The sequence below is a fragment of the Streptomyces yamdrokensis genome (assembly GCF_053890455.1).
This window is the reverse complement of record NZ_CM132679.1, coordinates 1,090,828-1,147,104: the sequence shown is the minus strand read 5'-3', so window position 1 is coordinate 1,147,104 and position 56,277 is coordinate 1,090,828. Positions and strand designations below refer to the sequence as shown.

The window sequence follows — 56,277 nt, the reverse complement described above, 5'->3', positions numbered from 1 at the left end:
TCGGCGTCTCCGTCGACGCGGACGGGCACAAGGCCTACCGGCTCGCCCTCCAGACCCGTGAACAGCACATTCGCCGTGAGAAGGCCACCAGCAACATCTGTACCGCCCAGGTACTGCTCGCTGTCATGGCCGGCATGTACGCCGTGTACCACGGCCCCGAGGGGCTGCGGACCGTCGCGTGGCGCACCCACCGCTACGCGGCGGTCCTCGCCGAGGGGCTGCGGGCCGGCGGCGTGGAGATCGTCCACGGCGCCTACTTCGACACGCTGACCGTACGGGTCCCCGGGCGGGCCGCCGAGGTCGTGGCCGCCGCCCGGGACAACGGCGTCAACCTGCACCCCGTCGACGCCGACCTCGTCTCGATCGCCTGCGACGAGACCACCACGCGCGACCGGCTCGCTGCCGTGTGGAGCGCCTTCGGTGTCGAGGGCGACGTCGAGTCCCTGGACGCGGCCGCGCGCAACGCCCTCCCGGACGCCCTGCTGCGCACCGACGAGTACCTGACGCACCCCGTCTTCCACCAGCACCGCTCCGAGACCGCGATGCTGCGCTATCTGCGCAGGCTCGCCGACCGCGACTACGCGCTGGACCGCGGCATGATCCCGCTGGGCTCCTGCACCATGAAGCTCAACGCGACCGCGGAGATGGAGCCCATCACCTGGCCCGAGTTCGGACAGCTGCATCCCTTCGCGCCGGCCGGGCAGGTCCAGGGCTACCTGACTCTCATCCACGAGCTGGAGGACCGGCTCGCGGAGGTCACCGGCTACGACAGGGTGAGCCTCCAGCCCAACGCGGGCTCCCAGGGCGAACTGGCCGGTCTGCTCGCCGTACGCGGCTACCACCGGGCCAACGGCGACGAGCAGCGCACCGTCTGCCTCATCCCCTCCTCCGCGCACGGAACCAACGCCGCGAGCGCCGTCATGGCCGGCATGAAGGTCGTCGTCGTGAAGACCGCCGAGGACGGCGAGGTCGACGTCGACGACCTGCGCGCGAAGATCGAGCGGTACCGCGACGAGCTGTCGGTGCTGATGATCACCTACCCCTCCACGCACGGTGTGTTCGAGGAGCATGTCGCCGACATCTGCGCGGCCGTGCACGAGGCGGGCGGCCAGGTGTACGTGGACGGTGCGAACCTCAACGCGCTGGTCGGGCTGGCCAAGCCCGGACACTTCGGCGGGGACGTCTCGCACCTGAACCTGCACAAGACCTTCTGCATCCCGCACGGCGGCGGCGGTCCCGGCGTCGGCCCGGTCGGCGTGCGGGCGCACCTGGCGCCGTACCTGCCCAACCACCCGATGCAGCCCGAGGCGGGGCCGGAGACCGGGGTCGGGCCCATCTCGGCGGCGCCGTGGGGCTCCGCGGGGATTCTGCCCATCTCGTGGGCGTACGTCCGGCTGATGGGCGGCGAGGGGCTCAAGCGGGCCACCCAGGTGGCGGTACTCAGCGCCAACTACATCGCCAAGCGCCTCGAGCCGCACTATCCGGTGCTGTACACCGGTCCCGGCGGGCTGGTCGCGCACGAGTGCATCATCGATCTGCGCCCCCTGACCAAGGCGACCGGCGTGAGCGTGGACGACGTGGCCAAGCGGCTGATCGACTACGGCTTCCACGCGCCGACGATGTCGTTCCCCGTGGCTGGGACGCTGATGATCGAGCCGACCGAGTCCGAGGACCTGGCCGAACTCGACCGGTTCTGCGAGACGATGATCGCGATTCGCGCGGAGATCGAGAAGGTCGGCTCCGGTGAGTGGCCCGCGGACGACAACCCCCTGCGCAACGCCCCGCACACCGCCGCCGCGCTCGGTGGGGAGTGGGAGCACGCCTACAGCCGTCAGGAAGCCGTCTTCCCGACCGGAGTGAGCGCCACCGACAAGTACTGGCCGCCGGTCCGCCGCGTCGACCAGGCCTTCGGCGACCGCAACCTGGTGTGCTCCTGCCCGCCGCTCGAGGCGTACGAGGACTGACGCGGCGGGAGGAACCTGCGGGAAAACCTCCTACCGGGGAGTGGAAGGGCCCCGCTTCGGCCGGACGGCCGGGCGGGGCCCTTCGCCGTATCTCCGTACGTACCTCCCACCTGGCCTGTGGGACCGGGCCGGAGCCCGGGTGGGACCGGGACCGCTTCCGCGTGTCAGATGCGGTCGATGTGTACGTTTGTCGACTTCACCCGGGCTGTGGCCTCCATGCCGACCTCGAGCCCGAGCTCCTCGACGGCCTCGCGGGTCAGCAGTGAGACCAGTCGATGCGGGCCCGCCTGGATCTCTACCTGGGCGGCCACGTCGCCGAGCTTGACCGCGGTGACGATGCCGGGGAAGGCGTTGCGCGTCGAGGTGTACGGCGTGCCCTCCTCGATCGCGCCGGCCTTCGCGAGGTCGACCGAGAACGCCGCCAGGTCCTGCCCGTCGATGAGCCGCCGTCCGCCTTCGTCGCGGTGGGTGTTGACCCGGCCCGCGTCCGCCCAGCGGCGGGCGGTGTCCGGGCTGACGCCGAGCAGCCGCGCTGCCTGGCCGATCGTGTAGGACTGCATGCCGATCACGATAGGGCGGGCGGTGGAACCGGGCGGTGCGGGGGTGATGAGGGGAGTGTCCCCGGTGCCCTCCGAGCGTCAGGTTCGTCGGATCCGCGCGTAAGGTTCGCCGCATGATCCGAAAATTTCGTACGCCTCGGTGGAGCTGATGCGGCGCGCCCCGGCGTGCTCGGTGGACGTCGCCGCGCCGTGATCGGCCGTTTCGAACCGGTTCCCCGGCCGGGCCGTGGGGGAGTGGTTCGCCGATCCCGACATGGTGATGGCGACCCTCTTCCTGGTCATGACCTGGAAGTACTTCGGCTTCCACGTGATGCTCCACCCGGCCGGACTTCATTCCATACCCAAGGAGCCGACCGAGGCGGCGCTGATCGACGGCGCGGGTCCCTGGCAGCGCTTCCGCAACGTCACCCTGCCGCTGCCGGCCCCGACCCTGCGCATCAGTATCCTCCTGTCGGTGATCGGCGCCATCCAGCTGTTCGACCTGGTGTGGGTGATTACCCAGGGCGGCCCCGACCACCACTCCGGAACCATGATCGTGACCATGTTCCAGTACGGCTTCAAGCGTTACCAGGTGGGCTACGCCGGCGCGATCAGTGTGGTCATGTTCGGCATCAGTCTCGTCTCCGCCCTCGCCTACCAGCGCTTCGTGCTGCGCCGGGACCTCGAAGGGGCGATCACGACCATGCGTGGAGGCGGAAAGTGACGCTCCCTCAAAAGCCTTCGGTCTCCGGCGAGTCCGCGTCCACGTCCGCGCCGGCGTCCCTGGGAGCGTCCGCGGGAGGGGACGGGGGCGGCTCCGTGTCCGATTCCGGCTCCGGAGCGGCGCCCCGGCCCCCGCGCCGGCGTTCTCTTCCGGACCCTGCCACTGCATCTCGTCCTGATCGCCGTCGGCGCGGTGACGGCCGTACCCCTGCTCTGCGCCGTGCTCTCCGGGTTCAAGTCCACCGACCGGCTCTCCGGCAACTCCGTCGGACTGCCCGCCCCGTGGGCCGGCGCCGACCACACCGGCCCCCTGGCCTCCGGTGACTTCTGGCGGCTGGTCGGCAACAGCACCCTGATCGCGATCGCCACGGCCCCGATCGTGGTCGCGGTGTCCGCGCCGGCGGCGTTCTCCTTCGCCCGGTTCGCCTTCCGAGGACGGGAGGTGCTGTTCACACTGTTCACGATGGGGCTGATGTTCCCGTTCGCGGTGGCCGCGCTGCCGCTGTTCCTGCTGCTGCGCTCCATGGGCCTGCTGGACAACCCGCTCGGCGTGATCCTCCCGCAGGCCGCCTTCGGTCTGCCGATGACGGTCATCATCCTGCGCGGATTCTTCCGGCAGATCCCGGGAGAGCTGGAGGAGGCGGCCACGCTCGGCGGCTGCGGTCCGTTCGGCTCCTTCTGGCGGGTGCTGCTGCCGATGGCACGGCCCGCCCTGGGCACCGTCTCCGTGCTCGCCGTGGTCACCGGCTGGAACAACTTCTTCCTGCCGCTGCTGGTGTTCACCGACGACACCTGGTGGACGATCCCCATCGGTGTCCAGCAGTTCCAGGACCAGTACTCCGCGGACAGCGCGCGGGTCTTCGCGTACCCGGTCCTGGCCGTGGTTCCCGCGCTCGCCCTCTGCTCGGTCGCCGAGCGCCGGCTCGGCGGCGGCCTGACCGCGGGCGCGGCCGAGGGGTGACGCATGCACGGGCGGGGTGTCACGCGGTGTGACGAACCCCGGATGTGCGTCGGGGCCGGTTCGCGGGAATTCCGCGGTCCGGCCCCCTGGTGTTCTGCGGACGGGCCCTGGCCCGTCCTAGGCGGTGGTCATCACCTGGACGGCGTTCCGGGGGCGCTGCGGGGCGATGCAGCTGCCGTCGGGCAGGAGTTCGCCGGTGTCCTCGAAGAGCACGACACCGTTGCACAGCAGGCTCCAGCCCTGCTCCGGATGGTGCGCCACGAGACGGGCGGACTCCCGGTCGGCGGAATCGGCTGAGGGGCACGGTGACTGGTGCTGGCACATGGATGGGATCTTTCGCTCTGGCGTGACCTGTGGGCTGGCTGTCGTTTCAGTTCCGCGGCGTGAAGCTTCGTTCATGGCCGCCCCCCCCGTTGTGATAGGCCCGTCGGGACAGGCCGGTCGGAAACAAGTGTTGCCCTTTGGGGGGCGATCCGCAGGATTTTCGCGGCACCACCCCCTCACAGGTTGAGGACGCGTCACCCGGGCGGACGGTTCAGCCCGACACCACTGTCACTTCGGGTGGTTTGGTATAGCCGGATGGGGCTACTCCGGTCCGTGGTCCTGGTTGCCCCGGGTGCTTGAGCCATGCCGGTCTTCCTCGGGACGCGCGCGTCCCCCGCCGCCGGCGGTCCGGCGGCGGAGCACGGAAGGGTGCTCGCGCGAGGCGAGAGGTGCGGCAGGTGTCAGGCGGGTGAGCCGAGCAGCCGGCCGGGTGCGACCCGATGGGTCAGCACCGGGAGCAGTTCGGCCGCCCGGTGCGGCCGGTGGGCCGCGATACCCGGCGGCGCCGGGGCGAGGGGGACGAGCAGGTCGGTGGCGGCCGGATGACCGGTGGCACCGTCCGCGGTGCGGTCGCCGTGCAGCCAGAGGGCCAGCATGTAGAGGCCGGGCACCGACAGCAGCCGGGGCTGGTACGGCTGCGGCAGGGCCTCGGCCTGACGCAGGGCCAGTTCGGTGGAGGCGATGTAGGGGCCTTCGAAGAAGCGGGAGAAGGCCCAGCCGTCGGGAGTGAGCACGGTGTCCGCCGCGGCCACCGCCCGGTCGCCGCAGCGGATCAGGAAGCGCCAGCCGGCCAGCCGCGTCGCGGACACGCCCTCGGCGGTGACCCGGTCCAGGACGTGCACGGGCAGCGGCAGTTCTGGTGAAACAGGCCCCTCGGCACCGAGGAGGGAGGGAGTTCGGGCCTCGCTGACCGCGGTGGGGGAGGAGAGCGCGGTCAGGACGGAACGCAGTGCGGGCGCGGGGGCCGGGGGGGCATGCAGGGGCATGGTGGGTCGCCTCTCATTCGAAGGCACAGTGGCGCGAGGGCGGGGCGGACGGCGCTGTCAGCTCGCGAAGGCCGGAAGGCAGGGGCCGGGGGTCTGAGTACGAGAGGTGGGGGTGAGGAATGCCGCACGTCACCTCGTCGGCTGGATCACTCGACCGTGGGCGCCAACCTTCTGCCTTGTCCACGGAGTTTATACGATGCGTGTTCGGACTATGTTTCGGCTAGCCGTTTTCGAACCGCGAAACAAGGGTACTTTTGGACGATGAAACGGGGGAATTATCCCGATTCCCGGCCGGGGGTACGGCGATGACCTCGACAAATGGCCGTGCAGTGGTAGGCCTATTGTCGTCGGCGTTTTTCACGAGTTCGCCGTCGCCTTGTAACGTGCACCGTCGGCCATGCCGCGTGAATGTGCCACTGGTTACCCTCGACCAGCGTAGCGGCCGACAGAGCGGTTCGGGGCGTTATCGATCGCATCCGCTGGGCATCCTCCTCTGTGGACCAGGACCCCGGCGGCCGATCATCGGACCGCCCATCCGACGAGGAGGAACGCTTCGATGGGGGAGAAGGTGGTGGCAGGCGGGTTCGACCTGTCCGATCGCCAGCGCTACCGCGACAAGCTCCGCAGGTGTCTGACGGGCTTGGAGCGACTCCTGGCGGAGAAGCGGTTCGACCGCCCCAGGAACCTGATGGGGCTGGAGATCGAATTGAATCTCACGGGCGCCGACGGCATGCCCAAAATGTTGAATGGGCAAGTCCTCGAACGGATTGCGAGCCGCGACTTCCAGACAGAACTCGCCATGTTCAACCTGGAAGTCAACATTGCTCCACATCGTCTGGACGGCCGGGTATTCGACCGGCTCGCCGAGGAACTGCGCACCTCCCTCGCGTACGCGGACCGGAAAGCCGCCGAGGTGGACGCCGGAATCGTGATGATCGGTATTCTGCCGACGCTCGACCGCGACGACCTGGTCTCCTCGAACCTCTCCGCCGTCGATCGCTACACCCTGCTCAACGACCAGATCGTGGCCGCCCGAGGGGAGGACTTCACCCTCGACATCGAGGGGGTGGAACGTCTCAGCTGCACCTCCAAGTCGATCGCGCCGGAGGCCGCCTGCACCTCGGTCCAACTGCACCTCCAGGTCACTCCGGCCCGCTTCGCCGACGTGTGGAACGCGGCCCAGGCGGTTGCCGCCGCCCAGATCGCCGTCGGCGCCAACTCACCCTTCCTGTTCGGACGTGAGCTGTGGAGCGAGTCCCGGCCGCCGCTGTTCCAGCAGTCCACCGACACCCGTCCGCCCGAGCTCCAGGCACAGGGGGTGCGGCCGCGCACCTGGTTCGGCGAGCGCTGGGTCGACTCGGCGTTCGACCTCTTCGAGGAGAATCTTCGCTACTACCCGGCACTCCTGCCGATCTGCGACGACGAGGATCCGCTCGACGTGCTGGACCGGGGAGGCACCCCCTCGCTCGCGGAACTCGTCCTGCACAACGGCACGGTCTACCGCTGGAACCGCCCGGTCTACGACGTCGCCGACGGCGTGCCCCACCTACGGGTGGAGAACCGGGTCCTGCCCGCCGGACCCACCGTCGTCGACGTGGTCGCCAACGCGGCGTTCTACTACGGTCTGGTCCGCGCCCTCGCCGAGGAGAGCCGCCCCGTGTGGACCCGGCTGCCCTTCGAGGCCGCCGCCGCCAACTTCGACGCCGCCTGCCGGCACGGTATCGACGCCCGCTTCACCTGGCCCCGGCGCGGGCGCTACGGGGGTACGGCCGAAGTGGACGCGGTCGCCCTCGTACGCGACGAACTGCTGCCGCTGGCCGAGGCGGGGCTGGACGCGTGGGGCATCGAATCCGCGGACCGGGACCTGTACCTCGGCGTGATCGAGGAACGCTGCCGGCGCCGGCAGAACGGGGCGAGCTGGCAGGCAGCGACCTTCCACCGGGCGCTGGACGGAGGCCTGTCCCGGGAGGCGGCTCTGGCGGCCACCACCCGGCGCTACCGTGAGTTGATGCTGCGGGGCGACCCCGTGCACACCTGGCCCATGGGGCTCCCGGAACCGGTGTCCGCGGACTGAGCCCCGAGCGGGCGGGACTCGGGACGGGGATCCTGGACAGCGGGAAGGAGGGCCGGCCGCGCAGCCCCGCCCACGGGACCGGCGACTGAGGACCGCCCGCCGGGCGCTCCACCGGTGCCTTCATACTGAACCGGTCGGACAGCTCGGTGATGTGGAGGCAGGTGTGCAGGCGGAGGCGGGACCGGAGGCCGGTGCGTATCCTCAGCGGCGGCTCACGCGCAAGACACTCCGCGACGAGACGCTGCTCGTGCTCGCGGTGTCGCTCGGCGCGAGCGCGGTGTCCGCGCTGATCAGTTTCGTCGGCTCGGTCACCCGGCCGGGCGGCCTGAAGGACCAGGCGGCCACCCTCAACGGCTCGGCGGCACCGGGACGCCCCTGGCTCGACCTGGCCTGGCAGCTCTTCGGGATCACCAGCGCGCTCGTCCCCGTCGCGCTCGTCGCCCACTTCCTGGTCCGCGAGGGCGCGGGACTGCGCACCCTCGGCTTCGACCGCACCCGGCCCTGGTCCGACCTCGGCCGCGGGGCGGCGGTCGCGGCGGCCATCGGCAGCAGCGGCATCGCCTTCTACCTGGCCATGCGGAGCCTCGGCTTCAACCTCACCGTGGTACCCGAGGCGCTGCCCGAGGTGTGGTGGAAGTTTCCCGTGCTGATCCTCTCGGCGATGCAGAACTCGATCCTCGAAGAGGTCATCGTCCTCGCCTATCTGCTGCGCCGGCTCGAGCAGTTGGGTTGGTCACCGGGCGCCGCGACGGCGACCAGTTCGGTACTGCGCGGCTCGTACCATCTCTACCAGGGCATCGGCGGGTTCATCGGCAACATGGTGATGGGCGTGGTGTTCGTCCACCTCTACCGCCGCTGGGGCCGGGTGGGGCCCCTGGTGGTCGCGCACACGCTGCTCGACATCGGGGCGTTCGTGGGGTACGCGCTGCTCGCGGGCAAGGTGGACTGGCTGCCCACGGCGTGAGCGGTCGGGGGGAAGGGGACGTGCCATGGTGCCGTACGTCCCCGGTTTCGTATCGGGCCCGGCTCAGTGCGACGGTCCGCCGCCCGCGATCCCGCCGTCCGGCAGGGCGGCGCCCAGCAGCTCGCCTTCGATGACGGTCACCGCCCGTCCGCCCAGCAGGGTGCGCTCGCCGCGCAGCTCCGTACGGACGCGGCCCGAGCGGGGTGAGGCCTGCAGGCCGGTGAGAGCGGTGCGGCCCAGGCGCTCGGACCAGTAGGGGGCCAGCGCGGTGTGAGCGCTGCCGGTGACGGGATCCTCGTCGATACCGACGTTCGGAAAGAAGCACCGGGAGACGAAGTCGTAGCCCAGGGAGGGGTTTTCCGCGCGGGCGGTGGCGATGACGCCGCGCGTGGAGTGGGCGCCGAGGGTTCTGAGGTCGGGCCGCAGGGCGTGGACCGTTTGCTCGTCGGCGACCTCGACCAGCAGATCGCCGACGAGCGGACCGGTGTCGAAAGCCGTGAGCGGCTCGGCCCCCAGCGTCTCGGCGAACCCTTCGGGCAGGTCGAGCGGGGTAAGCGGGGCCGTGGGGAAGTCCATGGTCACGGAGCCGTCCTCGGCCGGCGCCGCGACGAGGACGCCACTGCGGGTGGAGAACCGGACGGGGCCCTTGTGAGCGCCGGTGGTGTGCAGGACGTGGGTGGCGGCGAGGGTCGCGTGGCCGCACATCGCCACCTCGGCGGCGGGAGTGAACCAGCGCAGTGCCCAGTCGGCCTCCCCGCCCCCGGGCAGCGGGTGCGCGAAGGCGGTCTCGGCGTGGTTGACCTCCAGGGCGACGTTCTGGAGCCAGCCGTCGTCCGGGAAGGCGTCCGTGTCCAGGAGCAGGACTCCGGCCGGGTTTCCGGCGAAGGGCCGGTCGGTGAAGGCGTCGACGATTCGCATGCGCATCCCCTGACGGTAGGACGTCGGCGAAGCCGCAGACCAAGGCCAATCCAAAGATGCCGGCCCGGATTCCGCGGCCGTCCTTACGGCAGGGGTTGCCCTGCCCTTTTCTCCGATATATCGTTGAGTTATCGCGACAGGTCAATGATGGAATGGGGAGTGGTTGCGGTGCGTACCCATGGTTTCGAGCATGGACACGGTCACAGTGGTCCGAAGGGCGGCCGGGGCGACTTCGAGAGGCGGCGGGCCGCTTTCGGGCCCTTCGGTCCCGGCGGGCCGGGTGGCCCCGGGGGCCCCGGCTTCGGTCCGGGCTTCGGGCACGGCCCCTGGGGCGGACGAGGGCGCGGCGGGCCCAGGGGGAGGGCGCGGCGCGGTGACGTACGGGCATCGATCCTGGCTCTGCTGAAGGACCGGCCGATGCACGGCTACGAGATGATCCAGGAGATCGCCGGGCGTAGCGGCGGGGCGTGGAAGCCCAGCCCCGGATCGGTGTACCCCACCCTCCAGCTGCTGGAGGACGAGGGGCTGATCGTCAGTGAGTCCGAGGGCGGCAAGAAACTGTTCGCACTCACCGACACCGGTCGCGCGGTGGCCGGGGAGGGTCCCGAGGCGCCCTGGGAGGAGGCCTCCCGCGGGGTCGACTGGGAGGCGCTGAGCGAGGTCCGGCAGGCCGGGTTCGGCCTGATGGAGGCATTCGGGCAGGTCTGGAAGACCGGCACCAAGGAGCAGCGCGAGAAGGCGCTCGCCGTCGTCAACGAAGCCCGCAAGAAGCTGTACCTCATCCTCGCCAACGACGACTGAGGCTGACGGCTGGGGCCGGGGCTGGGGAACAAGGCCGGTGTCTGCGGTGGCGTGGCGGGCCCGAGGGGAAGCGGGGCTGATTCTCCTTCCCAGGGAGGAGATTGCGGCCCTCCGCGTCCACTTCCCGTGGGACGGGAAGATGCTCCCCGCCGGGGACGCCCCGGACCCGCGGGGCTGATGTGCTGGGAGGCGTGCAACACCGTACCCCCGGGCCGTCGGCCCACCAGGCCCAGGAACAGGGCAGTCACCGCGCGGAACACGGTGCCGGACTCAGTGCGGAGCTGGCAGCGGTGGTCAGCGGTGCCCGCCGCAGAGCGGTCAGGGACGCGGACCGGCAGATCGACACCGCCCATCTGCTGCACTCGCTGCTGGAGTCCGACGCCGAGGTGTGCGCGGTCCTCGGCGAGGGCCGGCGCACCGCCCGGCTGCTCGGCTACCTGGTCCAGCGCAGCATCGGCTACGGCCTGCGCTGGCAGAGTTCCGTCGAGGGCTCCGGCTCCGTTCCGGTGGTGGTGCGGACCACCGGGTTCTCGCCGCCGGCGGCGGCCGGTCTGGAGTACGCCCGTGAACGCGCCGCACGTCATGGCGGGTCCGCGCGCGGTGTGGACCTGCTCGCGGCGATCATCGTGGATCCGCAGGCGCGGGCGGTGGAAGTGCTCGAGCGTGCCGGAATCGGCCACCGCGACGTCCTCGCCCGTCTCGACGCGGCATGGACCGGCGACCCCGCTCACCGAGGGGCCGAAGGGCTGAGAGCGCGGTGAGGGCCGGGCCGTGTTCGCCCGTCAGTGGATTTCCTCCCCTCCGTCCGGACCCCGGGCCGCACGTCCAGCCCGTGAGCCAGGTGTCATGAGGGGTGACGCTCCTGTCGGCGCCTGGCATCATGTGCCGGTGCCTACCTCTGCCAGCATTCGGAACGCCCGGAAGGCCCGTGGGAAGGGCGCCGGGCTCGGCCTCGCGCTCCTGTCCGCGGCGGCCTTCGGCGGATCGGGAGTCGCCGCCAAGCCGCTGATCGAGGCGGGCCTGGACCCGCTGCACGTCGTGTGGCTGCGGGTGGCGGGCGCGGCCCTGGTCATGCTGCCGTTGGCCGTGCGCCACCGGGGACTGCTGCGCAGTCATCCGGCGCTGCTCGCCGGGTTCGGACTGTTCGCCGTCGCCGGGGTCCAGGCCTTCTACTTCGCCGCCATCTCCCGTATCCCCGTCGGCGTCGCGCTGCTCGTCGAGTATCTGGCGCCCGCGCTCGTCCTCTGCTGGGTGCGGTTCGCGCAGCGGCGGCCGGTGACCCGGGCGGCGGCGGTCGGTGTGGTGCTGGCGGTGGGCGGACTGGCCTGTGTCGTGGAGGTGTGGTCGGGCCTCGGCTTCGACCTCGTCGGGCTGCTGCTCGCGCTCGGCGCCGCCTGCTGCCAGGTCGGCTACTTCGTTCTCTCCGACCAGGGCAGCGATCACGGCGACCGGGCGCCGGACCCGCTCGGGGTGATCGCCTACGGTCTGCTCGCCGGCGCCGCCGTCCTCACCGTTGTCGCCCGTCCGTGGTCCATGGACTGGTCGGTGCTCGCGGGCAGCGCGCGCATGGACGGCACCCCGGTCGCGGCCTTCGTGCTGCTCGCCTGGCTCGTCCTCGTCGCCACGGTCGTCGCGTACGGCACCGGAGTGCTCTCCGTACGCCGGCTCTCGCCGCAGGTCGCCGGGGTGGTGGCCTGTCTCGAAGCGGTCGTCGCCACCGTGCTGGCCTGGGTCCTGCTCGGCGAGCACCTGTCGGCGCCGCAGATCGCCGGCGGCGCGGTGGTCCTGGCGGGCGCGTTCATCGCCCAGTCCTCGGCACCCGCCAGAAGCCCCGACCGCCCGGTGGCGAGCGGGGGAGGCGAAAGGGAGTTGTCCACACCGGGAACCGCGGCCTAGGGTGCTGATCATGCATGCGCGCGCACTTGTTCTTCCGCCGCCCGCCGTCTGAGGCGGGCCCTGAGCTTCCCGCGCCCGGTGCGCTGTCGCCGGGCGTCGTGGTGCTGCCCGCAGACGCAGTCCGCGGGCCCCGCTGGACCGGTTCGATCCGGGCCTGATCCGGGGCTCCCTTCCGGCCTTTCGCGCAGCGCAGGCACTTCCGTGAGGAGTGCGTACGCGCGCGTATCTGTGTGCAACTGCGGAGAGAACACGTGTCGAACACCGTCACCGGCCTGCCCGTCGGGCGAGGCCTGCTCTATCTGATCGTCGCCGGTGCCGCCTGGGGCACCGCGGGCGCCGCCGCCTCGCTGGTCTACCGGACCAGCGACATGGGGCCGGTAGCCCTCTCCTTCTGGCGCTGCGCGACCGGCCTGGCGCTGTTGCTCGGCGCCCGGATGCTGGTCCCTCGTGCCCGTACCGCCGTGGCCGGGGCGCCGGGCCCCAGGGTGCGGCGGGCCGTGGCCACCGGGGCAGGGCTCGCTGTGTTCCAGACGGCCTACTTCGCGGCCGTCGCCGCCACGGGACTCGCCGTGGCCACCGTCGTCACCCTCGGCGCCGGCCCCGTACTGATCGCGCTCGGCGCGCGGCTGTTCCTGGGGGAGCGGCTCGGGCGGGGCGGGGCCACCGCCGTCGTGGGGGCGCTCGCCGGGCTCGCCGTGCTCGTCCTCGGCGGCGGGGAGACGACCGTGGACCCGTGGGGCATCCTGCTCGCGCTGCTGTCCGCGGCCGGTTACTCGGTGATGACCCTGCTCACCCGGTGGTGGGGGCGTGACGGTGGGCTGGACGCCTCCGGCACGACCGTCGGGGCGTTCGCCGTCACCAGCGTGCTGCTGCTGCCGTTCGCCGCGGTCGAAGGGCTGGTGCCGTACACCGGCGATCCCGCTCCGCTGCTGTGCCTCCTGGTGTACATCGCCGCGGTTCCGACGGCTCTCGCCTACGGCCTGTACTTCGCGGGCGCGGCGGTCGTACGGTCGGCCACCGTGTCCGTGATCATGCTTCTCGAACCGGTGAGCGCGGCGGTGCTGGCCGTCGCCCTGCTCGGTGAGCGGCTCACCCCGGCCATGCTGGCCGGCACCCTGCTGATGCTCGGCTCGGTCGCGGGGCTCGCGGTCGACGAGGCGCGGGGCGCGCGGACCCGCAGGGCGAAGGGAGGCGCGGCGCCGGCGTGACGGCGCGGGTCCTCAGGGGAGATGCCTTCGGGAGAGGCTCCTCGGCGGACCCCCCGGGGCATGCCTGGCCCGAGGGCGGGGCATGCCCCGCCCTCGGCGCGCGTCCGCGGCGTCACAGGGCCGCCAGGTACTCCGGCGGTTCCGTGCCGGCGGGCAGGGCGGGGTCCGCGAGCGGGGTGCCGTACGTGCGGGTCAAGGGGACGACGCCGGCCCAGTGGGGGAGGGCGAGGTCCTCGGGCTCGTCGTTCACGCCGCCGGTGCGGAGCTTGGCGGAGACCTCGGTCAGGTCGAGGCGGATCACCGCGGTGGCGGCCAGTTCCTTCTTGTTCGCCGGGCGCGAGTCGGCGGCGCGGCCGGGGACGACGTGGTCGACGAGGGCGTCCAGCGCCTGCCGCTTCTCCTCGGGGCCGGTCACGTCGTACGCGAGACCGTGCACCACCACGGAGCGGTAGTTGATCGAGTGGTGGAACGCCGAGCGGGCCAGTACCAGCCCGTCCACGTGGGTGACGGTCAGGCAGACCGGGAGCCCGGGGTCGGCCAGACCCGCCGCGCGCAGCGGGCGCGAGCCCGTTGAACCGTGCACGTAGAGACACTCGCCGACCCGGGCGTACAGCGTGGGCAGTACCACCGGCGCGTCGTCACGGACGAAACCGAGATGGCAGACGTAGCCCTCGTCGAGTATCGCGTGCACCAGGTCCCTGTCGTATGCGGCGCGGTCCGGCGAGCGGGTGGGAACCGTGCGCTCGGTGGGCCGGTAGCCGTCGGTGCGGGTGGCGGTGTCGGCGGGCTGCTGCGGCCGGGTCCCCGGCATGGCGTCCTCCATTGCACTAGTGCATACTTTGCTTTGTGCTAGGAGAGTATCGGATCACGGGTCGGCGCGCTGCGGAGATTTCGGCGAGCATCGAACGCGCGGTGGGTGAAGGGGCGCTCCAGCCGGGTGAACTGCTGCCCCCGATACGGGAGTTGGCGGAACGGCTCGGAGTGAACCCCAATACCGTCGCGTCCGCGTACCGGACCCTGCGCGAGCGCGGGGTGATCGAGACCGCGGGCCGCCGGGGGAGCCGGGTGCGGCCCAAACCCGTCACCACGGCGCGCGACTCCGCCCGGGTGGAGGTCCCGCGGGGCGTACGGGACCTCTCCGACGGCAACCCCGACCCCGCGCTGCTGCCCCCGCTGGCCGAGGCCTTCGCCGCCGCGGCCGAGCAGGGCGACCGGGAACCGGTGCTCTACGGGCACGCGCCCGTGGAGCCCGGGCTGGTCCGGTTCGCCCGCGCCGGACTGGACGCCGACGGCGTCCCCGACGGCCCGGTCACCGTGACCTCCGGCGCCCTCGACGCCATGGAGCGGGTGCTCGCGGCTCACCTCCGACAGGGCGACGCGGTGGCCGTGGAGGACCCCGGATGGGGCAGCGTGCTCGACCTCGTTCCGGCGCTCGGCCTGCGGACCGTCCCGGTCGGCGTCGACGACGAGGGGCCGCTCCCCGACGACGTACGGCAGGCCCTGACGGGCGGGGCACGCGCGCTGATCGTCACGGACCGGGCGCAGAACCCGACCGGTGCCGCCCTGAGCGCGACACGCGCGCGGGCCCTGCGGGCGGTGCTCGCGGACCACCCGGAGACGCTGCTGGTCGAGGACGACCACGGGCACCACATCGTCGACCTGCCCCTGCACCCACTCGCCGGTGCCACCCGCAGCTGGGCCTTCGTCCGCTCTGCCGCCAAGGCGTACGGTCCCGACCTGCGGCTCGCCGTGCTCACCGGGGACCCGGTCACCATCGACCGGGTACGCGGACGGCAGCGGCTCGGGCCGGGCTGGGTCAGCCGCACGGTCCAGCGCGCGGTGCTCAGGCTCTGGACCGGCGGCACGGTGGACCCGGCGGCGGTGGCGGAGCGGTACGGGCGGCGCCGGAACGCCCTGGTCGGGGCGCTGGCCCGGCAGGGGATCGCGGCGCACGGGCGCAGCGGCATGAACGTGTGGGTGCCCGTGCCGGACGAGACCGGCGCCGTCGCCCGGTTGCTGCACGCGGGCTGGGCGGTGGCGCCCGGTGCCCGCTTCCGGATGAGCACCCCGCCCGGCATTCGCGTCACCGTGTCGACGCTCACCGCGGACGACATCGGGCCCTTGAGCGAGGCCATCGGGGCGGCGATCGGACCGCGGGTGAGGGAGTCCAGGACGTATGCCTAGAGCAGGCGTGGGGGCCGGGCCGGCCCCTGCCCCGCCCGCTACCGCGCGCCCAGTTTCCGGAAGTCCCAGGACACGATCTTCTCCGGGGTGAGCCGTATCCAGGCGTGCCGGCCGTCGTGCGGAATCTCGTCGAGGTCGAAGTTCTTGCGCGCGAACAGCGTCTCGGGGACGTCGAGTTCGGCGCAGAGTTCGCCGGTCCGGGGTACCTCGCCCACGAACTCCACCTGCCCGGACAGTTCGGCACCGCGCAACTCGTCGTACTCCTCGCCGGTGTCCACGACGATCGCCACCCGCTGGTTTCGGCGCAGGTCCGCCCAGCGCCTGGAGCGCACCACGGAGTACAGCCACAGCGAGGTGCCGTCCCAGGCGAACCAGAGCGTGCTGACATGCGGTGCTCCGTCGGCCGACACCGTGGCCACCCGGCAGGTGCGCTGAGCGGTGAGGAAGTCGTCCAGTTCGCCCGGCGTCATCATGATCTTCCGGCCCCGGCGCTGCGTGGCAGTCATGCGGCCCCCTCTTCTCTCACGTCGTGCCAGAGGGATCCTCTGACATCACGTCAGAAAAGGATGGGTCGCCTTCCTTCCGCGCGCAAGGGTGACCGATTTCCTCCGCCCGGCCGCCGCCGACCGGGTGAACCGCACCCACACCCCGGCCGTGGTCGCGACCCTCGCGACCACGGCCGATGTGCCGGCCCGCATGGGCCGGCAGCGCCGTACGGTCCGGCGCTGCCGGCTCACGCGAGCGTGATCGAGTCCCCGCTGACGGTGATCTCCATGGCGGGCAGCGGCTTGGTCGCCGGGCCGCTCTGCACACTGCCGTCGGTGATCGAGAAATTGCTGTTGTGGCAGGGGCAGTTGATGACCCCGTCGGCGACGCTCTTCACCGCGCACCCCTGGTGGGTACAGGTTGCCGAGAAAGCCTTGAACTCGCCTGCCGTCGGCTGGGTGACCACCACTTTGCTGTCGGCGAAGACCTTTCCGCCGCCCTCGGGAATGTCGGCGACCGAGGCGAGCGCGGCACCGGCGGCCTCGTTGCCCTCGTCGCCCGAACCGTCGCCGGTCGCTTCGTTGCTGTCCGGGGAGTCGCCGGGGGCGGCGGAGTCCGACGAGCCGGAGGACTCGTCGGAGCCTCCGCAGGCGGTCAGCGCGACGGCGAGGCCCGCCGCTCCGGCCGCCGCCACGACGGTTCGACGGGCCGGTCCCGATGCGAGCTGATGCGATGCGCTGGTCATGCGGTGATGTCCCTTCCGGGGGGTTGCGTGATCTGGGGAGAGGTACGGTCGGCGTGCCCGTGCTGTTCAGGCACTGCCGAGCTTGCCCCGCACAGGGTCGGACGGACGTAAGCCACAGCTGTCGTTTCCCTGTCGGAGCACGGGCCGCTCCGCCCGGCAGGCAGCCGACGCCACGTGAACGGACGAGGCTGTCGCCGGCGTGCCGTCACCCGTCCCATGAACAGGGCGGTGCGGGGTCGAGGAAATTGCCGAGCGTGTGCGGTCTTGCAGGGGGCATGAGGGATTACACGGGTGACGACCGCCCGAAGTCCCGATTCAGGAGGCACGACATGGTTATCGTAGGCATCATCGCCCTCTGCGTCGTACTGGCGGTACTCGCCTTCCTGGTGCCCCGCCTGTCGCGGCATCCGCAGAACGGTGCGCAGCGCACCATGGGCGTCGGCTCCCGGGCCGGCTCCAAGGCTCCCGGACCGCTGGGGCGGCTGTTCAGCAAGCCCTTCCGCTCCAGCTCCCGCGCTCTGGGTCGCAGCGGCTCAGCCGGCCGCCGGGCCAGGGGGCGCATGCCGTTCTGACCCCGGCGGTTCGAGAGACAGGGCTTCGGACAGCAGTCGGCCCCGCTCGGCAAGCATGTCGGGCGGGGCCCATCAGTTGTGTGGCCGTCAAGGGCGGTCGCTTACGGGGCGAATCATGCCAGATGTCCACTAAGGGGCAAAGGGCGCAACGGGATCGGCGGACTGCTCGAGGGGAAGGGGGATCAGCGCACCGGCCGAAACTCCCCAGATTCTCCCCAGGGCTGATCGTGGCCGACTCCCCGGGGCACGGGGATCTTGGAGAGGGCATGGATTGCAAGGCCAGGGGATCGCGTAGCCTGGCGAAATGCTGACCGAGGTCACCGCCACTCGTTACATCACGCCCCTGCGCGAGGGCGGCTCGCTGCCGGGACTGATCGAGGCCGACGACCTCGGCACCTACGTTCTGAAGTTCACCGGTGCGGGGCAGGGGCGCAAGACGCTGGTCGCCGAGGTCGTCTGCGGGGAACTCGCCCGGCGGCTGGGTTTGCGGGTGCCGCGTCTGGTGACGGTGGAACTCGATCCGGTCCTGGGGCTGGGCGAGCCCGACGAACAGGTTCAGGAGCTCCTCAAGTCCAGCGGGGGCACCAATCTGGGCATGGACTTCCTCTCCGGGGCGCTCGGCTTCGACCCGCTCGCCTTCGAGGTCGGCCCCGAGGAGGCCGGGCGGGTCGTCTGGTTCGACGCGCTGGTGAACAACGTCGACCGTTCCTGGCGCAACCCCAACCTGCTGCGCCGACGCGGCGAACTCTGGCTCATCGACCACGGCGCGACCATGATCTGGCACCACAACTGGCCCGGCGTGGAGCGTTCCGTCGCCCGCCCCTACGACGCCTCCGACCACGTCCTGGAGCCCTTCGGGCCGGACGTGGCCGCCGCGGCGGCACAACTCGCACCGCGCGTCACCGCGGCCCTGCTCGCCGAGGTCACCGCGGAGATCCCCGACGTATGGCTGGCCGGCGAACCCGGATTCGACACGCCGGACGAGCTCCGGCAGGCCTACGCGCGCGCCCTGCTCGCCCGCGCGGCCACCGTCCACGAGCGGGTCCACGGCATCGGGGAGAAGGCGAACCAGTGAGCGACCACAGCGACCGGCACGTCTTCGAATACGCGCTGCTGCGGGTCGTGCCGCGGGTCGAACGGGGCGAGTGCGTCAACGCCGGGGTGATCGTGTACTGCCGTCACGCGGCGTTCGTCGGGGCCGGTACCCACCTCGACGAGTCCCGGCTGTTGGCCCTCGACCCGCACGTGGACCTGGCCGGCGTCCGGGCCGCGCTGCGTGCCGTGGAGGGCGTGTGTGCGGGCGGGAACGCGGCGGGTCAGGCCGCGGGCGACGATGCCGGGCGACGATTCCGCTGGCTGATCGCCCCGCGCTCCACCGTCGTCCAGCCCGGTCCCGTGCACACCGGACTCACCGCCGATCCGGCGGCCGAGGTGCGGCGACTGCTCGACCTGCTCGTGCGCTGACCCGGAGGGCCAAAGCCCACGACGGGCCGGCACGGTGAACCACCGCGGCGGGCCGCCGCAGGGGGAAGGCTGCGACGGCCCGCCGCTCACAGGGGTACGGGAACGCGGAGAGGGGCGCGGTGCACGGACGTACGCGCCGGCCCGCGCGTCAGGTGCGGCGGCGCTTCACCAGGTACCCGGTCGTGGCGAGGGCGCCGGCCGCGAAGGCCAGGCCGACTCCGGTGTCCCAGTCGCTCGGCCCGGTGGCCGACGAGCCGCCCAGCCCGCCCTCCACACCGCGCGTCGGCGCGATCGTGGCGGGTGCGGAGGGAGTCGCGGGCGCGGCGGTGCCGGCCGTCGCCCGGGGAGCGCTGGTGGAGGAGGTGAGGGTGCCCTCGCGGCGGGGCAGGGCCTCGCAGGCGATGTCGTCGTCGGGACCCTGGTCCTCGTCGAGTCCGTTGGGGTCGCTCCGGTCGAGGTTGAACAGGGCTTGCGCTTCCTCCTGGTAGGTGAAGTCCGCGCAGTCCAGGTCCTGGGCGTGAGCGGTGTGGGCCACCGGCAGTGTCGCGGCGAGCGAGACGAGTATGCCGAGGGCACCGGTGCGTCGGCGCATGATGCGCCTCCTTTCCGGCCACAAGTGGCTCGTGCTTCGACGCTAGGCGCGCCCCCGGGCCGGGGCGCGCAGCCATGGGCCGATCGGGTGGTAATCGAGGGACCCGGGCACGGGGCGGCACCAGTCGGACGTGGTGTGCCGGGGGTCCGGCGGGCCGGGGAATGGATCACACAGCAGGGTGGGCCGTTGACACCGGGTGCCAGGGCTTCTAGCGTCACGTCTGCTGAAGGTACTAAGCGGTCGCTCACCCATCCGGGCGGGTCGCAGAAGCCGCATCCGAAGGTCCGAGGTCGAGGAGAAGCAGCGATGTCCACCACTGAGCAGCAGCGGGTCGCCGTCGTCACCGGTGCCGCGCGCGGTATCGGCGCCGCCACCGCCGTACGACTGGCCGCCGAGGGCCGTGCGGTCGCCGTGATCGACCTCGACGAGGGAGCCTGCAAGGACACCGTCGAGAAGATCACCACCGCCGGTGGCAGGGCCCTCGCGGTCGGCTGCGACGTCTCGGACGAGACGCAGGTCGAGGCCGCCGTCGCCAGGATCGCCGAGGAACTCGGCGCGCCCACCATCCTGGTCAACAACGCGGGCGTGCTGCGCGACAACCTCCTGTTCAAGATGAGCGTCTCCGACTGGGACACGGTCATGAACGTGCACCTGCGCGGTGCCTTCCTGATGTCGAAGGCCTGCCAGAAGCACATGGTGGACGCCGGCTTCGGCCGGATCGTCAACCTTTCCTCCTCCTCGGCGCTCGGCAACCGCGGCCAGGTCAACTACTCCGCCGCCAAGGCCGGCCTGCAGGGCTTCACCAAGACCCTCGCCAAGGAGCTCGGCAAGTTCGGCGTGACCGCCAACTCCGTCGCCCCCGGATTCATCGCCACCGAGATGACCAAGGCCACCGCAGACCGCGTGGGCATGGGCTTCGACGACTTCAAGGCCGCCGCCGCCACCCAGATCCCGGTGGCCCGGGTCGGCGAGCCGGAGGACATCGCCAACGCCATCGCCTTCTTCACCGGTGAGGCCGCCGGATTCGTCTCCGGCCAGGTGCTGTACGTGGCGGGCGGACCGCTCGACTGAGGAACGCCGCGGCCGGGGCCGCCGGGGGACCGCTCTTGGGCGGCCCGGGGGCAACGGCGGTCGACTGCGACGAGCAGCGAACCAGGGACGAGTAGGCACGACTAGGGGATACGGACATGACTTCAGTGGAACTCTCGGGCAAGGTCGCCCTGGTCACCGGTGCCAGCCGAGGCATCGGGCTCGGCGTCGCCGAGGCGCTGGTGGCGCGCGGTGACCGCGTCTGCATCACCGGCCGGGGCGAGGACGCCCTCAAGGAGGCCGTCGAGAAGCTCGGCGCCGACCGGGTCATCGGCGTGGCCGGCAAGGCGCACGACGAGGCCCACCAGGCCGTCGCCGTCGAGCGCACGATGGAGGCCTTCGGCCGGGTCGACTTCCTCGTCAACAACGCCGGGACCAACCCGGTGTTCGGGGCGATCGCCGACCTCGACCTGAACGTGGCGCGCAAGGTGTTCGAGACCAACGTGATCTCGGCGCTCGGTTTCGCCCAGCGCACCTGGCACGCCTGGCAGAAGGACAACGGCGGGGCGATCGTCAACATCGCCTCCCTCGCGGGCGTCGCGCCCTCGCCCTTCATCGCCGCGTACGGCGTCAGCAAGGCGGCGCTGATCAACCTGACCGGGCAACTGGCGCACGAGTTCGCGCCGCGGGTACGGGTCAACGCGATCGCCCCGGCGGTGGTGAAGACCAAGTTCGCGCAGGCGCTGTACGAGGACCGGGAGGAGGAGGTCGTCGCCTCCTACCCGCTGGGCCGGCTCGGTATGCCGGCCGACATCGGCGGCGCCGCCGCGTTCCTCACCTCGGACCAGTCGGACTGGGTCACCGGCCAGACCCTGGTGATCGACGGCGGCATCCTCCTGAACGCCGGCGTGGGCTGAGCCGGCGTGGGCTGAGCCGATGTGGCGTGGGCCACGATTGTTCCGGAGCGGGCGTCCGTTGACGAAACGGCGCCCGTTCCGGCGTTTTCGAAGACGGGCGGACCGATGACAACGTAGTCAACGCAGAGTGACCGCGTGATCTACAACGAGTTGATCTCAACGGGCATGCGAAGGAGGGTCCGAGGCGGAAACAGCGCGGTATCGTCTGCCGACCCTTGGGACGGCAGATCGAGGAGCGTGCGCGTGTTCAAGCGGAACCGATGCCTGCGAGGGGTGGCGGCCGTCGCGTCCATCGCGTCGATGTCGTCCTTGTCCACCGGTTGCGGTGTGCTGGCGTCCGACACCCCGGACGACGACGTGCCGATCGTCGTGGGGACGACCAGCTCGCCGAGCACGCTCGATCCCGCGGCCTCCTGGGACAGTTCCTGGGAGTTGTTCCGCAACGTCTACCAGACGCTGCTGAGCTACCCGGTCGGCGCGAGCACGCCCCAGCCGGACGCCGCCGAGGGCTGCGAGTTCTCCGACAGTTCCCACCAGGTGTTCCGCTGCGAACTGCGTGCGGGGCTGAAGTTCTCCGACGGCAGCACGCTCGACGCCAAGGCGGTCAAGTACTCCGTCGACCGGATCCGCAAGATCAACGTGAACGGCGGTCCGGCCGGTCTGCTGGGCAGTCTCGAACGGGTGCAGGCGCCGAATGCCCGGGAAGTGGTCTTCCACCTCAACAAGCCCGACGCGACGTTCCCCTTCGTGCTCGCCACCCCGGCCCTGTCGATCGTCTCCCCGAAGGCCTATCCGGCCGAGGCCCTGCGCGAGGAGTCCGGCCTCGTCGGCTCCGGGCCGTACACCCTCGAGTCGTACGAAGAGGGCGACGAGGCCCGGCTCGTCCGCAACGAGCAGTACAAGGGCTACGCCGAACGGCAGAACAACGCCGTGACGGTCCGCTACTTCCAGGACTCCGCCGAGATGGTCGAGTCGCTGCGGGAGGACCGGATCGACCTCACCTACCGGGGTCTCGCCGCGGACGACGTCATCGAATTCCAGGGCGAGGCCTCCAAGGAGGAGGAGATCAAGCTGGTGGAGGGCACCGGCACCAGCATCAACTACCTGGTGTTCAACCCGAAGGACCCGTGGGCCGGCAAGAAGCCGGTGCGCCAGGCCGTCGCCCAGGTCGTCGACCGGAGCGCGATCGCGCACAAGATCTACCGGGACACCGTCGACCCGCTGTACTCGATGGTTCCCAAGGGGCTGACCGGCCACACCACCGGCTTCTTCGACAACTACGGCGACCCCAGCGTCGACAAGGCCCGAAGGATCCTCACCGAGGCGGGCATCACCGGGCCGGTGCCGCTCACCCTCTGGTACACCACGGACCGCTACGGCTCCGAGACCAAACTGGAGTTCAAGGAGCTGGAGCGCCAGCTGGAGGCCTCCGGGCTGTTCGAGATCACCCTCGAGAGCCGCCCCTGGAAGACGTACGTCGATGGCTACCAGAAGGGCGAGTACCCGGTGTTCGGGCGCGGTTGGTCCCCCGACTTCCCGGACGCCGACAACTTCATCGCCCCGTTCATCGGCGAGCAGAACGCGCTCGGCACGCCGTACGAGGCGAACGAGATCAGCAATGTCCTGCTGCCCCGGTCCCGCCGGGAGAGTGACCGCGGCAACGTCGTGAAGGACTTCGAGGAGGCCCAGCGGATCCTCGTGGACGACGCGCGGCTGCTGCCGCTGTGGCAGGGCCGGCAGTACGTCGCGACGAGCCGGGACATCTCGGGCGCGGAGCGGGCGCTGGACCCGTCGACGATCATGATGTTGTGGCAGCTCTCCCGCAAGACCAGCTGGTAGCCGCTCCGAGGGGCGGGTGTCAGTGGTCGCCTGTAGGTTCTGAGGCCGGGAAGTGACCGCAATCGTGAGGACGTTGACGTGACCGACATCGCCATGCTGCCCAAGTCCTGGCGCGGGGTTCTGGGCGATGAGCTGCAGCAGCCCTACTTCAAGGAGCTGACGGAGTTCGTCGAGGAGGAGCGGGCGAAGGGCCCCGTCCACCCGCCCCGCGAGGAGGTCTTCGCGGCGCTGGACGCGACGCCGTACGACAAGGTGAAGGTCCTGATTCTCGGCCAGGACCCCTACCACGGCGAGGGGCAGGGGCACGGCCTGTGCTTCTCGGTGAGGCCCGGAGTGCGGATCCCGCCGTCGCTGCGGAACATCTACAAGGAGATGCACGCCGAGCTGGGCACACCGCCCCCGGACAACGGCTACCTGATGCCGTGGGCCGAGCAGGGCGTCCTGCTGCTCAACGCGGTGCTCACGGTGCGCGGCGGCGAGGCCAACTCGCACAAGGGGCGGGGTTGGGAGAGGTTCACCGACGCGGTTATCCGCGCTGTGGCCGACCGGCCCGACCCGGCGGTGTTCGTGCTGTGGGGGAACTACGCGCAGAAGAAACTGCCGCTGATCGACGAGAGCCGGCACGCGGTGGTCAAGGGAGCCCATCCGTCGCCGCTGTCGGCGAAGAAGTTCTTCGGTTCCCGTCCGTTCACGCAGATCAACGAGGCGGTGGCCGCGCAGGGTCATGAGCCGATCGGCTGGACCATCCCGGACCTGGGCTGACACCTGCCCGTCCGGGGCGCGGCCGGTTCCCGCCGACGGAGGCGGTCCGGTGCGTCGCGAGGCGGTTCGACCCGGATCGTCCCTGCCTGCCGTAGCGTCGGCGGGGACGATCCGGCGAGCGGTGCGGAGGGCGTGGTGGCGGACCGACAGGAGCAGGTGGCGCCGGATTCCGTGCTGACGCGGATCGGGCAGGTCGTGATGCTGCACCACGCGGGGGACCGCGAGGAGGCGAGGCATCGCCTCCTCGGGCTGTGGGCGGAGATCGGTGTCCACGGCGATGCCCTGCACCGCTGCACACTGGCCCATTACCTGGCCGACACCCAGGACGACCCCGAGGACGAACTCGCTTGGGACCTGCGGGCCTTGGCGGCGGCGAACGAGGCCGATGGCGAAGCGGCCGCCGACCGCCCCGCCGGGTACGAGGGCATGCCCGCGGTGCGCGCCCTCTATCCCTCCCTGCACCTCGACCTCGCCGCCGACTACGCCCGGCTCGCCCGCCCCGACGCCGCCCGTGCCCACCTCCACCGGGCCCGCGGAGCCGCCCGTGCCCTTGCCGACGACTCCCACGGAGACAGGGTCCGGGCCGCCATCCGGCGTATGGAGATCCGGCTGGACGAGGAGGGCGGGGCGGCCGGGAGGTGGGGACCGCCGAGGCAGCGTCCGTAGGCCGCTGTGGCGGTCAACGACCGTATCTCTTCTCGCAGATGGCCGCCTGAGGGCTGTCCGCGGGCCAGCGGCCGTACTCCCTGCCCAGGGCGCAGACGTCCGCCTGCCCACCGAGGTCGCCGCGGATGGCCCCCGCGACCTCGGAGACCTCCGCGGCGGGTACGGGTGGTGCGGTTCTGCCGTAGGCCGGGCCGCCGGCACCCGGCCGCGGTTTCCGGCCGTCGGACGGCGCGGTCCGTTCCGGTGCGGGTGCCGTGGGGGCGGCACGGTGCGAGGGGGAAGCGGGCGGCTCGGTGGGCCGGGACGGGGCGATCATCTCCAGGGCCTCGCGTGCCGGTGCCTGCACCACCCCCCGCGTCCGGTCGTCCGGGCGCGGCTCCGACAAGCGGGCCGCGCCCGCGGGAGGGCCGGGCTCGGAGGGGCGCTGAACTGTCACGCAGCCCGCGAGAACGGAGACCGCCACGGTCACCAGCAGCGTTGCTGCGGTCGTCTGTCGATGCACCCGCGTCACTCTGCAGTCTCCGGCCCTCCGGGAGCCGGTGGACGGGCGAAGGATGCCCCGCACGGGTGATCTCCGCCCCCGTACGGGGGCATGGGAGTGCCGAGGGTTTACGTGCGGTTGACGGGTCCGGCCGCCCCGGGGTCCGGCGTTGCCGTCAGTCGCCGGTGGCGCCGTCGAGACGCTCGCGGAGCAGGTCGGCGTGGCCGTTGTGACGCGCGTACTCCTCGATCATGTGCGTGTGGATCCAGCGCAGGGTGAACCGTTCGCCGGACCTGTGCCGCCCCTTGGCCAGGTCGTCCAGGCCGAAGCCGGCCGCGTTGCGCCGGGCGATGCCGATCTCGGCCTGCCAGGCGGCGTGCACCTCCTGCCAGGTCTCCGTGCCGGTGAGGTGGAACTCGCCGTCCGGGTCGGCCTCGCTGTAATGGAGCGGGCCGGCGTCCTCGTCCGCGAGTACCCTGCGGTACCAGCCGCGTTCGACGTCCGCCATGTGCCGCACCAGGCCCATCAGCGACAGCTCGGACGGTGGCACCGAGGCGGTGCGCAGTTGTCCGTCGGTCAGACCCTCGCACTTCCAGGCGAGGGTCCGGCGGTGGTAGTCGAGCCAGCCCTCCAGCATGGTGCGGTCGTCGGCGTCGGCGGCGGGTTCGTGGCGCTGGGTCGTCATGCCCGCATCCTTTACGGTCGAGGGGATCCGCCGCCAGACGTTTTGCCGGCGGGTGCTCGCCGGGTGCTCGCCGGGTGCTCATCAGGTGTTCGTCAGGCGGAGAGCATCCCGTCCAGCAGCTCCCGCAGGCTCACCCGCACTTCCTCCAGGGTCGGTACGCGCGCGCTGAAGGAACCGGCCACGCAGGAGAACATCAGCCCGTCCGCCCAGGCGATCAGCGACAGCGCGTGCCGCTCCGGGTCCGTGGACCCGAGCCCCGTGACCAGACCGGTGAGCTGGTCGCGGAACAGGGCGCCGGCCGCGTCGAAGTGAGCCCGCAGTTCGGGGCGGCGGTTGGCCTCCAGGGCCAGTTCGTAGCGGGCGAGGGTCAGTTCCCGGTTCAGGGTCAGGGCGCGGTGGGTGGCGAGCGCCATCGCGTCGGTCAACTCGGTCGACGAGCCGGCCCCGGCCCGCGGGGCCGGCATCTCGTGCAGTCCGAGGACCCGCGCCTCCCGCTCGGCGAGCCGCCGCACCGCCAGCTCCAGCAGCGTCTGCCGGGTGCGCGCCACGTTCGAGGTGGAGCCCTGGGGGAGCCCGGCCGCCTCGTCGACCGCCCGGTGGGTGAGTCCGCGCATCCCGAGCTCGGCGAGCAGGGTGAGAGCGGCGTCGGCGACGAGATCGGCACGGGAGGCGCCTGCGGTGCGTGCGGTACGTACGGGCATGGTGGTCAAACTACCCGCTGCACTACGGCTGTAGTACAGTCGTCAGGAGTGGTCACTACAGATGTAGTGACGGGGTACGGGAGCCGGCCGACCGGGAACCGAGGAGGCAGCCATGGCACAGGAGGAGCGGGCCGTTGTGATCGGCGGGGGAATCGGTGGCCTGACCGCGGCGGCCGCGCTGCACCGGCGCGGGGTGAGGGTGACCGTGCTGGAGCGGTCCGCCTCCCTGGAGCCGGTCGGCGCCGCCATCTCCCTCGCGCCCAACGCGCTGCGCGGACTGGACGTCATCGGGCTCGGCGACGAGATCCGCGCCCTGTCCGCCTGGCAGGGCGACGGAGGGCTGCGCGCACCGGGCGGGCGCTGGCTCGCCCGGTCCTGCGCGGCCGCCGCGGCCGAGCGCTTCGGCGGGCCTCTCGTCCTGCTCCACCGCGCCACCCTCATCGATCACCTGGTCGGGCAGCTCCCGCCGGACACCGTCCGCACGGCCGTCGCCGCGCACCTTGTCGATCCGGGAGACCCCGGCGACCCCGCCCGGCCCGCCCGTGTGGGCACCTCCGACGGCGAACTCGAGGCCGACCTGGTGGTGGCCGCCGACGGCATCCACTCCGCCGTGCGCCACACGCTCTTCCCGCACCACCCCGGGCCCGTCTACTCCGGCTTCACCACCTGGCGGGTGGTGGTCCCGCTGCCGGGCGTGCGGTTCGCCCCGCACGAGACCTGGGGCCCGGGCCGCATCTGGGGAACCCATCCGCTCAAGGACGGCCGGGTCTACGCGTACGCCGCCGCCCTGGCCCCCGCCGGGGAACACGCCCCCGACGACGAGCGCGCCGAACTGCTGCGCCGCTACGGTGACTGGCACGAGCCGGTCCCCGCCGTGCTGGCCGCCATCCGCCCCGAGGACGTGCTGCGGCACGACGTCCACCACATCGCCCAGCCGCTGCCCGCCTACCACCACGGCCGGGTCGCGCTGGTCGGCGACGCCGCGCACGCGATGCCGCCCACCCTCGGCCAGGGCGGCAACCAGGCCGTCGAGGACGCGGTCACCCTTGCCCTCCCCCGCGCTCGAATGCGCTCGCGCGGGGGGACCCCCATCGCCGGCGACCTGCCCGCGTACACCGCGGACCGGCTGCCCCGCACGACCGGCATCGCCCGCCGGGCGGTGCGGGCGGCCCGCCTCAGCCTGATGACCAACCGTGCCGGGACCGCCGTACGCGACACCGCGATCACCGCGCTCTCGAAGGCCGTCCCGTCCCTGCTCCTGCGGAGCTTCGACGAGATCGCCTCCTGGCGGCCGCCGGTGGAGGACGCCGTATCCTTCGGTGCGGACCACGACAGTGATCAGGGCCGTGACGGTCGACGCGGTGACGACGCGCGTGACCGAAGCCGTGCCCCTGACAGCGCATCTGACAGGCAACCGCTGGAGGAGAACACCCCGTGAAGGTCGGCTGCATCGGACTCGGTGACATCGCGCAGAAGGCCTACCTTCCGGTGCTCGCCACCCAACCCGGAGTGGAACTGCACCTGCAGACCCGCACCCCCGCGACGCTCACCCGCGTCGCCGACGGCCTCCACCTCCCGCCCGGACAGCGGCACGCCGACCTCGACGCCCTGCTCGCGCAAGACCTCGACGCCGCCTTCGTGCACGCCCCGACCCAGGTCCACCCAAAGATCGTGACCCGGCTGCTCGAAGCGGGCGTACCGACGTACGTCGACAAGCCGCTCGCCTACGAACTCGCCGACTCCGCACGGCTCGTCGCCCTCGCCGAGGAGCGGGGCACGAGCCTCGCCGTCGGCTTCAACCGGCGCTTCGCCCCAGGCTACGCGCAGTGCGCCGACCATCCGCGCGAGCTGATCATGCTGCAGAAGAACCGGATCGGGCTGCCGGAGGATCCGCGCACGACGATCCTCGACGACTTCATCCACGTCGTCGACACCCTGCGCTTCCTGGTGCCCGGTCCGGTCGACGACGTGACCGTGCGGGCCCGTACCGAGGGCGGGCTGCTGCACCACGTGGTGCTCCAGCTCGCAGGGGACGGCTTCACCGCGCTCGGTGTGATGAACAGGCTCAGCGGCTCGGCCGAGGAGATCCTCGAGGTCTCCGGCCAGGACACCAAGCGGCAGGTGGTCAACCTCGCAGAGGTGATCGACCACAAGGGCCAGCCCACCGTGCGCCGGCGCGGCGACTGGGTGCCGGTGGCGCGCCAGCGCGGTATCGAGCAGGCGGTGCTCGCCTTCCTGGACGCGGTCGGCGAGGGCAGGACGCTCAGTGCCCGGGACGCGCTGGCGACCCATGAGCTGTGCGAGCGTGTGGTGCGGGAGGTTCGGGAGCGGGCCGCCGCCTGAGCCGCACGGCCCGTACGCCCTGGGTGGCTCCCCACGCGGCCAGGACCAGCAGCGCCGCCCGCAGCGGCCAGTCGCCGAAGCGGACGTAGGGAGTGGTGCCGTGGGCGAGCGGGACGTCGTACACCCGAGAGGTGCTCGCGTCCGTACCGAGCCACGGCCCGGCCCGCCCGCCGTCCGGGCCGTGGACGGCGGACACACCGGTCAGCGTCGCGTGGACCATCGGACGCCCGGTCTCGGCGGCGCGCAGCGCGGCCAGCGAGGCGTGCTGCGCGGGCGCCCAGCTCTGCTGGAACGTCGACGTCGACGACTGGGCGAGCAGTACATCGGCGTCGTCCTCGGCCAGATTCCGGCTGATGTCCGGGAACGCGGACTCGAAGCACACCATCGGGCCGATGCGCAGCCCGTTCCCCGCGTCCATCACCACCTGCCCGGTACCGCGCCTGCGGTCCTCGCCCGCCGCCTCGCCCACGGACGTCGCCCAGCCCAGCAGGGAGCGGGCCGGGACGTACTCACCGAACGGAACCAGGCGCATCTTGTCGTACCGGTCCCCGGTGAGACCGTCGGGGCCGACCAGCACCGAACTCTTGTAGATGCCGGGCCGGTCGGAGCGCCGCGCGTCCACGTTGACCAGGATCTCGGCGCCCGTCGAGCGGGACAGCGCGGCGAGCCGCCGCGCCAGGTCGGGCCGGGCACCGAGGTCGAAACCGACGCTGCTCTCGCCCCAGACGACCAGGTCGACTCCTTGGCCCGCGAGCCGGCGGGTGAGCCGTTCCTCGCGGTCGAAGCGCCGGTCCGCACTGTCCGGCCCGGCGACGACGCCCGGCTGGACGACCGCGATCTTCGCCCGTCCGCCGGCCTCTGCGACGGGCGCGACCACCCAAGCGGCGGACGTGACCACGCCTGCGGCGACCAGACCGGTCACGGCCGGTACCCGCGCCTGCCGCACCGCGAGCAGCACGGCCACGGCGACGTTCAGGAGCACCAGCAGGAAGCTGAGCAGCCACACCCCGCCGACCGACGCCAGCCGCAGCGCCGCCGTCACCTGCCACTGACTCGCGCCGAGTACGCCCCAGGGGCCGCCCAGTGCCTCCCAGGAACGGACCAGCTCGACGGCCAGCCAGGCCGACGGCAGCACGACCAGCGCGGCCGTGACCCGCACCCACGACGGCGCCCCGCCCAGCAGTCGCCGCACCAGCCATCCCCAGGGCGCCCACAGCGCACCGAGCAGGGCCGCGAGGACGAACGTGAACACATGCAGGTTCGGCAGCAGCCAGTGGTGCATCGCGAGCATGAAGCCGAACCCGCCCCACCAGCCGTCGAACGCGGCACGCCGACCGGTGGGAGCCGTGCGCGTCAGCGCGATCCACGGGACCAGCGCGACGTGGGCGAACCACCACAGGGACGGTGCGGGGAAGGCCAGTACGGGCAGGGCACCCGCGACCGCGGCGACGGCCGAGCGCCGCCACGGGGAGGAGAGCCAGGGACTGAACGTCTTCACCTGCGCCTCCTATCCGCTCCCCGCCCCGTACGTGCCTCCAGTGTGCGTCCCGGACAAGATCAGGGGCAGGGCGCGTCGGCTCAGTGGACCACGGGCGCCGCGGGCCGGGCGGAAAGGCGCCGCCACTTCTCGCGCACGATCACCTCGCTCAACCGCCAGCCCTCGTCCGTGCGCAGCATCCCGAACGCGTAACGGCCTCCGCACACCACATCCGGCGAGGCCGCCTCGTCCTCGACGCCGGCAGCCGTACCCATCGGGGTCACGTAGTCGGCCTGCACACGGGCCGTGTCGCCGGTGTCCTGCTCCCGGACCCCGAAGCGCACCAGCCGGTTCACGATCAGGTGCTGCCGCACCGGAAACGCCCGCAGGCTCTCCGCGAGCCACGCCGCCACCCTCCCGGCATCGCCCTCGATGCCGCCGGCCGAGCGGTAGTCGGCCCGCCCGCCCGAGGTGAACAGCCCCCGGTACGCCTCCCAGTCCCCGTCGTCGACCGCCACCGCGTACTCGGTGACGATCTCGTCCACGGCCAGCCTGTCCCGCACGGTCGCAAGCTCCACACGCTGCGTCATCGGCTCAGTGTTGGTCATCCCGGGCCCGGAACCAAGGGCCCTGCGCGGATATTCACCCGGCGTGAATCTGTGCTTCCCCCCAGTCGGCAGCACCTGCCAGCGGGACCGTGGGTGTGCCAGGCTGTGGATCTTCGGTTGTCGGGACGGGCTGGCTGTTCGGAGGTTGGCGTGAAGAGGCTTGTCACTGTGGTGACCGGTGGTGGCCGGGGGATCGGGGCCGCCGTCTGCCTGCGGCTCGCGGGGGAGGGGCACGACGTGGTGGTGGGGCACGTGCGGGACGCCCCGGCGGCGGAGCGGGTGGCGGAGGGGGTGCGTGCGGCCGGGGCGCGGGCCGTCACCGTGCGGGGGGACACCTCCGACGAGGTGGACGTCGAGTGTCTGTTCGATACCGCGGAGCGGGAACTGGGGCCGGTGACAGGGCTGGTGAACAACGCGGCGGTGACCGGGCCACTGGGGCGGTTCACCGATGTCGACACCGCGGTCCTGCGCCGGGTCGTGGACGTCAACCTGACAGGGACGCTGCTGTGTTCGCGTCGCGCCGCACAGCTCATGACGCCCCGGGGCGAGGGTGTCATCGTGAACATCTCGTCGGGGGCGGCCACCCTCGGCAGTCCCGGCGAGTACGTCCACTACGCGGCGACCAAGGCCGCCGTCGACGCTCTCACGGTCGGGCTGGCCAAGGAGCTCGGCCCGGCCGGCATCCGCGTCAACGCGGTCGCGCCGGGCGTGATCGACACGGAGATGCACGCCGCCATGGGCGCCCCGGACCGGGCCCGGCAGGCCGGCGCCGCGGTTCCGCTGGGCCGGCCGGGGCAACCGGAGGAGATCGCCGCGGCCGTCGCCTGGCTGATGTCGCCGGACGCCTCGTACGCGACGGGGGCGGTGCTGCGGGTGGCGGGCGGGCGCTGAGAGCGTGCCCGCCACCTCCGCGGGGGCGGGCCGACGCGCAGGTGGCGGTGGTCAGGCCGCCTTGACGACCTGGTCCCGGACCGCCGCCGCCCACTCGACCACCAAAAGCTCGTACTCCGCGCGCTCCTGGGCCGACAGGGAACCGCCCGCGCGCAGCCACAGCGCTCGGATGTGCTCGTTGACCTCGGCGGCCGACCGCGCGGAACCAGGGGTCACGGAATCGGGGGACATGCCGAACAGCCTAGGGCCACGCACTGACAGCGCGCTACCGGACGGCTACCGGACACCTATGGGTTCGGTCACTTCCCCCGCGGACGGCCGGGCCGGGGCATCGGGTCAGTGCGCCGACTCCGCCGCGTGCGGGCTGAGCACGCCCGTGGCCACCAGGACGAGGATGACGACGCCGAGCGCGATGCGGTACCAGACGAACGGCATGAAGCTCTTGGTGGTGATGAACTTCATGAACGAAACTATGTCGACGTGTCCTGAGCGGCTTTGACCTGCTGGTTTCCACCATTTTTCAAGATCGAATGGTAGAGCAGTGGGAGATGGCGCCTTTCCAGTGCCCTCCCTCGCCGACCACGAATGGCGCAGCCACCTGCTTTGCAGCGAATCGGCAATCTCCTGCTCCATGGCCAGGGCAACGTGCGAGTGGAGACCATCCACGCCGGCGACCTCGTGGCCCATGCGGGTCTCCACGGCGATGCGACTGTGTCGATCTTCGTCCAGCCACTCCTTGCCGCCGTGACGAAGCAGGTACAGCCGCTTTCCGGCGTTCGTGGTCGCGGGGAACCGGCCCCTGACCCGCGGCCGCACTGTTCAACAAGGCACTGGCCGCAGTGCGCGCCCCGGTCGCTCACCAGCCCGGATGAGATTTTCGGCAAGGGCAGGGCTGGATGAAGATGGTGCGGATGGTCGCCGCGACCATTTCCCCGGATCCCTTCGGGATCACGGAGAACACATTCCTCAGGAAATGGACACGACAGCGCTGCCAGGCGGCGCCGAGCATGACCTTGCGGATCGCGGCCACCAGACCGCTGTGGCTGTCGGAGATGACCAGGCGGACCCCGCCCAGGCCGCGTTCGCGCAGGGAGCGCAGGAACTTGCTCCAGAATGCTTCGGTCTCGCTGTCACCGACCATCACACCGAGCACCTCACGGCCGCCGTCCTCGCTGATGCCGGTGGCGATGACCACGGCCTGGGAGGCGATCCGATGGTTCACGCGGACCTTGCAGTAGGTCGCGTCGAGGTAGAGGTAGGGGAAGCGGCTGTGGTCCAGGGGCCGGCCGCGGAAGATGGTGAGCTGTTCGTCCAGGTCACCGCAGATCCGTGAGACCTCGCTCTTGGAGATGCCGCTATCCGCGCCGAGCGCTTTGACCAGGTCGTCGACCGAGCGGGTGGACACCCTGTGCACGTACGCCTCCATGATGACCGCGTACAGAGCCTGGTCGATGCGGCGGCGCCGTTCCAGCAGGCTGGGGAAGAAGCTGCCGCTGCGCAGCTTCGGGATGGCCAGGTCCAGATCGCCGGCCTGGGTGGCCAGGGTCTTCTCCCGATGGCCGTTGCGGAAGGCGGTGCGGTCCTCGGTGCGCTCGTTCCACTGGGCGCTGATCCGGCCGCTGAGTTCGGCCTCGATCAGCTCCTGCAGCATGCGCTCGGCGCCGTTGCGGACGAGCTTGATTCCGTCCGCCGTGCGTAGTGACTCCAGCAGGCGTTGTAGGTCAGACCGGGACAAGGCCATCGGGCACCTCCCGGGTTGAACTGGCCGTTCACCAGGGAGATTTGCACGGTGGCCTGCCTTGTGCGCAGGGAGCGGAGACCGTTACCGGATGCACGCCCCGGGCATCCGCCCGCGCACACCCGCATGGTGATCGCCTACACCATCACACGGGACGCCATCCCAGCCTGAACGCCGCGGGCGAGGCATGGGAACGCCAAAGACAAGGTGCGAGGGCAACGCCCGCGGCAGTCACGGGACTTTCTTGGCCCCCGCCCTGTCCGTGCCGAGATTCTCGTACGTGCAGGTCAGGCCGCATGCTGGTACTCGTGGAGGTGCCGCCGAGGCGGTCGCGTCGTCGTATGTCGAGGTGGGCGATGGCGTCCGGGGGACGCACCGGGTTTCTGGAGGAGTTGCGCGGGCCCAGACCAACTGGTCCGGGCCCGCGCAACGCGATGCCGTGCTTCAACCACGTCCTACTCCGGAGGCGGCGTCACCAGCTTCGTAGCGCTGGGGTCGACGTCCGCAGCACAGGCCAGGGTCGGCAGGTCGCGGTCGAGCAGGCCGTTCATTTCGATGGCCGCCCGGCTGAGCAGGTGGGCGGCCTGGACGGACTGGCCGTCGGCGACGGCGGCGTAGAACCGGGCGGCATAGGTGATGGCGTCGACGTCGCCGATGGTGTCGGACATGCCGATGGCGAAGGGCACGGTGTCGACCAGCTTCCCGGTCTGGGCCGCAGAGTGGCAGGAGTTGAGCAGGACCAGCAGCGGCTTGTCGTCCACGGCGGCGATGGCCCGGGCGAAGGCGCCGGCGCTGACGATGGCACCTTCGTGGAAGCCGTCCTCGCCTTTCTCGAATGCGATCAGGTCCTGCGTGCTGTGACCGGAGAAGTGCACGACGTGGGGACGGAACCTGGTCAGCGCGTCCAGGAAGACGTCCGCCGTCGCGGCCGGGTGGAGATCCAGGTCGACAAGGTCTCGATGGGTGGCACTCTGCACGGCCGCACGAATCCTCTGCTGCTCCTGGCCGACTCGCAGATCACCGGCGGAGGCGGCCGCCAGCAGCAGCACCCGCAGTTTCTCCGGCTTCGGGGCCCGCAGTTCCCTCATCACCATGCGCACCTCGCCCTCCGTCGCCGTCAGGCGGCTCTCGATCTTCTGCTGCTCAGCTGCGGCACGCCGCTGCGTCTTCTGCTGTTCACGCTGGCGAGCCTTCTCCGCGGCCGCCCGCTCGGCCTGTTCCGCTTTCGCCAGCTTGACCGACAGGTCAGCTGCCTCTTTGGAGAGCTTGCCCACCTTGGCGCTCCACGTGCTGGCGTCCTGGCCCGCCTTGTTGGCCTCGTTCTCGTACCGCTGGGCAGCACGCTGCTTGCTGTTGACGGTGCTCTGGCTGCTCGCCTTGGCGGCGGCCGATCGCTCCTTTGTGGCCTTCGCGCGCTTGTCGGCTTCCTTCTTGCGGAACTCGCCGACCTTCTTCTCCGCGTCAGCGCGAGCCTTGTTCTTCCTGTCCAGCTGGCTCCGGTAGTAACTGGCGTTCATGGAGGTGCCCTTCTGCGGTTCCCGTTTAGCCAGGTTATGGCCTCCCGCTGACAAGGCTTCGTCTTCCATGACGGCGTTCGAGGGGGACGGGGCAGAGGGTTCCGAGGGGCGGAAGTGTTCGGGCAGGCTTGACAGCAGCCAAGCCCAGGCCTGAAGGTTCTTGCTTCTCACGTTCACACGTTGGAAGCGTCCGTGGAAGGCTGGCACTTCCTCATAGAGGGTCTCGGAGACGAGGAGTGCGCACTCGGATTGCGGCTCGCGCAGCGCATCTGAGCCGACGAGCCGATTGACACGCTCCACGCTCTCCCCAGCAAAACCGTACCTCCCTGTAACGACGGCTCCTGAGTCCATCGCGACTCTCAGGCGCATGGTGTGCCCCTGTTCAAGGGCGTGCCGAAGCGCTTGGGCGAGGCCCTCGGCGAATCCAGGTACAGCCCTTGCTTCGTCTGCCCCCGGGGGCAGGAGGATGAGGACGCCATCGCCTTGGTCGTGGCGGACGCACGCGTCAGGCTCGACCCCCGCCGCTTGTATCGCATGGCGAAGAGCACCATCGAGATTCTCGTGCCATGACTGTCGTGAAGCCGCGGTCATCGCCGCGAACCCCACGGTGTCGACGGCGATACACACCCTGCGGATCGCTGGCGCCGCACCATTTTGGAAACGCAGACCAGTGATCATCCTGTTGGGATGGGACGGCGGCGCGTAGCCGATGACACATTCCTCGAGCGGGGCTGGCCCGGCAGGCTTCTCGTCGTCGTCCACGGCCACAACGAAACCTGCGACAAAGGAATCACCCGACAACCCCAGATGGTGCTCGGTCTGTGTGAAAGCAGCCTTCCAAGAGAAGGGCGTTCCGGTCCGTTTGAACTCCACTGGGCAGTACCGGCCGTCGATGCGCCAGAGCAGGTCGAACCGACGTGTGTCCTCCGGGCCGAGCCGACGTTCACGGTCTAGGTGGAGTCCTCGCCCGTCAAGGAATTGCGATAGATCTTCGGCAATCTCCGTCTCCGTCATTCGCGAGCCGTCAGACCGGGCGTGGACGTAGAGAAGCAAGTGGAGAAGCAGAAGGTCCGTGTCCTGTGGGGTGCTGCCCACTCGGGCGAAAGCGGCTTGGACCTCCGAAGGGCACAGGTGCAGCAGCGATTCCACATACTGCGCACGCAGACGGGGTCTCACGTCGGCGGGCGGCTCGCCGCGGCGCTCCGCGACCGTGTCCACCAGATTCACGACGGAATCCCAGCGAGGAATATCCGCTTCGCCGGAGAGTGTGGCGATGCCTAGTTCTTCGGACAGCAAGTCCAGGGATTCGTCCAGTCCGTCGTTCGACACCCATGCGAACGCAGGCTCGGCGGAGGGTTCCCCGGTGGTCGGGGACAGCACAGCTCTGTCGGAGGCAGTGTCGTGGGCTTCGGCGTTCGGGAGTCCCAGGCGTGCCTGCAACGCGGGCCCGAGGTAGGCGAACGGTGTGGCGGTCACTTGGTCGTCCGGGCCCAGGGGCCACGCGGGGAAGTCCGAGGAGTGGCCGATCAGGGACTCGATGCGCTCTCCCACCCGCCGACTGCAGTCGAGGAGTTCGGTGGTGGGGACGGCGTCGAGCAGCAGATCCTTTGCTTCGGCTGTGAAGTCGAACAATCGGTGGCGGCCGGTGAACTGCGCGTCCCCGGATGGCAGAAGGGGTTGCATCAGTCCGCCCAGGAGGACCTCGGCCAGCGGTGCGGCCCCCTGCCGCTGGTGGAGGCAGGAGTGGACGAGTTGCATCACGGGCACGGTGACGGGAGCCATGGCCGCCAGATGCGCGGCCAAGCGCACCGCTTCGGGCGAGGCAGCGCGGCCGAAGTCCCGGACGGAGACGCGGCTGGGCTTGCCAGCAGGTGTCTGGGGCCGGTGGGGTGACCACAGGCGTACCGGCCTGGGGCGCCCGACCATGGTGTTCACGGCGGCCCAGGTCGAGAAGCCGGTCGGGGTGAGGTCCAGGACGGGGATGGGAACGGGCGGAGGCGGGGCGACACTCGGGGGGAGTACCTGGTCCGTCACTGTCCAGGCGCTGTTCGGCACGCCCGGGCGGGGTGAGGTGACCTGCCAGGTGTCCGCCCGTACGCCGGAGCCCGCCCACAGTCGACGGGGGAGGGTGTGGATCACGGCGGTGGGACCGTTGCGGGCCCATCCTTCGAGTACGGGTCGGATCCGTCCGTCGCGCCAGGCGGCCGCCGCGCCGTCGGTCACCACCAGCACCATGGTGCGTCCGGAGGCGTCCGTGACGCACTCGGTCGGCCGGGTCGCCATGGTGGTGTTCCACGGGCGCCCTAGTCTGACTCCGGCCTCCTCGGTGGTGTAGCGGATCTGGTGGATCTCCACCTGGCGGAAGGCTCCACTGCGTTCGAGGAGCCCCTTGAGTTCGGCGCACTGGCGCTCCCACAGGAGCATGGACATGCCGCCGTCGATGATCAGGGCCAGCCGAAGCCATCGCTCCGGCTGGGCACGCAGCGCAAGCTGCGGACTGCGGGTGTCGGCCTGGAGGTCGGCCGTCGCCACTTCATCGACCTCGCTGTGCTGTCGGCTCGGGACGCGCCGCTTCAGAGGACGCAGCGCTCTGCCGAGCGGCAGGGTCCGGCCGAGGGCCCGGTCACCTGGGGTCCGCAGGGCCCCGGTCGGTGTTCCGGCTGCGGGGCCGGAGAGCACTGCGAGGTGGGGTTGTTGGGCGGCCTCTGCTTGCGCTGTCAGCTGATCAGCCCCTGCCCTGGGAAGATCTTGCGGGCCCGGCTCCGAGAGAGTGTCTGACAGGGCGGGAGCGGTGCTCGGTGCCTGCGCGTCCGTTGTGCTCCTGGCATAGCGGGTCAGGGGCGCCGCCGGGCCGGACGGGACGCGTGCGGCGAGCCAGAGGACGTCCAGAAAGTCTTCCGGCTCCATAGGCAGCTCGGTGCTTGCCAGGATCCTCCGCAGGTCTGCGAACATGTCTCAGCCGTCCGCGTTGAGCCGGTGCAAAACCGTCCGCAGCAGACCGCCGCCGTCCAGCCGGGCACCGCCGTGGCGCAGGAACACGGCGTTGAGGAGCTGGTCGGTGGCGAGTTCCCCGATGGCTCGCTGGGCCAGGAACGCCTGTACCAGGTCACCGGCGTCAGCGAGAGCGTCCGGCCCGAGGTGGCTTTCGATGATCTTCTCCAGACGCTCCTTGTCCGGGTCGCCGAGGTGCAGGGGCAAGCAGCGGCGGCGGAACGCCGGGGGGAAGTCTCGTTCGCCGTTGCTGGTGATGACGACGAGGGGGAACTCGGTGCAGCGCACTATCCCCCTGTGTACCCTCGCCCGCTGGTGCGGATCAGCGGTGAGGACGTCGATGTCAGCTTGGTTCTCGGGCAGTCTGGACAGTTCCGGGATCTCGAAGGTGCCTTCTTCGAAGATGGTGAGGAGGTCGTTCGGCAGGTCGATGTCGCCCTTGTCCAGCTCGTCGACGAGCAGCACTCGGGGGCCCTGCGTAGCAACGAACGCGGTGCCTACCGGGCCCAGCCGCAGGAATGAGCCGATGTCGGGCCCGACCTCCCCCGGGCTCCGGTCGAGGCCGCTCTGCTGCAGCCGTCCGATGGCGTCGTAACGGTAGAGCGCCTCCTGGAGCGTGGAGCGGCTGTTAACCGGCCAGTGCAGTACCGGGCCCAGATCCAGTTCATGCGCGATGGCGGCCGCGAGCGAGGATTTGCCGGTGCCGGGGTGTCCGGTGACGAGCAGCGGCCGGCGCAGGTGGATAGCGGCGTTGATGACGTCCGTCTCCTCGTGGCCGATCACGTAGGGGGACTCACCCGGTGTGGTGCCGTCTCCCGTACCGCCGAACCGCCGCCAGGGCGGAGCCTCAGGAATCGTGACGCTGCGCCGCAGGCCATCTCCTCGGAAGATGCGCCAGCCCTCGTCATCTGCGGCGGAGCCGGTGGCCGTGGAAGTATCCGTCTCGGGCTGCTGCGTCATCGGGGACTCGCCTCTTCGGAATCGGAGGAACCGGTCGGTTCGGACAGTTCGGTGAGCGACAGTACGGGCGGCAGCGGCCGGTCTGCGGCTTCCAGCAGTACGGCGGGGCGTACGGGGTGGGCGATGGGGTCCGCGCAGGTTTTGGCCCGGTAGCTCCGAACACGCTCAGGCAACGACTCCACGGCCGCCTGTGGCTGCAAGGGGGCGAAGTAAGTGTCCGGGACCGGACCTGTTGCCTGTCGGTCCCACAGCACGACCGGACAACCGAGTTGAAGCGCTGCCTGGACCAGCCGCTCCCGGCCTCCCGGTCCGGCCCGCACCACGGCACGGGCCGCGCAGATGTCGTCCATCAACGCCCCGTACGCCGCGTATCCCTCGGCGTGCCGGTCGTCGAGGTAGATCACCGTATTGTCGTGCCGCCCCGCCCATCGGCGCTGCAGTGCGGCCCGGCGATGCTCCTCGCGATCGTCGGAGGCCAAGGGTAGAGCGCGCAGCACAGTTTCCCACTCCACACCTAACAGGGTGGGCCGCAGGTCCCCGTCGTCTGAGCCGTTCCAGGCGTCGACGGGCAGCTGCACGGCGTCCGGCTGCAGCAGGATCTCGACGAGCGCGGTCTCGCCGGTGGCCTCGCGCAGCCGCGACACCGTCTGCGCGATGCTGCGCACCACTTCCCGTGGTGAGAGGGGTTCCGCGCTTTGCGCGGCGGCCGGTGCGAGGTCGCCCGAACCCGTGTGGGTCCACAGCGCACAGGTGAAGCGTTCGCCGCCGTCACCGCCGCCGAGGACGCTGCGGTCTGGCGGCTCCGCGTCCAGCAGCGCTACGACACGCGGTCGGCCGCTGGCTGTGCCAAGCGAGCTACACCACGTCAGCGCGTCGGCGCGCCGCTCTGCCAGACCGGCTTCCTCGACCCCCAGTCTGCGGGCCACCCGGTCTCCCCACTCGCGCAGTTCCCCGCAGACTTGGGGGGTGAGCGCGGCGAGCAGTTCGGTGAAGCGGATGACCGCAGGAACCAGCTGTGTTCCCGGGTGCGCCACGCTCTGCCCGCCTGTGTATTCCTCGAAGTGCTCCACGCACGCCATGAGGTGAGCGACGGTGGGTCTGTGTGCGCCGCCCTCCGCGGTCGGCGGCAACCATGCCTCGGCGAAAGGCTGTGCGTCCCGTACAGCGGCGATTACATGGGCCATCGGCGGCAGTGCCGGGGGCCGGCCGAGCAGTTCCTCCAACGAGGCGTACTCCAAGGGGGACAGCAGACCGGGCGCCCCGTGGCTGCGGCCCAGCGACAGCAACTGGGCGGCCGACCTCCGGTCTTGTATGCCTACCACCTCTACGACGGCGGCCATGGCCCGTTCCACCGTGAGCAGCGCGTGGGCGATCTGCTCATCGGTGGGACATGGCCCCAGCTGCACCTGCGGGCAGTGCGTGGCGAGGTGTTCGACGCACCGGGCCCGCAGATCTTCGTCCCTGAGTACGCCGTGCAGGACGAGGACGAGCTGGCTCCGGCCGGTCGACGCCGGCAGCGGAGCGCGGCCTGGTGACACCAGCTCTTCCCGGGAGCCGTCCAGGCTCCGGATCTCGATACTGACCGGAGTCTGCAACTCGGGCGTCCGTCCCTTGACATGGGTGAGGAGAGCGGTCAGATCCGGTCGCAAGTCGACGGAGTTCGCCTCCAGCCAGTCGAGTACGGCGTGAGAGAAGACCCCGCTGCTCAGGGCCGCGTCGTTCTCCGCGACCTGGCCGGCGGCGGCCGCGCACAAGGCGAACTGCTGGACACCACGCCGGTGAACCGTGGGGAAGTCGGCGATCGCGGGTCCCGTCGGGTGGTGATGGTGCTCCAGGAAAGTCGCGCATGCGTCGAAGAGCAGCACTTGCTGTCCGAAGCCGTCCAGATCGTCGCGCTGGAGGTACTCAAGCAGGTTGGTTGTATTGATGCAGCGCTTGTCGTTCGGGGTAGCCTCGGGGCAGAGCAGCAAACGCCGGTCCCCCTGTGCCAGAACGCCATGGCTGCCCCAGAAGACATAGAGCAGATCGCCGCTGCGCCCGTCGAGGCCGGTGGTGAAAGCATCCATGAGCTGGCCCCGCTGCCAGGTCGGCTGCCAGGTCAGTTCACCGGATTCGGTCAGAGGTTCGAGCCGACACCGGCTGTCCTCCCCAGGGGCCAGCAGGAGCTGGATGTTCGCCTCAGGCACACCGCCTTTGCGCAGCCATCTGTAGAAGCGCAGGGCGTCGTCCACAGCGCCGGGCAGATCCCAGTCGGGGTTCCGGGGGTACCGTTCGAGTCCGACAACCACGGCGTGGACACGTGCCGGGTCGTCGACGGCGTTCAGCTGAGCCATGTGCCGACTGCGTCCCAGACCTTGCGGTTGGACCAATAGGCGCTGTGCGCGAAGGGGAACGGCTGCCGGTTGTCGACCTCGTGATCGGTAGCGATGGTGGAGAAGACCTGGGAGGCCCGGAACGACAGCAGGTCGCGGCGATCGTAGATATTGAGCCAGCGCTGGGGGAAGTGCCTGGGAAGCGGGTGAGGGTGTTCGAGTGAGACCAGGGCACCTGCCTCGTAGAAGAAGGGAGCCTGGGAGCCGACGGTGATCAGCTGGTCGACCCGGTCGACCTCCTCCTGCACCATGAGGTCCACACAGGCCACCCCGCCCAGGCTGTGGGCGACCACGGTGACTGCGTCTCCGGGGGCGTGCTCGATGGTGCGCTTGATCAGCTGACGCAGGGCGTGCCCGCGGGCCTGGTAACGCAGGATGTCGCCGACCGCAGGCATGATGAGGTCGTCGTTGTGCTTGCCTCGCCGCCGTCGAGCGTGCCTGGTCAGCGCGAGCAGTGGGGGAGTGGCGGCGGCCTTGGCTACCGTTCCCCCCAGCGTGCGCCCCTTCGTCCGCAGCTCAGCGCTGATCAGCGAGAGCAAGGCGTCCCGCTGGAGGCCTTCGAGGGAGTCGACGCCGTCATCCGCTGCCTCTGCAAGCGTCGCGGCGACGACGGCTCGGGCGAATGCGTGCCGGTGCTCATAGCCGCCTTCGTCTGCCGAGGCTGCGGCGTCCCGCAGCTCCGGCGACTCGGCGACCGTCCGCACCGCGCGGTCGAGGGCGCCGTCCAGCCCGTGTTCCGCGAAGGCGTCTCGCACACGGGGAGACGCGACGTAGCCGGAGAGTTCGTCGAGCAGCTTCTGCGCGGGGCTCTGTCCACGCCCCAATCCCGAGGCGACGGCGGGACGAAGGCCCAGCAGACGCAGTTCGTAGCCGGGGTCTTGGTAGAGCACGCCCCAGACGGCCACGTCCTCGTCCTCTCTGCGCCCGCCGCCGGAGTCGGTGTAGCCGGGGATGCTCGCGCCCTCAAGCGCCAGCCCCGCGCCAGCCTCGCGGCCCCAGAAGCAGCCCCGCACTTCGGCCCCGGGTTGCAGCCCCGCTAACTCCGAACGCACCGTGGCGAACGTCTTGTTGTACGACTCCTCGCGCACTCCGGTGCCATGGACGAAAACCACTGAGCGCTGCACGTTCCCCCACCCCGCGGACGCATAGGACCGGGCGTCGTCGCCCGGCCACCTGATGCTAGTGCGGCTGTCCGCGGCAGGCCACCGCCGACAGCGTCTGCGGGTGTGGCGGCCAGGTGGGCGGTCCTGTGGGGGTACGCCCCCCGCTCGACACCACCCGTACACCAGCCCCCACCAGGACGGATGAGTTTGTCGGCAGGCGCAAGGTAAGCACCTCTGTAAGTGCGCGCCCCATCTCGACGATCGACCGGCTGTGAGTTCGGGTCTGACTCAAGCATCAAGGAAGGCTGAGATCTGGCATCGGACCGCATCCGGAGGTCGAGTCTGGCGCACGCACTCTGCGGCCTCCACTAGACTTCCGAATACGTTCCGAATACTATGGATCCATGACCATAGCAGCAGACCTCCCCGTGGCGACTCGGCGCTCCTCGGACCTGAGCAAGCACTCCGCCGAGGTCTTCGCCGAGGCCGAGGACCACCCCGTGACGGTGACCCGGCGCGACGGCGAGGCTCTGGTCCTGATGTCGCAGCGCGAGGCCGAGGGCCGTGCCCGCTTGCTGCACTTTGCCGCGCAGCTCATCACCGTCACCCTCGACGACCGCGGCTCGCTCGCCGAGCGGATGTCCAAGGCCTTCCCTTGGATCCTCGCGCTGTCGCCGGCCGACCGGGAGTCCTGCGCGCAGGACCTCGTCGATGCGGCGCGCGCGTCGTTCGCCACCGATCAGCCGCACCTCGCGATCGCAGAGCTGACCTCCTGGAAGGAGACGGCCACCGCCGTCGCGGCCGGGCTCAGCAGCGGCAGCGCCGGTCTGGAGTGGTTCGACGACGATGAGACCGTGGAGCGTCCGTAGCCGTGGCGGCCGCCAGGAAGGGCGAGCTGGTTCCTCGCCCTCCGAAGAAGATCGAGTACGAGATCCGCTTCGCCACAGCCGACGCGCAGAAGGGTTGGCGCGACCTCGTCGCGACGATCCGCAACCCCATGACGGAGACCTGGGACTTCCTCACGCGGACGCCACTGTCCACGACGCCGACGAACTATCGGCTCAAGGGTGAGCTCGGCGTCATCGAGCGTGGCGGCGCGACCCATGAGCGGTGGCAGCACAAACCGACTGCGAAGGGCACCGCGCGCATCTGGTTCTACGTCCACGAGCGCACGGTCTTCCTGGAGCAGGTGCACACGAGCCACCCGAACGAGACGAAGTAGGCGCGCTTCGCAGCGTCGCACATCGTCGGTGAGCGCGCATCCGATGGGGATGATCGCTGTGTGGCTGCCGCGACCGGGGACTGGGAGCGCGAACGCGAGAGGAGGGTGACCGCACCCCGTGCAGCCGGTGCCGAGTACCGCTCCCACGGCCCGCAGCCGTCCGGTGTGGCGCTCCGTGTCCACGAGGTGCACTGGCCTGAGAGCCTGCCCGGCGCAGGATGGTGACGATCCGGTCGACTTGCGACTGTGGCAGAGGAGGCGCGCCGTCGGCCTTGGCGGCTCCCGCCTTCCGGAGGTCCTCGAGTACGACCGGAGAGGCCGGGTGGCGCGGTCATCGTGTTCGCGAGGCGCTCTGGTTGTCGGCGGGCTCTACGCTCACGGTCGTGCGTGCCAAGTGTCGAACTGACCGTGGTACATCGCTGCTGTTCTCGGCTGTGTCGCCTGCTGCAGCTGATGAACCCAACAGTTGCCTCCTTCCTCAAGTACGAGCCGCTCTCGACTCGTCAGCCGAACGCGTCGGTTTCGCTCAGGACGACTGGTCTTCGTCTGCCCGCAGCAGCGCTGCCATGCCCACCCATGACTGACGAAGCCGGTGCCAAGCGCGGAAGCTCGGCCTGTGCGGCGAGGAGGAGGAGCTGAAGGCCGAGGCCTTCGAGCCGGGAGGACGCCATCGCCACAACCTCCTGCGCGAATGGGCAACGAGCCTCGCTCTCGCCCGGGCCTGGAGCCTCGCGGGGCCGCCGCGGAGAGGGAAGGCGAGCGGCTCCGCGGCATCGTGTCCACCGCTCTCCGCTACTCGCGCGAAGCAGGAAAGGACCGCAGGGCGGGCCGGATCGAGCGCGGCCTGAACGGGAGGGAGCTCGAGTCGGTCGGAGTGTCAGTGGTCGCCGCCATACTCAGAAGATGTGCAACTGACTTTCAGGCGCATGTCCTGGAGTCCTCGACCGAGTAGGAACGAATTGACACCCGAGAGCGACGCGGTGCCTGACCGCGACCCGTACCTTCTGGCGCAGATGCGAGAGGCCTTCGGGCGCGTGGTCTACAGCCACAAGACCCATGAGAAGCAGGCGGACATCTGCTTCACCAAGCACCGGTGGCAGCAGGGCGTCCTCATTGCTCTCACCGCGATCGGCTCGGGCACCTTCCTCGCCGCGGTGGTCGGCCTGCTCGGCAACGCAGTGCTGACGAGCCTCGCGACCTCTTCTATCGCGCTCCTGGTCAGCTGGATGAGCCTTGGGACGAAGACCTTCAAGTTCGAGGAGGAGTCCGAGGCCCACCGCGGCATCGCCTCTCGGCTGTGGGACGTCCGGGAGTCCTACATCTCCCTCATCGCCGACCTGATGTCCGGCACCGTCTCCAACGCGGAGGGCCGAGAGCGGCGGGACGAGCTGCAGCAGGCGGCGCGCGACGCGTACGCCGACGCGCCCAGGACGAGCAGCAGGGCGTTCGCGCGAGCCCAGGGCGGGCTGCAGAACAACGAGGAGATGACGTTCACCTCGCGCGAGATCGACCTCTTCCTCCCGGAGGCGCTCCGGCTCGGCGAAGGCGAGGCATCACGATGAAGACCTCAGAGATCTTCGAAACACTGCTCAAGAACCTGAAGGTCGGGGAGACGGCCACGACGGTCGCCTCACGGCGGGACGAGATCACGAAGGCGCTCAACAAGGACTTCCGCGACAAGCACGGCTGCACCGACTACAAGCTGATGGTCGGATCGTTCGGTCGGCACACCGCGATCAAGGGAGTGTCCGACCTCGACATGATCTTCATCCTCCCGCCCGGGATCCGGTCGAGCTACGACGGGGACACCGGCCCGCGGAGGATTCTCGAGAGGGTTCGCGACGACCTCAAGGCGCGGTACAAGAACACGGAGATCCGCGTCGACCAGTGCGTCGTCCGAGTGCGGTTCACGTCCAACGCCTTCAAGTTCGAGGTCCAGCCGGCATTCGAGAACGCCGATGGCAGCTTCGACTACCCGAACACGAAGGCTGAAGGCTGGAAGGTCACCAAGCCACGCGAGGAGATCGCCGCGACCAAGGAGTGCAACGACCGCACCTCGACGAACATGCGCCACCTCGCCCGGATGGCACGGGCATGGAAGAACGCGAACGGCGTAAACATGGGCGGCCTGCTCATCGACACCCTCGTCTACAACTTCTTCGACCAGACCGACGACTACGACGCAGCGGGCACAGGCTCGTTCGACCTCATGGCCCGCGACTTCTTCGAATTCCTCAAAGATCAACCAGAGCAGGAGTACTACCTGGCGCTGGGCAGCCGGCAGCAGGTCCACGTCAAGGCGCAGTTCCAGCCGAAGGCGAAGAAGGCGTACAACCGATGCCTTGAGGCGATCGCGGACGAAGGCAAGACGTCCGCCAACAAGAAGTGGCGCGAGGTCTTCGGCACGTCGGTGCCGCTGGCGAAGAGCGCGAGCGAGTCGTCCCGGTCGTTCAAGGACACCGAGGAGTTCATCGAGGACGAGTTCCCGGTCGACGTGTCCGAGACCGTGTCCATCGATTGCGAGGTCACGCAGGCCGGATGGCGTCCGACCTGGCTCCGCGTGATGCGTCGCGGCGGGATCCTGCTCAAGGCCGACAAGAGCTTGAGGTTCGTGGTCACCAACTGCTCGGTCGGGGAGCCCTACACACTCAAGTGGAAGGTGCTCAATCGTGGTCCGGAAGCAGAGCGGCGGGACAAGATCCGCGGCCAGATCGTCGAGTCGAGCAAGCGGGGAGTCCGCATCGAGCACTCGGACTTCAAGGGTGAGCACGTCGTCGAGTGCTACGTCGTCAAGGACGGGGTCGTCGTCGCTCGGGACCGGATCGACGTGCCGGTCAGCAACACGAGCGTAAAGACGGCGAACGTCTCGTAGGGAACGGATCCTCGGAGCGAGACGAGGCCCCGCCGAAGGAATCTGCCGGGGTCTCGTCGCATCAGGCGCATCCGCCTGTTGGGTTGAAGTATGAGCAGTTCTCTCGCTGCCATGTCCGAGTGCCTGCTCAACGCCGAGATGGCCTTCGCGGGCAAGTGGTACGGCGTTCGCTGCGCTGCTGAGCTGCGTTCCGAGGATCCCAGCAGGTTCGCAGAGCAGATCGTCTGCCTGCTCCGCGGCGAAGCAGATGCCGCGGAAGCGGAGTTCCGGCGGCTTCGAGACCTCGGCTGAGGCTGGTTCTCCGTCGGACGCTTCCGGAGAATGGTGTCGTGGAACGGCGGATTGACTTCTGGCGCGAGCGGCAGATGCTCTGTGGGCGCTGCGATCATCGGTGGCTCGTCGATCTGGACTGGATCGATCGGTGGGAGCAGGCGAAGGAGACCTGCCCCGGCTGCGGCATGGCCTGCGGGCACGAGGACTCGCCTCGGGTGACGCTCGACTCCGGCGACCCGGCGCTCGACGACGACAGGGTCGCGCAGTTCTCCTGGTACCACACGAGCACGCAGGCAGACTGGCCGACGCGGGACTTCGACCCGGCAGCCGTCTCGGCTCCCGAGACCCGCAGGATGGTGGGCGGAGAGCAGCGGGTTTCCGCGTGGGCCGCGCGTCAGCGGGCGAAGGCCCTCCACGTCGGTACGTACGAGGCCGCTGTCCACAATATGCTGCGTCGGATCCGCGACCAGGCCGACCAGCGCAGCCAGTTCTATGTGTATCGGGTCCGTCTGAAGCCGTCCGTCGTGGTGCGGGAGGGGTGGCTCGTCGACCCCGGCAACTTCGTCGGCGACGTCGTGCTCGACGAGGTCTGCCCGCCAGGCGTCGACGCCGCCCGCTACCTGAACTACCACGAGGATCCGGGAGGGCTCTCGCTCGCGCTGGGGAGGGGCGCGATCGCCAGCGTTCAGCGGATCGCGGTTCCGCTCCCCGGCACCTGGGATGGCGGCTGGGTGCGCGATGCCGTCGCGGCCCTCGAGGGCGCGAGCGGCATCGCCGTCCCGGCGACGGCAAGCTGGCCCGCTTCATGCGGCCGCCATCGTCGCGAGCCGTCCTGGGCCGAGAGCTCGGTGCGTCCCTGGCTGGCAGACTGCCGGTCAACCTCCAGGACCAGTTCGCGTCGGCTGCGGCGTTCGCGGAGGGAGAGGATCCAGAGCAGTGGGCGCGACGGACCAGCGGCCTGTTCGATCTGATCGACGATCCGACTCGCGCGCTGGCCGCGCTCGACCAGCAAGATCCCCGGGAGGTCTGAGAACGGCCTGTCCGCTCCTGAGGGGCAGGAAGCCCGGAGGCCGCTGTTGGTCTTCCAGATTGGCGCCGCCCTGAGTCGGGAGAGCGGGAGCAGGGGCTTTGGGGTTGGCTGCCGTCGCCGAGCAATCAGGTCGAGCTCTGCCGCCCTTGCCCGACCCGCAGTCGCCGCATCCAACCGCTTGGTTTGAGGACCGTCTCGTAGACGGCCCGGAGTGTCGTCCGGGCGGACGGAACGCCCTCGCGTGGAGGTCGTGGTTGAGTCCGTGGTGACCAAGCGGCTGGGCGCTCTGCCTGTCGCTGCCGAGTTTCTGCGTCGGCTGGACGTCGCGGGGATCGTCGACGGGCTGCGGCCACCGGATTCGCGGGCGGACCTGACGCACGGCCAGGTGATCGAGGTACTGGTGGCGAACCGGCTGACCGCTCCCGCGCCGCTGTTCCGCGTCGGGGACTGGGCGTACTCGTGTGAGGCCGTCAAGGGTCTTGGTGGAGGCCGATGCGTGTCCCGGCTGGTGCATCGACGCATCTCATCGGTGGGCGTTGTCACGTTGTTGGCTGTGTGACTGCCTGACGGTGCGTCGCGGCGTGGTGCAGCTCGGTTCCGGGCTGTGCTCAGGCAGCGTTGGCGAGGCCGGCGACGCCGGTGATCTGCTCCCAGATTGCGAAGCGGATGCTCATCTCGGCTCGGTGGGCGGCAGCGGTCATCAGGTGTCGGCGGGGCCGGAAGTGGGGCGAGATACCGCTGAACGCGGACAGGAACCGCTGGGCCCCGCCCACGGAGCGGAAGCCCTTCATCGCCCGTTCACGCTGTCTGGTGGGCTGGTGGCTGTTCTCGGCTCGGTTGTTGAGGTACTTCGACTGACGGTGCTCGACGGAGGGCATGACCTCGCGGTGGGCGGCGCCGTAGGAGCGGAGCTTGTCGGTGACGATCACCCGCGGCACCGCGTGCGTCTTCTTCATCAGCCGGCGGAAGAAGCGCCTGGCCGCGGCCTTGTCCCGCCGGTTCTGCACCAGGATGTCCAGGACGTTGCCGTTTTGGTCGACCGCCCGCCACAGATACTTCTGTTCTCCATTGATGTTGATGAAGACCTCGTCCAGGTGTCATGTGTCACCAGGCCGGGGCTGCCGCCGGCGCAGCGCGCCTGCGTACCGCTGCCCGAACTTGGCGCACCAGCGGCGCACCGTCTCGTAGGAGACGGTCACGCCGCGCTCGAGCATGAGTTCCTCGACCTCGCGGAAGCTGAGCGGGAAGCGGTGGTACAGCCACACACAGTGGGAGATGACCTCGACCGGGTACCGGTGCCCCTTGTGCGACAGCGACGCGCTCCCCACGGACGACCCTTCCCAGGCTGATCAACCAGAAGGTCATCCCATCCAGTCAACCAATGTGACAGCGCCCCCGGCCGACATGGCCTCCCAGGCGAAGGCCTTCCGGGAGCGCGGCACGGACAGCATGGACCGGCTCGCCGACTACATCGAGCGCCACAACAACCTGCCCCGGCAGGAGCCCGGCCACGGTTCGGATCAGCCCGCGCAGGGGACGGGCTGACACGCCGTAGGACGGGAGCACGACGAAGGCGCCGCCTCTTCGGAGGCGGCGCCTTCGTCGTCGTTCCTACTTCCGCGGGGCGACGCCCGCCAGGCCGTGGCGCAGCAGGGCGTAGGCGTGGTCGGCGTCGGCGACCGCCTCGGGGTGGACCTCGTCCGCGGACCGTCCCGCGACGATGCGCCGCCAGTTCACCGACGCCAGGATGCGCTCGGTAGCGATCACCTGGCCGGCCAGCAAGGCCGCGGTGATCTCGCGGTCCGAGTCGAGCGCGCCGGCCAGGGTCTCGGCCAGCGCGTCCTCGGCCTGGGCCAGGTACTTGCTGACGCGCGCCACCAGGCTCGGCGTGGAGTACACGAGATGGTGAAAGGCCAGGACGTCCTCGTCGTCGTTGAGCCCCGTGATGGGGTCCCGGGCCGCCAGCCCGTCCAGGAAGTGCTGGTGCAGCGCGTCGATCGCGGACACCCCGGGCGGCCGCTCGGCCACGACGCTGCTGGCCACCGTCTGGTGGTCGGCGAAGCGGTGGACGACCAGGTCTTCCTTGGTGGGGAAGTACTTGAACAGCGTGGGTTTGGAGACCTCGGCGACCGCCGCGATGTCGACGACCGAGACCTGGTCGAACCCGTGCTCCAGGAAGAGAGTGATCGCCGTGTCGGAGATCGTCTCTCGCGTTCGCTGTTTCTTGCGCTCCCGCAAGCCCATCGGCGCATTCACCAGGCCATCCTAGCACATCCCTTACCGGGGCAATCAGGTGACCGAGTCTGTGAATTGACTTGGTTAAGAAATCTGCTCTAGTGTCCGCCGCGGAAGACGGACGGGCTGCCGCCCGCGCTGACGGAAGGACGGGCAGGACATGGCACAGGCAACAGCGGCCTCCACCGAGAGGTCGGTGCGCTACCGGTGGTGGGGGCTGGGGGTGATTGCCCTGGCCCAGCTGATGGTCATGCTGGACATGACCATCGTGAACATCGCCCTGCCCTGGGCCCAGCAGGACACCGGGATGTCGGACGCGAGCCGGCAGTGGGTGGTGACCGCCTACACTCTCGCCTTCGGCGCGCTGCTGCTGCTTGGCGGACGCGTCGGCGATCTCGTCGGCCGCAAGCGCGCGTTCATGGCCGGGGCCGTCGGCTTCGCCGCCGCGTCGGTCGTGGGCGGCGCCGCGCCGAACGCCGAGGTGCTCGTCGCCGCCCGCGCGGCCCAAGGCGTGTTCGCCGCGCTGCTCGTCCCCTCGACCCTGGCCATGCTCGCCACCACCTTCACCGAACCGCGGGAACGCGCCAAGGCGTTCGGCGTCTTCAGCTCGGTCGCCAGCGCGGGCGGCGCCATCGGACTGCTCGGCGGCGGTGTGATCACCGAGTGGCTCGACTGGCGCTGGTGCTTCTACGTCAACGTCCCGATCGGCGCGGCCGTGGTGGCCGGGGCCTGGCTGCTGCTGCCGGCCATGCCCGCCAACCGCCAGCGGATCGACGTACCCGGCGCGGTGCTTTCCGCCCTCGGGATGCTCTCCCTCGTCTACGCCTTCGACCAAGCCGCGACCCACAGCTGGACCTCGGCCCGCGTCCTCGGCTGCCTCGCCGCCGCACTGGTGCTGCTCGCCGCGTTCGGCCTGGCCCAGGCCAAGGGGCCGGTCCCGCTGCTGCCGCTGCGGCTGGTCGCCGACCGCAACCGGGCGGGAGCGAGCCTGACTATCGCGCTGGCCATGGTCAGCCTGTTTGGCCTCTTCCTGATCCTCACCTACCAGCTCCAGGTGGTGATGGACTTCTCGCCGCTGCGCACGGGCCTCGCCATCCTGCCGGCGACCGTGGCGACCGTGCTCACCTCCACCCAGATCGCCGCCCGGCTGGTGCCCCGCGTACCGCTGCGCATGCTGGTGGTGCCGGGCCTGCTCATCGCGATGCTGGGCCTGCTGAACCTCGGCCGGCTCACCCCCGACAGCTCCTACGCCTCCACCCTGATGCCCACCCAGATCCTCCTCGGCATCGGCGTCGGACTTGTCATCTCGCCCTGCATCAGCGCCGCCACCTACCGGGTGCCGCCGCAGGAGGTCGGTGTGGTGTCCGCGTTCGTCAGCACCTCCCAGCAGCTGGGCGGCTCCATCGGCACGGCGCTCCTCAACGCCATCGCCACCAGCGTCACCGCCGACCGGATCGCCTCCGGCGGCCGCGGCGAACGGGCCGTCACCGAGGCGACCGTGCACGGCTACGCCGTCGCCAGCCTGTGGGCCGCGGGCATCACCGGCGTCGCCGCGCTCCTCGCCGGCCTGCTGATCACCATCGATCTACGCAAGCCCGCACAGGCCCCCGCCGAGCAGACCCGGACCGCGGAAGGCGATCTGGCGCCCAGCAGCTGACCCCGCCCCGAAGACCAGCAGCCGCCGGGTGATCTCCCCCGGCCCGGTGGCTGCTCAGGCCGCCCGCCGAGACTGACCGTCAGACCCGGCGGGCGGCCCCTATCAGGCCCCTACACCCCCTCTTCCGACCGTGGATCAACGCCGTCGGGGCGGGGGCGTACGTAGGCTCAGCGCGACCCGCGAACGGCCCGTAGCCGTCATTTCCGAGGATGTGCCCATGATTCAGGATTCAGCCCCGCTGGAACTCGACGACGCGTTCATGCAGGACCCCCACTCCGTGTACACGCGCCTGAACGCCGAAGGCTCGGCGCACCGGGTGATGATGCCTCCCGGGGTTCCCGTCTGCGGCGGCCTGCCGGTCTGGCTGATCACCGGCTACGAGGAGGTGCGCTCCGCCCTTGCCGACCCCCGGCTGAGCACCGACCTGAACAGGACGGACCGGCTGTTCGCGCAGAACGAGCCCGACCGCAACAAGCGCGGCGCCTTCTCCTCCGCTCTCGCCACCCACATGCTGCACTCGGACCCGCCGGACCACACCCGGCTGCGCAAGCTGGTCAACAAGGCCTTCACCAGCCGCGCCATCGAGAAGCTCCGCCCCGAGATCGAGCAGATCACCGGCGAACTGCTCGCCGCGCTGCCGGACGACGACACCGTGGACCTGTTGGACGCGTTCGCGTTCCCACTGCCGATCCGGGTGATCTGTCTGCTGCTGGGCGTGCCGCTGGAGGAGCAGGAGAACTTCAAGTCCTGGTCCAAGGCGCTCGTCTCCGGCGACTCGCCGGCCGCGACCGCCGCCGCCTCGACCGCGATGATCGAGTACCTCGGCGAGCTGATCGAGCGCAAGCGCCGTACGCCCACCGACGACGTCCTCGCCGCCCTGGTCTCGGCCCGTGACGTCGACGACCGGCTCACCGAGACCGAACTGGTTTCGATGGCCTTCCTGTTGTTCATCGGCGGCCACGAGACCACCGTCAACACCCTCGGCAACGGCACCCTGCACCTGATGCGGAACCTGGACCAGTGGGAGGCGCTGCGCCAGGACCGCTCCCTGCTGCCCGGCGCCGTGGAGGAGTTCCTGCGGCTGGAGAGCCCGCTGAAGCACGCCACCTTCCGCTGCGCCACCGAGGACCTGCGCATCGGCGACACCGAGATCCCGGCCGGCGACTTCGTGCTGCTCGCACTGGCGTCCGCCAACCGGGACCCGGAGCGCTTCGGCGATCCCCACACACTGGACGTCCGCAGGCCCACCGGCGGCCATGTCGCCTTCGGGCACGGCATCCACTACTGCCTCGGCGCGCCGCTGGCGAGGATGGAGGCGCAGGTGGCGTTCGGCGCCCTGCTCAACACATACCCCGCCATGCGTCTCGCCATCGACCCCGACGACGTGCGCTGGCGCACCAGCACGCTCATCCGCGGGCTCCACTCACTGCCGGTGCGGCTGAACCGCCCATAGAGTCCAGCCCTTGCGGCAGTTCGTCACGGCGGGACAGGTTGAGCTTGCGCAGGACACGCGTCATGTGCTGCTCGACCGTGCTGACCGTGATGAACAGCCGGCGCGCGATCTCGCGGTTGGTGTGCCCCTCCGCCGCGAGCGCGGCGACCCGCAACTCGGCCTCCGACAGCACGTCGTGCACCTGCTCGGACGCCTCGTGCCCGGCCGCGCAGGCCCGGCCGTCGGCCGCCCGCTCCGCGTCGGGCAGCAGGTTCTGCGCGAGCGGCTCGGCATGGCACTTCTTCGCCATCCGATAGGCACGCCGTACGATCACCCGGGCCCGGTTGGACTGCCCCAGCAGGTGGTAGACGCGGCCCAGATCACCGAGGGCGTGCGCCAGCAGCAAGTCGCTGCCGGAGTCCTGGAGTTCGTCCACCGCCTCCCGCAGCGCCCGCAGCCGCTGCCGGGGTTCCATCGTCGAGGCCAGCAGCCGCAGGGCGTTGCCGTGCACCCTCGGGCAGCCCTTGTGCCGGGCCAGTTCCTCCCGCAGATAGGTGACGGCCTGGTCCGGCTCGCCCAGCCGCAGCCGGGCCTCGGCCACCCCGGTGCGCCACGGGATGAGCGTGGTGTCGCCCACCCCCCAGCTCTCCAGGGCCTTCCCGCAGGCCAGGAAGTCACCGAGAGCCGCCTGAAGACGCCCCGTGGCCAGATGGAAACGGCCCCGGGCGTACAGGTAGTGCTGGCCGAACAGCGTCTCGAACACCGCCTCGGGCACCGGCCGGCTCAGCCGGGCCCGCGCCTCGTCGTAGCGGCCCATCGAGGTCAGCGCGAACACCGAACTCGCCAGCGGCATACCGATGCTGAGCCCCCAGCCCCGCGACGACATCCGGGACAGCGCCAGTTCGCTGTGCTTCTCGGCCTCCAGCAGCCGGCCCTGCCTGATCAGGTTCGCCGCCCGCAGCGAGGTCAGCAGCGCGTCCCAGGTAGGGATGTTCCACTCCCGGGCCGCCTCCAGCAGCGTGGTGCACCAGGCGTCGACCTGTTCCGTGCGGTCGGCGTAGTACAGCGTCATCAGCCCCAGCGGAATGGTCTCCAGCGTCGGCGTCAGACTGGACATCTCCAGCACATGCGCGGCCCCGACCACCGCGGGCTCCGGCTCACCGCCCCGCAGGACGACGGACAGGGCGGTCGCCGCGTGCAGACGCGGCTGCGCGGCGATCGCCGCCGGGGCGATCTCGTCGGCGACATCCATGGACACATCGCCGAACATGCGCCGGTGGAACGGCGGGCACAGCACGGACAGCCATTGCTGCAGCGCCCTGACCTCCTCCACGCCCTGCTCGCCCGGATCGTCGGCCAGCTGCCGGTCGACCAGGCGCAGTACGTCCGTGGCCTCGTCCACATAGCCGTGCCACACCAGGTTCTTGATCAGGGACATCGCCCCCGAGGTGGCCGTCAGATGCCCGGCCTCCAGAGCCTCCTTGAGTTCCGGCAGCCGGCGCATGGCCTTGGCCGGGTCGACCTGCCAGGCGGACAGGGTGCGCTCGAACAGGATCGACGCCCGCAGCGGCCCGTCCGGGCAGATGGCGTGGGCCAGGTCGAACAGCCGCATCGCCTTGGGGAACTCGTCGTGGGCGAGCGCTTCGGCCGCGGCTTCCCGAAGCAGTGGGGGTGCCCAGGATTCCGCGATACCTCCCGCCGCCACGATGTGCTCGGCCACCGTGGCCGGATGCGCGCCGTTGTCGTGCAGCAGCACCGCGGCACGCCCATGCAGCCGGGCCCGTTCCTCCGCGGAGACCGCACCGCACAGCACCGTGCGCATCCTCGGATGGCGCAGCCCCGGGCCCGCCAGCAGGCCCGCCTGGGTCAGCTCCTGGAAGAGCCGGGTGGGCGGACTGGTGCTGTTGCGATCGAGCAGCGCCGTCAGGGCGTCCGGTCCCAGCACCGCCAGATGCCGGGCGAGATCGGCCGCGGGCGCGCTGACGCGGTGCACACAGTCGGCGACCGCGGAGTCGAACATCTCCCCGGCGACCGGCCGTGAAGCCGCCGCCTCCGTGCCGTTCAGGGCATCGCGCGTGTCCTCGATCAGCGCCTGCGCCAGCAGCGGGCTGCCGCCGCTCGCCGCATGGAACTCCTCGGCGTCGGCCTCGTCCACCGGCACGCCCAGCCGGTCGGACAGCAGCAGCCGGATGTTGTCCGTGGTCAGCGGAGGCACCCGCAGCTGATGGAAGCCGGGCTGGCGGGCGAACTCGGCGCGCGCGGCGGAGTACGGAGGCAGGGCACCCGGCCGGTCGGTGAACACCGCCAGGACGCGCGAGGCGACCATACGGCGGGCCAGATGGCCGAGGCAGCCCAGCGACTCGGGGTCCGCCTCGTGGAGGTCGTCCACGGCGAGGATGAGGGGCTGCTCGTCGGCCAATTCCATGACGGCCGCGCAGAATTCGTCCATCGACTTGTCGAGTTCGCCTTCCGGGGCGCGGGTGACCGCCGCGAGGCTGCGGCCGACGGCCGCGAGAGTGTCACTCGTATGCTGTGAGGCTCCTTTGAATCGTCCCGTGTGCCACAGGAGTTGGTGGACGACGCCCCATGCGTTGGAGCGTTCCCTCGGTGAGCAGGCCGCCCTCAGGACGAGCGACCCGGATTTCGCCGCGTGCTGGGTGAATTCATGCAGGAGGGCCGTCTTGCCGACCCCCGCAGGGCCACTGACCAGGGCGATCGGACCCGCTCCGCGGTCGCGTGCGGTCAGCAGGTCATGCAATTGGGTGAGTTGTATGTCCCGTCCGACGATGGACATCCGCAAGATGCTCCCTAGGGTGCCGAGGCTTCGGTATGTCTTCAGCCATCCTGCAACTTCAGGAAGTCCACAAAACGATCAGTGACTATAGCCACAGCAATTTGGCGCAAGTGTGACCGTCGGGACCGGAAATCCGGCCAACATCCGATCCAAAGGCAATGATCCGCCGTGGAGTTCGTCAAGCAGCCGTAAAAAAATGCGGCCCGGGGGAGTCCCCGGGCCGCACATCTCGGTCACATCGGCGTGGTCAGGCGACGAGCGGCTCCGGCAGCGGCCGGGCG

The 56,277-nt window shown here is 70.5% G+C and carries 52 protein-coding genes and 4 pseudogenes (2 of these 56 cut by a window edge); 32 read left to right on the top strand and 24 right to left on the bottom strand.

Going from position 1 to position 56,277, the window contains the following annotated elements:
* Positions 1-1,964 carry the 3' portion of an aminomethyl-transferring glycine dehydrogenase gene (gene gcvP / locus ACWZEH_RS04425; RefSeq protein WP_456195796.1) on the top strand. Its footprint begins 922 nt before the window's first position, so only the last 1,964 of its 2,886 coding nucleotides appear in the window; its start codon lies off the left edge, out of view; its stop codon occupies positions 1,962-1,964.
* 164 nt (positions 1,965-2,128) lie between these two features.
* Here gcvP and ACWZEH_RS04420 read toward each other — a convergent pair whose 3' ends face one another.
* Complete coding sequence (locus ACWZEH_RS04420) at positions 2,129-2,524, bottom strand: TOBE domain-containing protein (protein ID WP_456195794.1); 396 nt, start codon at positions 2,522-2,524, stop codon at positions 2,129-2,131.
* Positions 2,525-2,753: 229 nt separating this feature from the next.
* Between ACWZEH_RS04420 and ACWZEH_RS04415 the strand changes: the two are divergent.
* Both ACWZEH_RS04415 and ACWZEH_RS04410 read left to right on the top strand, forming a co-directional pair.
* Positions 2,754-3,227 (top strand): annotated as a pseudogene (locus tag ACWZEH_RS04415) (carbohydrate ABC transporter permease); the annotation flags it as partial.
* Positions 3,228-3,329: 102 nt separating this feature from the next.
* A complete protein-coding gene (locus ACWZEH_RS04410; RefSeq protein WP_456199434.1) occupies positions 3,330-4,187 on the top strand; it encodes a carbohydrate ABC transporter permease in 858 nt (285 codons plus the stop codon).
* Between the two features lie 117 nt (positions 4,188-4,304).
* Here the strand turns inward: ACWZEH_RS04410 and ACWZEH_RS04405 are convergent, their stop codons facing one another.
* Both ACWZEH_RS04405 and ACWZEH_RS04400 read right to left on the bottom strand, forming a co-directional pair.
* Complete coding sequence (locus tag ACWZEH_RS04405; RefSeq protein ID WP_456195792.1) at positions 4,305-4,511, bottom strand: DUF5999 family protein; 207 nt, start codon at positions 4,509-4,511, stop codon at positions 4,305-4,307.
* A 401-nt stretch (positions 4,512-4,912) separates the two neighbouring features.
* Positions 4,913-5,497, bottom strand: coding sequence for a hypothetical protein (locus ACWZEH_RS04400; RefSeq protein WP_456195790.1), 585 nt, complete (start codon positions 5,495-5,497; stop codon positions 4,913-4,915).
* Positions 5,498-6,053: 556 nt separating this feature from the next.
* Here ACWZEH_RS04400 and ACWZEH_RS04395 point away from each other — a divergent pair.
* A complete protein-coding gene (locus tag ACWZEH_RS04395; protein WP_456195788.1) occupies positions 6,054-7,571 on the top strand; it encodes a glutamate-cysteine ligase family protein in 1,518 nt (505 codons plus the stop codon).
* 163 nt (positions 7,572-7,734) lie between these two features.
* Complete coding sequence (locus ACWZEH_RS04390) at positions 7,735-8,535, top strand: CPBP family intramembrane glutamic endopeptidase (RefSeq protein WP_456195786.1); 801 nt, start codon at positions 7,735-7,737, stop codon at positions 8,533-8,535.
* A gap of 63 nt (positions 8,536-8,598) precedes the next feature.
* Here ACWZEH_RS04390 and ACWZEH_RS04385 read toward each other — a convergent pair whose 3' ends face one another.
* Positions 8,599-9,459: a PhzF family phenazine biosynthesis protein gene (locus ACWZEH_RS04385; RefSeq protein WP_456195784.1), complete on the bottom strand. Its 861-nt coding sequence runs from the start codon at positions 9,457-9,459 to the stop codon at positions 8,599-8,601.
* Positions 9,460-9,600: 141 nt separating this feature from the next.
* On the opposite strand from ACWZEH_RS04385, the gene ACWZEH_RS04380 reads away from it, so the two are divergent.
* The 4 genes from ACWZEH_RS04380 (at position 9,601) to ACWZEH_RS04365 (ending at position 13,358) form a co-directional block, all read left to right on the top strand.
* On the top strand, positions 9,601-10,254 hold the full coding sequence (locus ACWZEH_RS04380) for a PadR family transcriptional regulator (protein WP_456199432.1): 654 nt from the start codon (positions 9,601-9,603) through the stop codon (positions 10,252-10,254).
* 191 nt (positions 10,255-10,445) lie between these two features.
* The gene (locus ACWZEH_RS04375) at positions 10,446-11,015 is read left to right on the top strand and encodes a Clp protease N-terminal domain-containing protein (RefSeq protein ID WP_456195782.1); all 570 of its coding nucleotides are present in this window, start codon (positions 10,446-10,448) and stop codon (positions 11,013-11,015) included.
* A 121-nt stretch (positions 11,016-11,136) separates the two neighbouring features.
* On the top strand, positions 11,137-12,150 hold the full coding sequence (locus tag ACWZEH_RS04370) for an EamA family transporter (protein ID WP_456199431.1): 1,014 nt from the start codon (positions 11,137-11,139) through the stop codon (positions 12,148-12,150).
* Positions 12,151-12,401: 251 nt separating this feature from the next.
* Positions 12,402-13,358, top strand: a complete 957-nt coding sequence (locus ACWZEH_RS04365) for a DMT family transporter (protein WP_456195780.1) — start codon at positions 12,402-12,404, stop codon at positions 13,356-13,358.
* 112 nt (positions 13,359-13,470) lie between these two features.
* On the opposite strand, the gene ACWZEH_RS04360 is transcribed toward ACWZEH_RS04365, so the two are convergent.
* On the bottom strand, positions 13,471-14,169 hold the full coding sequence (locus tag ACWZEH_RS04360) for a pyridoxamine 5'-phosphate oxidase family protein (protein ID WP_456195778.1): 699 nt from the start codon (positions 14,167-14,169) through the stop codon (positions 13,471-13,473).
* A 35-nt stretch (positions 14,170-14,204) separates the two neighbouring features.
* Between ACWZEH_RS04360 and ACWZEH_RS04355 the strand changes: the two genes are divergently transcribed.
* Entirely contained in the window at positions 14,205-15,542 is a 1,338-nt protein-coding gene (locus ACWZEH_RS04355; RefSeq protein ID WP_456195776.1) for an aminotransferase class I/II-fold pyridoxal phosphate-dependent enzyme, read from the top strand.
* Between the two features lie 38 nt (positions 15,543-15,580).
* Here the strand turns inward: ACWZEH_RS04355 and ACWZEH_RS04350 are convergent, their stop codons facing one another.
* Complete coding sequence (locus tag ACWZEH_RS04350; protein WP_456195774.1) at positions 15,581-16,048, bottom strand: pyridoxamine 5'-phosphate oxidase family protein; 468 nt, start codon at positions 16,046-16,048, stop codon at positions 15,581-15,583.
* Between the two features lie 88 nt (positions 16,049-16,136).
* On the opposite strand from ACWZEH_RS04350, the gene ACWZEH_RS04345 reads away from it, so the two are divergent.
* Complete coding sequence (locus tag ACWZEH_RS04345; protein ID WP_456195772.1) at positions 16,137-16,289, top strand: hypothetical protein; 153 nt, start codon at positions 16,137-16,139, stop codon at positions 16,287-16,289.
* Here ACWZEH_RS04345 and ACWZEH_RS04340 read toward each other — a convergent pair.
* Positions 16,276-16,773, bottom strand: a complete 498-nt coding sequence (locus ACWZEH_RS04340) for a Rieske (2Fe-2S) protein (protein ID WP_456195770.1) — start codon at positions 16,771-16,773, stop codon at positions 16,276-16,278. The genes ACWZEH_RS04345 and ACWZEH_RS04340 overlap by 14 nt on opposite strands.
* Before the next feature lie 329 nt (positions 16,774-17,102).
* Between ACWZEH_RS04340 and ACWZEH_RS04335 the strand changes: the two genes are divergently transcribed.
* The 3 genes from ACWZEH_RS04335 (at position 17,103) to ACWZEH_RS04325 (ending at position 18,809) form a co-directional block, all read left to right on the top strand.
* Positions 17,103-17,345, top strand: coding sequence for a DUF6411 family protein (locus ACWZEH_RS04335; protein ID WP_456195768.1), 243 nt, complete (start codon positions 17,103-17,105; stop codon positions 17,343-17,345).
* Positions 17,346-17,649: 304 nt separating this feature from the next.
* Positions 17,650-18,420 (top strand): HipA family kinase, encoded by a 771-nt coding sequence (locus tag ACWZEH_RS04330; RefSeq protein WP_456195766.1) that lies wholly within the window; start codon positions 17,650-17,652, stop codon positions 18,418-18,420.
* Positions 18,417-18,809: a DUF3037 domain-containing protein gene (locus ACWZEH_RS04325; protein WP_456195764.1), complete on the top strand. Its 393-nt coding sequence runs from the start codon at positions 18,417-18,419 to the stop codon at positions 18,807-18,809. Before ACWZEH_RS04330 ends, ACWZEH_RS04325 begins: the two co-directional genes overlap by 4 nt.
* A 148-nt stretch (positions 18,810-18,957) precedes the next feature.
* Here the strand turns inward: ACWZEH_RS04325 and ACWZEH_RS04320 are convergent, their stop codons facing one another.
* Positions 18,958-19,401 carry an excalibur calcium-binding protein gene (locus ACWZEH_RS04320; RefSeq protein WP_456195763.1) on the bottom strand — a complete coding sequence of 148 codons (444 nt, stop codon included), beginning with the start codon at positions 19,399-19,401 and terminating at the stop codon, positions 18,958-18,960.
* 306 nt (positions 19,402-19,707) lie between these two features.
* Between ACWZEH_RS04320 and fabG the strand changes: the two genes are divergently transcribed.
* From fabG to ACWZEH_RS04295, 5 genes are all read left to right on the top strand, one after another.
* Positions 19,708-20,472, top strand: coding sequence for a 3-oxoacyl-ACP reductase FabG (gene fabG / locus ACWZEH_RS04315; RefSeq protein ID WP_456195762.1), 765 nt, complete (start codon positions 19,708-19,710; stop codon positions 20,470-20,472).
* Between the two features lie 116 nt (positions 20,473-20,588).
* Positions 20,589-21,347 (top strand): SDR family oxidoreductase, encoded by a 759-nt coding sequence (locus ACWZEH_RS04310; RefSeq protein ID WP_456195761.1) that lies wholly within the window; start codon positions 20,589-20,591, stop codon positions 21,345-21,347.
* Positions 21,348-21,590: 243 nt separating this feature from the next.
* Complete coding sequence (locus ACWZEH_RS04305) at positions 21,591-23,186, top strand: ABC transporter substrate-binding protein (protein ID WP_456195759.1); 1,596 nt, start codon at positions 21,591-21,593, stop codon at positions 23,184-23,186.
* A 78-nt stretch (positions 23,187-23,264) separates the two neighbouring features.
* A complete protein-coding gene (locus tag ACWZEH_RS04300; RefSeq protein WP_456195757.1) occupies positions 23,265-23,948 on the top strand; it encodes a uracil-DNA glycosylase in 684 nt (227 codons plus the stop codon).
* 135 nt (positions 23,949-24,083) lie between these two features.
* Complete coding sequence (locus tag ACWZEH_RS04295; protein ID WP_456195756.1) at positions 24,084-24,614, top strand: hypothetical protein; 531 nt, start codon at positions 24,084-24,086, stop codon at positions 24,612-24,614.
* 13 nt (positions 24,615-24,627) lie between these two features.
* Here ACWZEH_RS04295 and ACWZEH_RS04290 read toward each other — a convergent pair whose 3' ends face one another.
* The 3 genes from ACWZEH_RS04290 to ACWZEH_RS04280 form a co-directional block, all read right to left on the bottom strand.
* A complete protein-coding gene (locus tag ACWZEH_RS04290; RefSeq protein WP_456195754.1) occupies positions 24,628-25,116 on the bottom strand; it encodes a hypothetical protein in 489 nt (162 codons plus the stop codon).
* 154 nt (positions 25,117-25,270) lie between these two features.
* Complete coding sequence (locus ACWZEH_RS04285) at positions 25,271-25,780, bottom strand: DinB family protein (protein WP_456195752.1); 510 nt, start codon at positions 25,778-25,780, stop codon at positions 25,271-25,273.
* 92 nt (positions 25,781-25,872) lie between these two features.
* Complete coding sequence (locus ACWZEH_RS04280; RefSeq protein ID WP_456195750.1) at positions 25,873-26,481, bottom strand: TetR/AcrR family transcriptional regulator; 609 nt, start codon at positions 26,479-26,481, stop codon at positions 25,873-25,875.
* Positions 26,482-26,593: 112 nt separating this feature from the next.
* On the opposite strand from ACWZEH_RS04280, the gene ACWZEH_RS04275 reads away from it, so the two are divergent.
* Together ACWZEH_RS04275 and ACWZEH_RS04270 are read left to right on the top strand one after the other, a co-directional pair.
* A complete protein-coding gene (locus ACWZEH_RS04275) occupies positions 26,594-27,919 on the top strand; it encodes an FAD-dependent monooxygenase (RefSeq protein WP_456195748.1) in 1,326 nt (441 codons plus the stop codon).
* Entirely contained in the window at positions 27,916-28,824 is a 909-nt protein-coding gene (locus ACWZEH_RS04270) for a Gfo/Idh/MocA family protein (RefSeq protein WP_456195746.1), read from the top strand. Before ACWZEH_RS04275 ends, ACWZEH_RS04270 begins: the two co-directional genes overlap by 4 nt.
* Here ACWZEH_RS04270 and lnt read toward each other — a convergent pair.
* Both lnt and ACWZEH_RS04260 read right to left on the bottom strand, forming a co-directional pair.
* On the bottom strand, positions 28,745-30,322 hold the full coding sequence (lnt, locus tag ACWZEH_RS04265; RefSeq protein WP_456195744.1) for an apolipoprotein N-acyltransferase: 1,578 nt from the start codon (positions 30,320-30,322) through the stop codon (positions 28,745-28,747). The genes ACWZEH_RS04270 and lnt overlap by 80 nt on opposite strands.
* Before the next feature lie 80 nt (positions 30,323-30,402).
* Positions 30,403-30,891: a nuclear transport factor 2 family protein gene (locus ACWZEH_RS04260; RefSeq protein ID WP_456195742.1), complete on the bottom strand. Its 489-nt coding sequence runs from the start codon at positions 30,889-30,891 to the stop codon at positions 30,403-30,405.
* 168 nt (positions 30,892-31,059) lie between these two features.
* On the opposite strand from ACWZEH_RS04260, the gene ACWZEH_RS04255 reads away from it, so the two are divergent.
* On the top strand, positions 31,060-31,800 hold the full coding sequence (locus tag ACWZEH_RS04255; protein WP_456195740.1) for an SDR family NAD(P)-dependent oxidoreductase: 741 nt from the start codon (positions 31,060-31,062) through the stop codon (positions 31,798-31,800).
* Positions 31,801-31,851: 51 nt separating this feature from the next.
* On the opposite strand, the gene ACWZEH_RS04250 is transcribed toward ACWZEH_RS04255, so the two are convergent.
* From ACWZEH_RS04250 to ACWZEH_RS04220, 7 genes and pseudogenes are all read right to left on the bottom strand, one after another.
* Entirely contained in the window at positions 31,852-32,031 is a 180-nt protein-coding gene (locus ACWZEH_RS04250) for a hypothetical protein (RefSeq protein ID WP_456195738.1), read from the bottom strand.
* 105 nt (positions 32,032-32,136) lie between these two features.
* Positions 32,137-32,274: pseudogene (locus ACWZEH_RS04245) on the bottom strand (undecaprenyl-diphosphatase); the annotation flags it as partial.
* Positions 32,275-32,689: 415 nt separating this feature from the next.
* Positions 32,690-33,541: pseudogene (locus ACWZEH_RS04240) on the bottom strand (IS256 family transposase); the annotation flags it as partial.
* A 452-nt stretch (positions 33,542-33,993) separates the two neighbouring features.
* Positions 33,994-37,962 (bottom strand): SAV_2336 N-terminal domain-related protein, encoded by a 3,969-nt coding sequence (locus tag ACWZEH_RS04235; RefSeq protein ID WP_456199429.1) that lies wholly within the window; start codon positions 37,960-37,962, stop codon positions 33,994-33,996.
* Between the two features lie 48 nt (positions 37,963-38,010).
* Positions 38,011-39,006: an AAA family ATPase gene (locus ACWZEH_RS04230; RefSeq protein WP_456195736.1), complete on the bottom strand. Its 996-nt coding sequence runs from the start codon at positions 39,004-39,006 to the stop codon at positions 38,011-38,013.
* Positions 39,003-41,339: a VMAP-C domain-containing protein gene (locus ACWZEH_RS04225; RefSeq protein WP_456195734.1), complete on the bottom strand. Its 2,337-nt coding sequence runs from the start codon at positions 41,337-41,339 to the stop codon at positions 39,003-39,005. The genes ACWZEH_RS04230 and ACWZEH_RS04225 overlap by 4 nt, the downstream gene beginning before the upstream one ends.
* On the bottom strand, positions 41,327-42,490 hold the full coding sequence (locus ACWZEH_RS04220; protein WP_456195732.1) for a lipase family protein: 1,164 nt from the start codon (positions 42,488-42,490) through the stop codon (positions 41,327-41,329). Before ACWZEH_RS04220 ends, ACWZEH_RS04225 begins: the two co-directional genes overlap by 13 nt.
* A gap of 395 nt (positions 42,491-42,885) precedes the next feature.
* On the opposite strand from ACWZEH_RS04220, the gene ACWZEH_RS04215 reads away from it, so the two are divergent.
* The 7 genes from ACWZEH_RS04215 (at position 42,886) to ACWZEH_RS04185 (ending at position 48,437) form a co-directional block, all read left to right on the top strand.
* Positions 42,886-43,350 (top strand): prevent-host-death protein, encoded by a 465-nt coding sequence (locus ACWZEH_RS04215; protein ID WP_456195730.1) that lies wholly within the window; start codon positions 42,886-42,888, stop codon positions 43,348-43,350.
* 2 nt (positions 43,351-43,352) lie between these two features.
* Positions 43,353-43,703, top strand: coding sequence for a hypothetical protein (locus tag ACWZEH_RS04210; protein WP_076094230.1), 351 nt, complete (start codon positions 43,353-43,355; stop codon positions 43,701-43,703).
* 959 nt (positions 43,704-44,662) lie between these two features.
* Positions 44,663-45,265 (top strand): SLATT domain-containing protein, encoded by a 603-nt coding sequence (locus tag ACWZEH_RS04205; RefSeq protein ID WP_456195728.1) that lies wholly within the window; start codon positions 44,663-44,665, stop codon positions 45,263-45,265.
* On the top strand, positions 45,262-46,575 hold the full coding sequence (locus ACWZEH_RS04200) for a nucleotide-binding domain-containing protein (protein ID WP_456195726.1): 1,314 nt from the start codon (positions 45,262-45,264) through the stop codon (positions 46,573-46,575). Before ACWZEH_RS04205 ends, ACWZEH_RS04200 begins: the two co-directional genes overlap by 4 nt.
* A gap of 90 nt (positions 46,576-46,665) precedes the next feature.
* Positions 46,666-46,866 (top strand): hypothetical protein, encoded by a 201-nt coding sequence (locus ACWZEH_RS04195; RefSeq protein WP_456195724.1) that lies wholly within the window; start codon positions 46,666-46,668, stop codon positions 46,864-46,866.
* A 38-nt stretch (positions 46,867-46,904) separates the two neighbouring features.
* The gene (locus ACWZEH_RS04190; RefSeq protein WP_456195722.1) at positions 46,905-47,819 is read left to right on the top strand and encodes a hypothetical protein; all 915 of its coding nucleotides are present in this window, start codon (positions 46,905-46,907) and stop codon (positions 47,817-47,819) included.
* A gap of 324 nt (positions 47,820-48,143) precedes the next feature.
* On the top strand, positions 48,144-48,437 hold the full coding sequence (locus ACWZEH_RS04185; protein WP_456195720.1) for a DUF4277 domain-containing protein: 294 nt from the start codon (positions 48,144-48,146) through the stop codon (positions 48,435-48,437).
* A gap of 49 nt (positions 48,438-48,486) precedes the next feature.
* Here ACWZEH_RS04185 and ACWZEH_RS04180 read toward each other — a convergent pair.
* Positions 48,487-49,206: pseudogene (locus ACWZEH_RS04180) on the bottom strand (IS6 family transposase).
* A 55-nt stretch (positions 49,207-49,261) separates the two neighbouring features.
* On the opposite strand from ACWZEH_RS04180, the gene ACWZEH_RS04175 reads away from it, so the two are divergent.
* Positions 49,262-49,423, top strand: a complete 162-nt coding sequence (locus ACWZEH_RS04175; protein WP_456195718.1) for a hypothetical protein — start codon at positions 49,262-49,264, stop codon at positions 49,421-49,423.
* Between the two features lie 66 nt (positions 49,424-49,489).
* On the opposite strand, the gene ACWZEH_RS04170 is transcribed toward ACWZEH_RS04175, so the two are convergent.
* A complete protein-coding gene (locus tag ACWZEH_RS04170) occupies positions 49,490-50,134 on the bottom strand; it encodes a TetR family transcriptional regulator (RefSeq protein WP_307790966.1) in 645 nt (214 codons plus the stop codon).
* 139 nt (positions 50,135-50,273) lie between these two features.
* On the opposite strand from ACWZEH_RS04170, the gene ACWZEH_RS04165 reads away from it, so the two are divergent.
* Together ACWZEH_RS04165 and ACWZEH_RS04160 are read left to right on the top strand one after the other, a co-directional pair.
* Positions 50,274-51,770: an MFS transporter gene (locus ACWZEH_RS04165; protein ID WP_456195716.1), complete on the top strand. Its 1,497-nt coding sequence runs from the start codon at positions 50,274-50,276 to the stop codon at positions 51,768-51,770.
* Positions 51,771-51,987: 217 nt separating this feature from the next.
* Complete coding sequence (locus tag ACWZEH_RS04160) at positions 51,988-53,223, top strand: cytochrome P450 family protein (protein ID WP_456195714.1); 1,236 nt, start codon at positions 51,988-51,990, stop codon at positions 53,221-53,223.
* Here ACWZEH_RS04160 and ACWZEH_RS04155 read toward each other — a convergent pair.
* Both ACWZEH_RS04155 and ACWZEH_RS04150 read right to left on the bottom strand, forming a co-directional pair.
* Positions 53,177-55,996, bottom strand: a complete 2,820-nt coding sequence (locus ACWZEH_RS04155) for an ATP-binding protein (RefSeq protein ID WP_456195712.1) — start codon at positions 55,994-55,996, stop codon at positions 53,177-53,179. The two genes, ACWZEH_RS04160 and ACWZEH_RS04155, sit on opposite strands and share 47 nt — an antisense overlap.
* A gap of 247 nt (positions 55,997-56,243) precedes the next feature.
* A protein-coding gene (locus ACWZEH_RS04150) for a HelD family protein (RefSeq protein WP_450679568.1) crosses the window boundary here: on the bottom strand, positions 56,244-56,277 show its 3' end. Its footprint extends 2,060 nt past the window's final position; 34 of the gene's 2,094 nt are visible here — the last part of the coding sequence; the start codon falls outside the window, past its right edge — the gene reads right to left on this strand; its stop codon occupies positions 56,244-56,246.

Coding starts and splice junctions, on each gene's coding strand:
- ACWZEH_RS04420 (WP_456195794.1), bottom strand. CDS start 2,524: ATGCAGTCCTACACGATCGGCCAGGCAGCGCGGCTGCTCGGCGTCAGC.
- ACWZEH_RS04400 (WP_456195790.1), bottom strand. CDS start 5,497: ATGCCCCTGCATGCCCCCCCGGCCCCCGCGCCCGCACTGCGTTCCGTC.
- ACWZEH_RS04395 (WP_456195788.1), top strand. CDS start 6,054: ATGGGGGAGAAGGTGGTGGCAGGCGGGTTCGACCTGTCCGATCGCCAG.
- ACWZEH_RS04350 (WP_456195774.1), bottom strand. CDS start 16,048: ATGACTGCCACGCAGCGCCGGGGCCGGAAGATCATGATGACGCCGGGC.
- ACWZEH_RS04280 (WP_456195750.1), bottom strand. CDS start 26,481: ATGCCCGTACGTACCGCACGCACCGCAGGCGCCTCCCGTGCCGATCTC.
- ACWZEH_RS04195 (WP_456195724.1), top strand. CDS start 46,666: ATGAGCAGTTCTCTCGCTGCCATGTCCGAGTGCCTGCTCAACGCCGAG.
- ACWZEH_RS04235 (WP_456199429.1), bottom strand. CDS start 37,962: ATGGAGCCGGAAGACTTTCTGGACGTCCTCTGGCTCGCCGCACGCGTC.
- ACWZEH_RS04200 (WP_456195726.1), top strand. CDS start 45,262: ATGAAGACCTCAGAGATCTTCGAAACACTGCTCAAGAACCTGAAGGTC.
- ACWZEH_RS04230 (WP_456195736.1), bottom strand. CDS start 39,006: ATGACGCAGCAGCCCGAGACGGATACTTCCACGGCCACCGGCTCCGCC.
- ACWZEH_RS04285 (WP_456195752.1), bottom strand. CDS start 25,780: ATGACGACCCAGCGCCACGAACCCGCCGCCGACGCCGACGACCGCACC.
- ACWZEH_RS04165 (WP_456195716.1), top strand. CDS start 50,274: ATGGCACAGGCAACAGCGGCCTCCACCGAGAGGTCGGTGCGCTACCGG.
- ACWZEH_RS04155 (WP_456195712.1), bottom strand. CDS start 55,996: ATGTCCATCGTCGGACGGGACATACAACTCACCCAATTGCATGACCTG.
- ACWZEH_RS04310 (WP_456195761.1), top strand. CDS start 20,589: ATGACTTCAGTGGAACTCTCGGGCAAGGTCGCCCTGGTCACCGGTGCC.
- ACWZEH_RS04160 (WP_456195714.1), top strand. CDS start 51,988: ATGATTCAGGATTCAGCCCCGCTGGAACTCGACGACGCGTTCATGCAG.
- fabG (WP_456195762.1), top strand. CDS start 19,708: ATGTCCACCACTGAGCAGCAGCGGGTCGCCGTCGTCACCGGTGCCGCG.
- ACWZEH_RS04215 (WP_456195730.1), top strand. CDS start 42,886: ATGACCATAGCAGCAGACCTCCCCGTGGCGACTCGGCGCTCCTCGGAC.
- ACWZEH_RS04320 (WP_456195763.1), bottom strand. CDS start 19,401: ATGCGCCGACGCACCGGTGCCCTCGGCATACTCGTCTCGCTCGCCGCG.
- ACWZEH_RS04385 (WP_456195784.1), bottom strand. CDS start 9,459: ATGCGCATGCGAATCGTCGACGCCTTCACCGACCGGCCCTTCGCCGGA.
- ACWZEH_RS04260 (WP_456195742.1), bottom strand. CDS start 30,891: ATGACGCAGCGTGTGGAGCTTGCGACCGTGCGGGACAGGCTGGCCGTG.
- ACWZEH_RS04405 (WP_456195792.1), bottom strand. CDS start 4,511: ATGTGCCAGCACCAGTCACCGTGCCCCTCAGCCGATTCCGCCGACCGG.
- ACWZEH_RS04380 (WP_456199432.1), top strand. CDS start 9,601: ATGGAATGGGGAGTGGTTGCGGTGCGTACCCATGGTTTCGAGCATGGA.
- ACWZEH_RS04335 (WP_456195768.1), top strand. CDS start 17,103: ATGGTTATCGTAGGCATCATCGCCCTCTGCGTCGTACTGGCGGTACTC.
- ACWZEH_RS04225 (WP_456195734.1), bottom strand. CDS start 41,339: ATGGCTCAGCTGAACGCCGTCGACGACCCGGCACGTGTCCACGCCGTG.
- ACWZEH_RS04275 (WP_456195748.1), top strand. CDS start 26,594: ATGGCACAGGAGGAGCGGGCCGTTGTGATCGGCGGGGGAATCGGTGGC.
- ACWZEH_RS04340 (WP_456195770.1), bottom strand. CDS start 16,773: ATGACCAGCGCATCGCATCAGCTCGCATCGGGACCGGCCCGTCGAACC.
- ACWZEH_RS04360 (WP_456195778.1), bottom strand. CDS start 14,169: ATGCCGGGGACCCGGCCGCAGCAGCCCGCCGACACCGCCACCCGCACC.
- ACWZEH_RS04250 (WP_456195738.1), bottom strand. CDS start 32,031: ATGTCCCCCGATTCCGTGACCCCTGGTTCCGCGCGGTCGGCCGCCGAG.
- ACWZEH_RS04330 (WP_456195766.1), top strand. CDS start 17,650: ATGCTGACCGAGGTCACCGCCACTCGTTACATCACGCCCCTGCGCGAG.